This window comes from Sulfitobacter sp. PM12 (genome assembly GCF_045586035.1).
Lineage (GTDB): Bacteria > Pseudomonadota > Alphaproteobacteria > Rhodobacterales > Rhodobacteraceae > Sulfitobacter > Sulfitobacter pontiacus.
The window spans coordinates 1909232-1965441 of sequence record NZ_CP151529.1; the positions used below are offsets into that span (position 1 = coordinate 1909232).

58 protein-coding genes (2 of these 58 running past the window's edge) are annotated in these 56210 nt (G+C 60.6%); 32 read left to right on the forward strand and 26 right to left on the reverse strand.

Annotated elements, in window-relative coordinates; genetic code table 11:
- The 5 genes from AADW22_RS09370 to miaA form a co-directional block, all read right to left on the reverse strand.
- Positions 1 to 671, reverse strand: the 5' portion of a protein-coding gene (locus AADW22_RS09370; protein WP_407473575.1) for a dipeptide ABC transporter ATP-binding protein. It extends 1417 nt beyond the left edge of the window; the window shows 671 of its 2088 coding nt (coding positions 1-671); it begins with the start codon at positions 669 to 671; the stop codon falls past the left edge of the window.
- Between the two features lie 95 nt (positions 672 to 766).
- Positions 767 to 2191: an ABC transporter permease gene (locus tag AADW22_RS09375; RefSeq protein WP_407473576.1), complete on the reverse strand. Its 1425-nt coding sequence runs from the start codon at positions 2189 to 2191 to the stop codon at positions 767 to 769.
- A 13-nt stretch (positions 2192 to 2204) separates the two neighbouring features.
- Positions 2205 to 3290 (reverse strand): ABC transporter permease, encoded by a 1086-nt coding sequence (locus AADW22_RS09380; protein ID WP_407473577.1) that lies wholly within the window; start codon positions 3288 to 3290, stop codon positions 2205 to 2207.
- Between the two features lie 261 nt (positions 3291 to 3551).
- Positions 3552 to 4340, reverse strand: a complete 789-nt coding sequence (locus AADW22_RS09385; protein WP_005853398.1) for an AraC family transcriptional regulator — start codon at positions 4338 to 4340, stop codon at positions 3552 to 3554.
- A 103-nt stretch (positions 4341 to 4443) separates the two neighbouring features.
- On the reverse strand, positions 4444 to 5334 hold the full coding sequence (gene miaA, locus AADW22_RS09390; RefSeq protein ID WP_407473578.1) for a tRNA (adenosine(37)-N6)-dimethylallyltransferase MiaA: 891 nt from the start codon (positions 5332 to 5334) through the stop codon (positions 4444 to 4446).
- Positions 5335 to 5433: 99 nt separating this feature from the next.
- Between miaA and pyrH the strand changes: the two genes are divergently transcribed.
- The 13 genes from pyrH (at position 5434) to lpxB (ending at position 17561) form a co-directional block, all read left to right on the forward strand.
- Positions 5434 to 6162, forward strand: a complete 729-nt coding sequence (gene pyrH, locus AADW22_RS09395; protein ID WP_009826990.1) for a UMP kinase — start codon at positions 5434 to 5436, stop codon at positions 6160 to 6162.
- 99 nt (positions 6163 to 6261) lie between these two features.
- Positions 6262 to 6825, forward strand: coding sequence for a ribosome recycling factor (gene frr / locus AADW22_RS09400; protein WP_005853404.1), 564 nt, complete (start codon positions 6262 to 6264; stop codon positions 6823 to 6825).
- Positions 6826 to 6887: 62 nt separating this feature from the next.
- Entirely contained in the window at positions 6888 to 7631 is a 744-nt protein-coding gene (gene uppS, locus AADW22_RS09405; RefSeq protein WP_037966392.1) for a polyprenyl diphosphate synthase, read from the forward strand.
- A 23-nt stretch (positions 7632 to 7654) separates the two neighbouring features.
- A complete protein-coding gene (locus tag AADW22_RS09410; RefSeq protein WP_064216563.1) occupies positions 7655 to 8449 on the forward strand; it encodes a phosphatidate cytidylyltransferase in 795 nt (264 codons plus the stop codon).
- 10 nt (positions 8450 to 8459) lie between these two features.
- Complete coding sequence (gene dxr / locus AADW22_RS09415) at positions 8460 to 9632, forward strand: 1-deoxy-D-xylulose-5-phosphate reductoisomerase (RefSeq protein ID WP_407473579.1); 1173 nt, start codon at positions 8460 to 8462, stop codon at positions 9630 to 9632.
- 13 nt (positions 9633 to 9645) lie between these two features.
- Positions 9646 to 10989, forward strand: a complete 1344-nt coding sequence (rseP, locus tag AADW22_RS09420; RefSeq protein ID WP_407474590.1) for an RIP metalloprotease RseP — start codon at positions 9646 to 9648, stop codon at positions 10987 to 10989.
- A 120-nt stretch (positions 10990 to 11109) separates the two neighbouring features.
- Entirely contained in the window at positions 11110 to 11232 is a 123-nt protein-coding gene (locus AADW22_RS09425) for a hypothetical protein (protein WP_005853414.1), read from the forward strand.
- Between the two features lie 250 nt (positions 11233 to 11482).
- A complete protein-coding gene (gene bamA / locus AADW22_RS09430; protein WP_407473580.1) occupies positions 11483 to 13753 on the forward strand; it encodes an outer membrane protein assembly factor BamA in 2271 nt (756 codons plus the stop codon).
- 7 nt (positions 13754 to 13760) lie between these two features.
- Complete coding sequence (locus AADW22_RS09435; protein ID WP_037944231.1) at positions 13761 to 14312, forward strand: OmpH family outer membrane protein; 552 nt, start codon at positions 13761 to 13763, stop codon at positions 14310 to 14312.
- A gap of 69 nt (positions 14313 to 14381) precedes the next feature.
- On the forward strand, positions 14382 to 14840 hold the full coding sequence (fabZ, locus tag AADW22_RS09440) for a 3-hydroxyacyl-ACP dehydratase FabZ (protein WP_005853421.1): 459 nt from the start codon (positions 14382 to 14384) through the stop codon (positions 14838 to 14840).
- Positions 14840 to 15622, forward strand: coding sequence for an acyl-ACP--UDP-N-acetylglucosamine O-acyltransferase (lpxA, locus tag AADW22_RS09445; protein WP_168592122.1), 783 nt, complete (start codon positions 14840 to 14842; stop codon positions 15620 to 15622). The genes fabZ and lpxA overlap by 1 nt, the downstream gene beginning before the upstream one ends.
- Complete coding sequence (locus AADW22_RS09450) at positions 15622 to 16413, forward strand: LpxI family protein (RefSeq protein WP_407473581.1); 792 nt, start codon at positions 15622 to 15624, stop codon at positions 16411 to 16413. Before lpxA ends, AADW22_RS09450 begins: the two co-directional genes overlap by 1 nt.
- A complete protein-coding gene (gene lpxB / locus AADW22_RS09455) occupies positions 16410 to 17561 on the forward strand; it encodes a lipid-A-disaccharide synthase (RefSeq protein WP_407473582.1) in 1152 nt (383 codons plus the stop codon). Before AADW22_RS09450 ends, lpxB begins: the two co-directional genes overlap by 4 nt.
- A gap of 148 nt (positions 17562 to 17709) precedes the next feature.
- Here lpxB and mnmA read toward each other — a convergent pair whose 3' ends face one another.
- The gene (gene mnmA / locus AADW22_RS09460) at positions 17710 to 18852 is read right to left on the reverse strand and encodes a tRNA 2-thiouridine(34) synthase MnmA (protein WP_005853429.1); all 1143 of its coding nucleotides are present in this window, start codon (positions 18850 to 18852) and stop codon (positions 17710 to 17712) included.
- A gap of 168 nt (positions 18853 to 19020) precedes the next feature.
- On the opposite strand from mnmA, the gene AADW22_RS09465 reads away from it, so the two are divergent.
- The 5 genes from AADW22_RS09465 (at position 19021) to AADW22_RS09485 (ending at position 24636) form a co-directional block, all read left to right on the forward strand.
- Positions 19021 to 19299 (forward strand): DUF1153 domain-containing protein, encoded by a 279-nt coding sequence (locus AADW22_RS09465; RefSeq protein WP_005853430.1) that lies wholly within the window; start codon positions 19021 to 19023, stop codon positions 19297 to 19299.
- Between the two features lie 97 nt (positions 19300 to 19396).
- On the forward strand, positions 19397 to 20116 hold the full coding sequence (gene ctrA / locus AADW22_RS09470) for a response regulator transcription factor CtrA (RefSeq protein WP_005853432.1): 720 nt from the start codon (positions 19397 to 19399) through the stop codon (positions 20114 to 20116).
- Positions 20117 to 20201: 85 nt separating this feature from the next.
- Complete coding sequence (gene ligA / locus AADW22_RS09475) at positions 20202 to 22322, forward strand: NAD-dependent DNA ligase LigA (protein WP_407473583.1); 2121 nt, start codon at positions 20202 to 20204, stop codon at positions 22320 to 22322.
- Complete coding sequence (recG, locus tag AADW22_RS09480) at positions 22319 to 24409, forward strand: ATP-dependent DNA helicase RecG (RefSeq protein ID WP_407473584.1); 2091 nt, start codon at positions 22319 to 22321, stop codon at positions 24407 to 24409. Before ligA ends, recG begins: the two co-directional genes overlap by 4 nt.
- Before the next feature lie 98 nt (positions 24410 to 24507).
- Positions 24508 to 24636 carry a hypothetical protein gene (locus tag AADW22_RS09485; protein WP_407473585.1) on the forward strand — a complete coding sequence of 43 codons (129 nt, stop codon included), beginning with the start codon at positions 24508 to 24510 and terminating at the stop codon, positions 24634 to 24636.
- 273 nt (positions 24637 to 24909) lie between these two features.
- On the opposite strand, the gene AADW22_RS09490 is transcribed toward AADW22_RS09485, so the two are convergent.
- The gene (locus AADW22_RS09490; protein WP_005853441.1) at positions 24910 to 25365 is read right to left on the reverse strand and encodes an iron-sulfur cluster assembly scaffold protein; all 456 of its coding nucleotides are present in this window, start codon (positions 25363 to 25365) and stop codon (positions 24910 to 24912) included.
- A gap of 75 nt (positions 25366 to 25440) precedes the next feature.
- Here AADW22_RS09490 and hisI point away from each other — a divergent pair, with 75 nt between their 5' ends.
- A complete protein-coding gene (gene hisI, locus AADW22_RS09495; protein WP_407473586.1) occupies positions 25441 to 25806 on the forward strand; it encodes a phosphoribosyl-AMP cyclohydrolase in 366 nt (121 codons plus the stop codon).
- 3 nt (positions 25807 to 25809) lie between these two features.
- On the opposite strand, the gene gluQRS is transcribed toward hisI, so the two are convergent.
- The 3 genes from gluQRS to AADW22_RS09510 all read right to left on the reverse strand — a co-directional run bounded on the left by gluQRS (position 25810) and on the right by AADW22_RS09510 (position 29079).
- Positions 25810 to 26646 (reverse strand): tRNA glutamyl-Q(34) synthetase GluQRS, encoded by an 837-nt coding sequence (gene gluQRS / locus AADW22_RS09500; protein ID WP_407473587.1) that lies wholly within the window; start codon positions 26644 to 26646, stop codon positions 25810 to 25812.
- Positions 26643 to 27995, reverse strand: a complete 1353-nt coding sequence (gene trmFO, locus AADW22_RS09505) for a methylenetetrahydrofolate--tRNA-(uracil(54)-C(5))-methyltransferase (FADH(2)-oxidizing) TrmFO (protein ID WP_184582128.1) — start codon at positions 27993 to 27995, stop codon at positions 26643 to 26645. Before trmFO ends, gluQRS begins: the two co-directional genes overlap by 4 nt.
- 298 nt (positions 27996 to 28293) lie before the next feature.
- A complete protein-coding gene (locus AADW22_RS09510; RefSeq protein WP_407473588.1) occupies positions 28294 to 29079 on the reverse strand; it encodes an enoyl-CoA hydratase in 786 nt (261 codons plus the stop codon).
- A gap of 57 nt (positions 29080 to 29136) precedes the next feature.
- On the opposite strand from AADW22_RS09510, the gene AADW22_RS09515 reads away from it, so the two are divergent.
- Complete coding sequence (locus AADW22_RS09515; protein ID WP_407473589.1) at positions 29137 to 29556, forward strand: PaaI family thioesterase; 420 nt, start codon at positions 29137 to 29139, stop codon at positions 29554 to 29556.
- 87 nt (positions 29557 to 29643) lie between these two features.
- On the opposite strand, the gene AADW22_RS09520 is transcribed toward AADW22_RS09515, so the two are convergent.
- Positions 29644 to 29874, reverse strand: coding sequence for a DUF1127 domain-containing protein (locus tag AADW22_RS09520; RefSeq protein WP_005853453.1), 231 nt, complete (start codon positions 29872 to 29874; stop codon positions 29644 to 29646).
- A 98-nt stretch (positions 29875 to 29972) separates the two neighbouring features.
- On the opposite strand from AADW22_RS09520, the gene AADW22_RS09525 reads away from it, so the two are divergent.
- The 4 genes from AADW22_RS09525 to AADW22_RS09540 all read left to right on the forward strand — a co-directional run bounded on the left by AADW22_RS09525 (position 29973) and on the right by AADW22_RS09540 (position 33697).
- Positions 29973 to 31403, forward strand: a complete 1431-nt coding sequence (locus AADW22_RS09525) for a PLP-dependent aminotransferase family protein (RefSeq protein ID WP_005853455.1) — start codon at positions 29973 to 29975, stop codon at positions 31401 to 31403.
- A gap of 162 nt (positions 31404 to 31565) precedes the next feature.
- The gene (gene rplM, locus AADW22_RS09530; protein WP_005853457.1) at positions 31566 to 32027 is read left to right on the forward strand and encodes a 50S ribosomal protein L13; all 462 of its coding nucleotides are present in this window, start codon (positions 31566 to 31568) and stop codon (positions 32025 to 32027) included.
- A 2-nt stretch (positions 32028 to 32029) separates the two neighbouring features.
- A complete protein-coding gene (rpsI, locus tag AADW22_RS09535; RefSeq protein ID WP_005853459.1) occupies positions 32030 to 32530 on the forward strand; it encodes a 30S ribosomal protein S9 in 501 nt (166 codons plus the stop codon).
- Between the two features lie 177 nt (positions 32531 to 32707).
- Positions 32708 to 33697, forward strand: a complete 990-nt coding sequence (locus AADW22_RS09540) for an LLM class flavin-dependent oxidoreductase (RefSeq protein ID WP_009824573.1) — start codon at positions 32708 to 32710, stop codon at positions 33695 to 33697.
- Here the strand turns inward: AADW22_RS09540 and AADW22_RS09545 are convergent.
- The 8 genes from AADW22_RS09545 to guaA all read right to left on the reverse strand — a co-directional run bounded on the left by AADW22_RS09545 (position 33694) and on the right by guaA (position 42010).
- The gene (locus AADW22_RS09545; RefSeq protein WP_407473590.1) at positions 33694 to 34311 is read right to left on the reverse strand and encodes a TetR/AcrR family transcriptional regulator; all 618 of its coding nucleotides are present in this window, start codon (positions 34309 to 34311) and stop codon (positions 33694 to 33696) included. The genes AADW22_RS09540 and AADW22_RS09545 overlap by 4 nt on opposite strands.
- The gene (ppk2, locus tag AADW22_RS09550) at positions 34304 to 35173 is read right to left on the reverse strand and encodes a polyphosphate kinase 2 (RefSeq protein ID WP_289081120.1); all 870 of its coding nucleotides are present in this window, start codon (positions 35171 to 35173) and stop codon (positions 34304 to 34306) included. The genes AADW22_RS09545 and ppk2 overlap by 8 nt, the downstream gene beginning before the upstream one ends.
- Positions 35174 to 35225: 52 nt before the next feature.
- The gene (locus AADW22_RS09555) at positions 35226 to 36188 is read right to left on the reverse strand and encodes an alpha/beta fold hydrolase (RefSeq protein WP_407473591.1); all 963 of its coding nucleotides are present in this window, start codon (positions 36186 to 36188) and stop codon (positions 35226 to 35228) included.
- Position 36189: 1 nt separating this feature from the next.
- Positions 36190 to 37122, reverse strand: a complete 933-nt coding sequence (gene metA / locus AADW22_RS09560; RefSeq protein ID WP_005853468.1) for a homoserine O-succinyltransferase — start codon at positions 37120 to 37122, stop codon at positions 36190 to 36192.
- Positions 37123 to 37205: 83 nt separating this feature from the next.
- Positions 37206 to 38060 carry an ATPase gene (locus AADW22_RS09565; protein ID WP_407473592.1) on the reverse strand — a complete coding sequence of 285 codons (855 nt, stop codon included), beginning with the start codon at positions 38058 to 38060 and terminating at the stop codon, positions 37206 to 37208.
- 161 nt (positions 38061 to 38221) lie between these two features.
- Positions 38222 to 39367, reverse strand: a complete 1146-nt coding sequence (locus tag AADW22_RS09570) for an OmpP1/FadL family transporter (protein WP_288959698.1) — start codon at positions 39365 to 39367, stop codon at positions 38222 to 38224.
- 143 nt (positions 39368 to 39510) lie between these two features.
- A complete protein-coding gene (locus tag AADW22_RS09575) occupies positions 39511 to 40374 on the reverse strand; it encodes a DMT family transporter (RefSeq protein ID WP_407473593.1) in 864 nt (287 codons plus the stop codon).
- A 73-nt stretch (positions 40375 to 40447) separates the two neighbouring features.
- Entirely contained in the window at positions 40448 to 42010 is a 1563-nt protein-coding gene (gene guaA, locus AADW22_RS09580; protein WP_005853474.1) for a glutamine-hydrolyzing GMP synthase, read from the reverse strand.
- A 200-nt stretch (positions 42011 to 42210) separates the two neighbouring features.
- Here guaA and AADW22_RS09585 point away from each other — a divergent pair, with 200 nt between their 5' ends.
- Positions 42211 to 43749 carry a trimethylamine methyltransferase family protein gene (locus tag AADW22_RS09585; protein ID WP_407473594.1) on the forward strand — a complete coding sequence of 513 codons (1539 nt, stop codon included), beginning with the start codon at positions 42211 to 42213 and terminating at the stop codon, positions 43747 to 43749.
- Here AADW22_RS09585 and AADW22_RS09590 read toward each other — a convergent pair.
- Positions 43742 to 44041: a DUF6477 family protein gene (locus AADW22_RS09590; protein ID WP_168592108.1), complete on the reverse strand. Its 300-nt coding sequence runs from the start codon at positions 44039 to 44041 to the stop codon at positions 43742 to 43744. The two genes, AADW22_RS09585 and AADW22_RS09590, sit on opposite strands and share 8 nt — an antisense overlap.
- A 243-nt stretch (positions 44042 to 44284) precedes the next feature.
- Between AADW22_RS09590 and AADW22_RS09595 the strand changes: the two genes are divergently transcribed.
- Both AADW22_RS09595 and lipA read left to right on the forward strand, forming a co-directional pair.
- Positions 44285 to 45379 carry a DUF6456 domain-containing protein gene (locus AADW22_RS09595; protein ID WP_407473595.1) on the forward strand — a complete coding sequence of 365 codons (1095 nt, stop codon included), beginning with the start codon at positions 44285 to 44287 and terminating at the stop codon, positions 45377 to 45379.
- 114 nt (positions 45380 to 45493) lie between these two features.
- A complete protein-coding gene (gene lipA / locus AADW22_RS09600) occupies positions 45494 to 46441 on the forward strand; it encodes a lipoyl synthase (protein ID WP_407473596.1) in 948 nt (315 codons plus the stop codon).
- A 103-nt stretch (positions 46442 to 46544) separates the two neighbouring features.
- On the opposite strand, the gene AADW22_RS09605 is transcribed toward lipA, so the two are convergent.
- Together AADW22_RS09605 and hpt are read right to left on the reverse strand one after the other, a co-directional pair.
- Complete coding sequence (locus AADW22_RS09605; RefSeq protein WP_407473597.1) at positions 46545 to 46718, reverse strand: hypothetical protein; 174 nt, start codon at positions 46716 to 46718, stop codon at positions 46545 to 46547.
- Positions 46715 to 47251, reverse strand: a complete 537-nt coding sequence (hpt, locus tag AADW22_RS09610) for a hypoxanthine phosphoribosyltransferase (protein WP_005853480.1) — start codon at positions 47249 to 47251, stop codon at positions 46715 to 46717. The genes AADW22_RS09605 and hpt overlap by 4 nt, the downstream gene beginning before the upstream one ends.
- Positions 47252 to 47318: 67 nt before the next feature.
- Here hpt and AADW22_RS09615 point away from each other — a divergent pair, with 67 nt between their 5' ends.
- On the forward strand, positions 47319 to 47774 hold the full coding sequence (locus AADW22_RS09615) for a type II toxin-antitoxin system RatA family toxin (RefSeq protein WP_005853481.1): 456 nt from the start codon (positions 47319 to 47321) through the stop codon (positions 47772 to 47774).
- Between the two features lie 52 nt (positions 47775 to 47826).
- Here AADW22_RS09615 and AADW22_RS09620 read toward each other — a convergent pair whose 3' ends face one another.
- The 4 genes from AADW22_RS09620 to AADW22_RS09635 form a co-directional block, all read right to left on the reverse strand.
- On the reverse strand, positions 47827 to 49008 hold the full coding sequence (locus AADW22_RS09620) for an ammonium transporter (RefSeq protein WP_289081114.1): 1182 nt from the start codon (positions 49006 to 49008) through the stop codon (positions 47827 to 47829).
- Between the two features lie 160 nt (positions 49009 to 49168).
- Positions 49169 to 49636, reverse strand: a complete 468-nt coding sequence (locus AADW22_RS09625) for a CinA family protein (RefSeq protein WP_037944256.1) — start codon at positions 49634 to 49636, stop codon at positions 49169 to 49171.
- Complete coding sequence (locus tag AADW22_RS09630) at positions 49629 to 50126, reverse strand: phosphatidylglycerophosphatase A (RefSeq protein WP_005853484.1); 498 nt, start codon at positions 50124 to 50126, stop codon at positions 49629 to 49631. The genes AADW22_RS09625 and AADW22_RS09630 overlap by 8 nt, the downstream gene beginning before the upstream one ends.
- Entirely contained in the window at positions 50123 to 51265 is a 1143-nt protein-coding gene (locus AADW22_RS09635) for a bifunctional 2-C-methyl-D-erythritol 4-phosphate cytidylyltransferase/2-C-methyl-D-erythritol 2,4-cyclodiphosphate synthase (protein ID WP_407473598.1), read from the reverse strand. Before AADW22_RS09635 ends, AADW22_RS09630 begins: the two co-directional genes overlap by 4 nt.
- 182 nt (positions 51266 to 51447) lie before the next feature.
- Between AADW22_RS09635 and dusB the strand changes: the two genes are divergently transcribed.
- The 4 genes from dusB to AADW22_RS09655 form a co-directional block, all read left to right on the forward strand.
- Positions 51448 to 52434 (forward strand): tRNA dihydrouridine synthase DusB, encoded by a 987-nt coding sequence (gene dusB / locus AADW22_RS09640; RefSeq protein ID WP_407473599.1) that lies wholly within the window; start codon positions 51448 to 51450, stop codon positions 52432 to 52434.
- The gene (locus AADW22_RS09645; protein WP_005853487.1) at positions 52434 to 53525 is read left to right on the forward strand and encodes a nitrogen regulation protein NR(II); all 1092 of its coding nucleotides are present in this window, start codon (positions 52434 to 52436) and stop codon (positions 53523 to 53525) included. The genes dusB and AADW22_RS09645 overlap by 1 nt, the downstream gene beginning before the upstream one ends.
- A gap of 2 nt (positions 53526 to 53527) precedes the next feature.
- Entirely contained in the window at positions 53528 to 54901 is a 1374-nt protein-coding gene (locus AADW22_RS09650) for a response regulator (RefSeq protein WP_407473600.1), read from the forward strand.
- A gap of 132 nt (positions 54902 to 55033) precedes the next feature.
- A protein-coding gene (locus tag AADW22_RS09655; RefSeq protein ID WP_009824590.1) for a PAS domain-containing sensor histidine kinase crosses the window boundary here: on the forward strand, positions 55034 to 56210 show its 5' portion. It continues 1046 nt past the right edge of the window; only the first 1177 of its 2223 coding nucleotides appear in the window; the start codon lies at positions 55034 to 55036; its stop codon lies beyond the right edge, outside the window.

Below are 56210 nucleotides of genomic sequence, written 5' to 3' on the forward strand. Positions count from 1 at the left end.
AGCACCAGCCCGAGGTTGTGGCTGATGAACAGCATAGAGGTGCCGTATTTGCGCCCCAGATCTTTGACCAGATCAATGATCGCCGCCTCGACCGTGACATCCAATGCTGTGGTGGGCTCGTCCAGGATCAGCATGGACGGCTCTGACATCAGGGCCATAGCGATGACGATGCGCTGCTGTTGCCCGCCTGACAGCTGATGCGGATAGGACTTGAGGATACGTTCGGGGTCCGGCAGCTTGACGTCGGTCACCAGTTGCAAGGCGCGGGCATGGGCCTCGCGTTTCGACATGCCACCGTGGATCATCGGCACTTCCATCAACTGCTGCCCGATCCGCATGGCGGGGTTCAAAGAGGCCATAGGCTCTTGATAGATCATCGCGATCTCGCTGCCCCTGATCTGACGCAACTCAGCGGCGCTCATCTGGGACAGATCGCGCCCCTTGAACTTGATGGACCCGCCCACGACCCGCCCGTTCACCCCAAGGTCCTGCATTACGCCCAAGGCGACCGTTGATTTACCACAACCGGATTCACCAACCAGCCCCACAGCCTCGCCCGGTTTGACCGAGACAGAGAAATCCATCACCGCCGGAATTTCGCGCAGCCGTGTGAAGAAAGAGATCGACAGTGCGTCGATCTCCAGAATTGGCCCGTCATATGCCTCGCCCATGTCCAACCCCCTTACCTTCAACCGCAACCATATACTTCATTTTGCCAAGCAAACTCCGGGGGTGCGGGGGCTGGCCCCCGCGGCGGTTCCCCAAATCAATCCCGCAAACTCTCTTCGCGCAGCCCATCCGCGAGCAGGTTCAACCCCAGCACAAGGCTCAGCAAGGCCAGCGCCGGCGCGATTGCCGCATGGGGGTAGAGCGCCAGCAGGCGCCGTCCTGCGTTTATCGTGGTGCCCCAATCGGGGCTTTCGGATTCCAGTCCCAGCCCAAAGAACCCCAGCGTGCCAAGCAGGATCGTGGTATAGCCGATGCGCAGGCAGAAATCGACGATCAGGGGGCCGCGGGCATTGGGCAGGATCTCCCACAACATGATGTACCACGGTCCTTCGCCCCGGGTCTGCGCGGCCGCCACGTAGTCGCGGGTCTTGATATCCAGTGCGAGCCCGCGCACGATCCGGAATACTGTGGGCGCATTGACGAAAACCACGGCGACAAAGACCACCAGCAACCCCGGCCCGATGTCGAGGAAATCCCCAAACGCAGGCAGGCCCGGGATCTCGTAGGTCTGGGTGCGCACCAATGCTCCATCGTCCGAGATCATCGCGAGGTAAAGCCAGCCCACCAGCCCCAGTACCACGACCAGCACCGGCGTGCGGGTGCTTGGCTGCGTGCGCAGGCGTGTGTTGAGCAGCACCCCAAGGAACACCAGCGGAAAGATGAACAGCACAATTGCCATGTAATTCGGCAGTCCGGTCAGCACGATCTCAGGGGTGACCAGAAGATAAAAGATCAAGATCACCGGAAAGGCGAGGATCAGATTGGCTAGAAAACTCAGGAATACGTCCAGTTTACCGCCATAGTAGCCCGCAGGCAGCCCCAGCGTAATCCCCACCATAAAGGCAAAGACCGTCGCCATCGGCGCGATCTGGATCACCACCCAGGCCCCCTTGATCAGGCGGCTGAACACATCGCGGGCAAGGTTATCGCCGCCCAGCAGGAACCACGGGTAGTCGCCGTCCTCGGCACGGGCCAGCGGTGTGCCGGGAAGCTTGTTCTTCATGCCCGAGGTCTGGCTGAGGCTATCATGGGTCACGATCATGTCGAACACCCCGCCGAACAGCCCCGTATAGACCCAGAACATCACCAGCCCAAAGCCGATCATACCGACGGTGCTGTCAAACAGTTTGCCATAAAGCCCCAGCCGGCGTTTGAAGGTAATCGACAGGGCAAAGGTCACGATCAGCGCAATCCAGACCGGCAGCAGACGCTGCGCCATGCCGCCAAAGATGCCGGCCTCGGCGCCCATGAAAATGCCCCCGACGACATAGACCATCAGCACCGCCGCCGCCGCCGCGATCCCCGCCGAGGTAAGCTGCCCCAAGCGGCGCGCTCCCGCAGGGGAAGTGGGCAGCAGGGGCCAGACCATCTGCGTCGCGATGCCAAGCAGCACGACCAGTACCGCGCCCCCCAGCAATGGGTTCACCCAGTCCAGCGCACCTGTCCATGTCAAGGGGTCCATCTGCATTGTCTCCTCAGGTGATCCGGATGCGCGGGTTCAGCACGACATAGCCGATGTCCGAGATCAGCTGCGTTGTCAGCACCACGATCACCGACACGACCGACACGGCCAGCAACAACTCAATGTCATTATTCGACGCGGCGCGGACCAACAGCCAGCCGAAGCCCTTGTAGTTAAAGAGGGTCTCGACGATGACGACTCCGTTCAGAAGCCACGGGATTTGCAGCATGATTACCGTGAACGGCGCGATCAATGCGTTGCGCAGAGCGTGTTTCAGGACGATGTTGCCAAAGCTCACCCCCTTCAGCCGCGCCGTGCGGATGTATTGCGCGGTCATCACCTCGGTCATCGAGGCACGGGTCATGCGCGCGATATAGCCCATCCCGTAAAGCGAGATGGTCAGCACCGGCAAAAAGAAATTCCAGAAGGTCGCGTCTTTCATCGCACTGGCAGCGGAGCCCAGAAACAGCGTTTTGCTGTCGATCCAGCCCCAGTCGGCCAGCAGGGGCGACAGCCCAAATCGCGAGGAGGCGAGCAGGGCGATGAACACGACACCAGACACATATTCAGGCGTCGCGGTTGTCAGGATCGAAAAGGTCGACAGGGTCCGGTCCGTCCGCGACCCTTCGCGCATCCCCGCCAGCACGCCCACAATCAGCGCCATCGGCACCATCAGCAGGATCACGCAGCCCATCAACTTGCCCGTCAGCGCCAACCGGGTCAGGACAGTGGGGCCGACATCCTCTTGGAAAACAGTGGAAAATCCCCAATCCCCTTGCAAGATACCGCAAAAGCGGCGGCGGTCGCCCTCGGGCGTGTCCTTGGTGAAGCACCGCCCGAAACTGGTGCCGTCATCCTCTTGCGTCACCCATCCGGGCATGACGCCCAGCCATTGGCCGAATTTGACCGGCAGCGGGTCAAGATAGCCGCGATTCCCCAGATAGCTTGCGACCGCTTCGTCCGACATGCGGAAGTTGCCTTGGGTCTTGGCGAGCTTTTCGAGGTTCGGATAGAGGTTGGTCAGCCAGAACACGATAAAGGTCAGGCATAGCGCTGTTACCACCATCACGCCCAAACGGCGCAATATGAAAATACCCATGTGATGACCCTGTTGCGCGGCGGTACGGCGGCACCTTGAAGGCGCGCGGCTGCGTTTGAATTTGTCGCAGCGCGGTCCGGCTTTTGCCGATACGTTGCGCGCTGCGCGGCTCCCTTATTGTCCGCTTTCCACCATGACATGGGTGGTGCGGATGTGTTTTTCTTGAATACCAGTCAGCCACAGGTCGCGGTGGCAGGTCAACTCGGTACTTTGGAAAAGGGCGCTAACCCGAGCGTCCTTGCGGCCTCCGGCCCTGACGCGTCAGGCCGCCGTTGCCCGCAGACGCGAGGGTGTGAGGCCCGTGTGTTGCTGCATGAACCGTGTGAAATAGGCGGCGGAGCCAAAGCCAAGGTGGCGCGCGATATCCTGTGCGGAATGCTCTGTCGTACCAAGCAGGTGCCGTGCCTCATGCACCACCCGTTCGGTCAGGATATCCGCCGCAGTCTTGCCGGTCGCGGATTTTACGGCCCGTGACAGATGCGTCGGCGTGACCTCCAGGCTTTCGGCGTAGTGTGCCATCGGCGCGCCGCTGCTGTAGTGTTCACAGACCATCTGGCAGAACCGCGCGCTGAGCCGTGCGGCGGCGTTGCGCCGGTTGGGGACATGTTCGTCCTGCATGATCTGACGCCGCAGCCAGACCGACATCAGCGCCGCGTGCCCCTCTAACGCGTCATGATACAGCGGGCGCTTGGCCTGTTGTTCGCGCTGCGCGGCTTCGATCAGGCCGGTCAGTTCGGTCTGGGCCTGCACATCCCGAATACGCAGGTGGCGCGGCATTTGGGGCAGGCGCAGCTCGGTGCCGTCGGGGATCACCACCGCTTGCCCGATGCCCTGCCGCCCCATATCAAGGGCAAAGAGCGCACGGGCAGGGATAAACACCGCGTTATGCGCCCCCAAGCCGCGCCGCTGGCCGTCAAGCTGCAGCAACCCCTGACCGCGGGTGATCCAGATCAGCATATGCACAGGCCGGTCATGACAAAGCTGCACGCGCCAGTCTTGCCCTTGCGACAGTTGCGCCAGCGTCAGCAATTCGATCGTGTTCTCTGTCATTGCATGCCCCTATCCGGAAAAGACAAGTGAACACTATCGTTATACAGATATACGGAAAGATAAAGGCAGTAAAAGATAATTTCGCCGTTTTGGCGACTGCGTGCTAGCCCGGCACATATTGCAGCCAATCGGCGGTGTTCTTGCGCATCCACGTGCGCTGCCGCTTGGCATACTGCCGTGTTGCGATGATGGCATCCTGTCGCGCCACGTCAAGCGGTGTTACGCCGTCAAGGTAGCGCATCAGCTCGGGCACGCCGATGGCACGGTGCGCGGGCAGGGCGGGGTCATAATCGGGGCGTACGGCGGCGACTTCGTCCAGCGCGCCTTGGTCCAGCATCTGGTCAAAGCGACGGATGATCCTGTCGTTCAGCCAGTCCTTTGACGCGGCAACGGCGACGGGCTGGCAGCGCTCCATCGGCAGGATGGGGGGCGGGGTATCATCTTGCCACGCGGCCAGCCCGCGCCCTGTGGCTTGCTGCACCTCCCACGCTCGCTGGACGCGCATGGGGTTATAAAGATCGATGCGGCGCGCCGTCTCTGCGTCAAGCGCGTCGATCATCGCCGCGCGGGGCATGGTATTGCCCGCGGCGCGTACCGCGTCAGGGGTCGGAGGAATGTCCACCAGCCCCTTGGTCAGCGCCGCGAAATAAAGCCCCGTGCCACCGACAATGATCGGGCGTGCGGGCTGGCGCAGCACCTCGGTCACCTCGCGCAGCCAGTGGCCGACGGAATAGGGGTCGTGTGCCGCGACATGGCCATACATCAGATGCGGTGCCAAGGCCTCTTCCTCGGCTGGGGGGCGGGCCGAGATCACGCGCCAGCAGCCGTAGACCTGACTGGCATCCGCGTTCACAATCACCCCGCCCTGAGCCTGCGCAATCGCCAGCGCCAGCGCCGATTTACCCGACGCCGTGGGCCCCGCAATCAGGACAGGCGCGGCAGGGTCGATAGAGGAAACCACGTCAGAGACGCGGGACAGCGGGGCATCTGGCATTTCTTTGCGTGAACCTCTGACGGAGCATTGAATGTTTGCGCTATTTGCGACATTTTACGGCGCAATGAAAACCCCTCCCACACCCTGAAAGGTGCGCCCATGCCCGAGAGCCAGTCAAAAGTAACATTCAACCGGGTCATGCTGAAGATTTCAGGCGAAGCATTGATGGGCGATCAGGGGTTCGGGCTGAACCCGCCAACCGTGCAACGCATCGCGAACGAGGTCAAATCGGTTCACGATCTTGGCGTCGAAATCTGCATGGTCATTGGGGGCGGCAATATCTTCCGCGGGCTGCAAGGATCGGCTCAGGGGATGGAACGCACCACCGCCGATTATATGGGGATGCTGGCCACCGTGATGAACGCGCTGGCGATGCAATCCGCGTTGGAGGAACTGGGCATTCACACGCGGGTGATTTCCGCGATCACAATGAACGAGGTCGCCGAACCCTATATTCGCCGCCGCGCGGTGCGCCACCTTGAGAAAAAGCGCGTGTGCATCTTTGCCGCGGGCACCGGCAACCCCTATTTCACCACCGATACCGCCGCGACGCTGCGCGCCAATGAAATGGCCTGCGAAGCGATCTTCAAGGGCACCAAGGTCGATGGTGTCTATGATAAAGACCCCGCCAAATTCGACGATGCGGTCCGCTATGATGCCGTCAGCTATGACGATGTGCTGCAAAAGCGCTTGGGGGTCATGGATGCCTCTGCCATCGCCTTGGCGCGCGACAACAACCTGCCGATCATCGTCTTCTCTCTGGACGAGCCGGGCGGCTTCAAGGGGATTCTCGCGGGCGAGGGCACATACACACGGGTTCAGGGCTAGGCCCCAACCTACGATAGATGCGGGGCTCCCTATACAAGGGGGGCTTGATCGCGTTATATCGGTTCAAATCTAGATAGTTACAAAACCACCGGGGACATCATGTCAGACGATTTTATGCTGGACACAGACGATCTTGAGCGGCGCATGAACGGCGCAATCGCATCGTTGCGCACCGAATTTGCCTCTTTGCGCACAGGCCGCGCGTCCGCCTCTATGCTGGAGCCTGTGATGGTCGACGCCTACGGCAGCAGCACGCCGATCAACCAGGTGGGCACCGTCAACGTGCCCGAGCCGCGGATGGTCACCATCAATGTCTGGGACAAGGCGCTGGTCGGCAAGGTCGAAAAGGCGATCCGTGAATCCGGTCTGGGCATCAACCCGCAGCTGAACGGCACGATCATCATGCTGCCGATCCCCGAGCTGAACGAGGAACGCCGGACCCAGCTGACCAAGGTCGCGGGGCAATATGCCGAAAGCGCCCGTGTATCGATCCGCAACGTGCGCCGCGACGGTATGGACCAGATCAAGAAAGCCAAGGCCGACGGCATGTCGGAAGACGATCAGAAAGTCTGGGAGGGTGAGGTTCAGGACATGACGAACAAGTTCATCGCCCAGATCGACGAGCAGCTTGAAAGCAAACAAGCCGAGATCATGCAGGTTTAAGTACCTTACTCGATGCGCGCGACCCAAGGTCCGCGCATCGGCCTGCAGTTCGATAAGGATAGATGATGCCTGCTGCGACCGACCAGACCTTCCAGCTTGTCCCAGGGGCACCGCGCCATGTTGCGATCATCATGGACGGAAACGGCCGTTGGGCGACCCAGCGGGGGCGTCCGCGTCTGTTCGGGCATCATGCCGGTGCCAAACGCGTGCGTGAAATCGTCGAGGCATGCCCCGATTTCGGCGTCGAGTATCTGACGATCTTTGCCTTCTCGACCGAGAACTGGAAACGTACTCAGGTCGAGGTGGCGGGGCTCATGAGCCTGTTCCGCCGCTATATCACCAAAGAGACCAAGGCGCTGAAAGCCAAGGGCGTGCGCGTCCGATTTATCGGTGACCGTGTCCGGCTGGATGCGAAACTGGTCAAGCTGATGAATGTGCTAGAGGCAGAGACGGCGGAAAACACCCGTACCCATCTGACGATTGCGCTGAACTACGGCGGTCGCGACGAGGTCGCGCGCGCGACGCAGCGGCTGGCACAGGACGTTGCAGCGGGTCTGCTCAGCCCTGATGACGTCGACGAAGAAACCCTGCCGCGCTATCTGGATACCCATGTTTTGCCGGACCCCGATCTGGTGATCCGCACCAGTGGCGAGGCGCGGATATCGAACTTTCTGCTGTGGCAATCAGCCTATGCCGAATATGAATTCATTGATACGCTCTGGCCCGACTTCACCAAGGCCGAGTTTGGCAATCTTTGTGCGGCCTTTGGCAATCGCGACCGGCGCTTTGGTGCCGTGTCCTCCTGATCGTACGACGAAAGGAAAGCACTATGACACCTTCTTCGGAACGCTGGTCCGACCTCACGGCGCGCGTCGGTTCGGCGCTGGCGATGATTGTGGTCGGTCTGGGCGGTATCTATCTGGGCGGGCCCGTGTTCCACGTTCTCGTCGCGATCATTTGCGGCGTCATGGCGTGGGAACTGGTGGGGATGTTGAACCCGTCAAACCGCAGCGCACGGAGGCAGATGGGCTTGCTGGTGGGCGCGGCGACGCTCGCCGCGATCTACCTGCCCGTGGGCTTTGCCCTGCCGGTGCTGCTGGCCCCCGCGTTGGTGGGCTTTGGCCAACTGGAAAAGCACCGCACCATTTTTATGTGTTTCACCGTGATGATCATGCTGGCCGGTTTCGGGCTGACGCAGGTCCGCGATGATTTCGGCTTTGGCTGGCTGATGTGGTTGGTGCTGGTTGTGGTGATCACCGATGTCGTTGGCTATTTCGCCGGACGTGCCATCGGTGGGCCGAAGTTCTGGCCCAAGGTCAGCCCCAAGAAAACATGGTCCGGCACGGCTGCGGGCTGGATCGGGGCGGCGGCTGTCGGTTTCCTGTTCTCGATCAACACCGGTGTGGGCTTGCAGCTGGTCGGTGTCTCTGTCGCCATGTCGATGGCGTCGCAGATGGGGGATATGGCGGAATCCGGGATGAAGCGTCGCTTGGGGGTCAAGGATAGCTCTAACCTGATCCCCGGTCATGGCGGCTTGCTGGATCGGTTCGACGGTATGTTGGGGGCGGCGCTGTTCCTGCTGATCATTGGTCGTTTCCTGACCATCACCCCCGCACTAAGCTGATCCCCACCCTATGAAGAAAGTCAGTATTTTCGGGGCCACGGGCTCTATCGGCCAGAACACTATTGATCTGATCGCGCGCGCGCCCGACGCCTATGATGTCGTCGCGCTGACCGGTGCCAGCAATATCGCGCAGCTGGCGGAAGATGCGCAACGTTTGAACGCGCAGCTTGCCGTCACGGCCCATGAGCATCTGCTGGACGACCTGCGCGACGCGCTATCAGGCACGGGGGTAGAGGCCGCCGCCGGAACACAAGCCATCAACGAGGCCGCCGCACGCCCCGCCGATTGGGTCATGTCCGCCATCATCGGGGCCGCGGGTCTGGCACCGGGGGTGGAGGCGTTGAAACAAGGCGCGACGCTTGCCCTTGCGAATAAAGAGTCGCTGGTCTGCGCCGGTCAGCTGATGCTGGATACGGCCATGGCACATGGGGCCACCATGCTGCCGGTCGATAGCGAACATTCCGCCGTGTTTCAGGCCCTGATCGGCGAGGATATCTCGGCGGTGGAACGGATCATTATCACCGCCAGCGGCGGGGCGTTTCGCGATTGGCCGCTGGAAAAGCTCGCAGATGCCACGTTAGAGCAGGCGTCGAGCCATCCGAACTGGGACATGGGCCAGCGCATCACCATCGACAGCGCGTCAATGTTCAACAAGGCGATGGAAGTCATTGAAACGCGTGAATATTTTCGCGTGGATCCCGACCAGATCGAGGTGTTGGTGCATCCGCAGTCGATGATCCATGCGCTGGTGGGGTTCAACGATGGTGCCTTGATGGCGCATATCGGCCCGCCCGACATGCGCCACGCTATCGGCTTTGCCCTGCATCACCCCGACCGTACCCATTTGCCGGTAGAGCGGCTGGATCTGGCAAAGATCGGCAGCTTTGACTTCCGCGCCCCCGATGACATCCGTTGGCCCGCCCTGCGCCTCGCGCGCGAGGTGATGGCGCGTGGTGGCATGGCCGGTGCGGTATTCAACGCCGCCAAAGAGGTCGCGCTGGACGGGTTTATCGGCGGCAAGCTGCGCTTTCCCCAGATGGCAGAGATCGTCGAAGACACGATGGAAGCGCTTTTCCCTGACAATGGGGTGATCGATGCGGCCATCACACTTGATAACGTCGCACAGGTGGACCATCTGGCAAGGCAGGCCGCATGGGCCGCAATAACAAAGAGGGCAGGGTAGAGTTTTGGATATAATGGCATTGATCCCGCAGTTTGGCGGGCTGATCTGGACGCTTCTGGCTTTTGTGGTTGCCCTTTCGGTGATCGTCGCGATCCATGAATACGGTCATTATATCGTCGGACGCTGGTCCGGCATCCATGCCGATGTCTTCTCTCTCGGGTTTGGCCCTGTGATCTACAGCCGCTACGACAAACGCGGCACCAAGTGGCAGATCGCCGCGCTGCCCTTTGGCGGCTACGTGAAATTCGCGGGCGATGCGGATGCGGCCTCGGGCAAGGATGTGGCCGCGATGGAAGCGGCCGAGGCGGACCCCAAGCGGTTGCGGGCCACCATGCATGGTGCGCCGCTATGGGCGCGTGCGGCCACAGTCGCTGCGGGGCCGGTGTTCAACTTTGCCCTGTCCATTCTGGTCTTCGCGGCCATCGGCCTGTCGGTCGGTGTTCCGCGTGATCCGATGACCGTCGGGGAATTGCACCCGCTGCCGTTTGAACAGAATGAACTGGTGGAAGGGGACGAGATCGTCTCTATCGGCGGGGTGACCCTGCCGCCGGTGTCCGATGCCACCGCCTATGCCGACGCCTTCGCCAGCATTCCGCTTGACCAGCCGCTGCCCTATGAGGTGAACCGTGGCGGGGAGGTCGTGACCGTGGATGGGCCTTACGTCATGCCATCGCTGGTCAAGCAGGTGATGCCGCAATCGGCGGCCTATGAGGCCGGTCTGAAAAGCGGCGATGTGATCACCTCAGTTGATGGGGCAGAGATTTTCGCCTTCCGCCAGTTGAAGACCGCTGTTGAAGCGTCTGAAGGCACACCGCTTGAACTTGATATCTGGCGCGACGGGGAAATGCTGGACATCACCCTGCGCCCCAAAGTGACGGACGAACCGCAGCCAGACGGCAGCTTCAAGTCGCAGATGCGCATTGGCATCGTGGGCGGCACCGCCTTTGACACCGCCACGACGAACCCTGGCGTGCTGACAGCGCTTTGGGGTGGGGTAGAGAACACAGGCCGGATCATCAGCGGGTCGCTGTCGGGTCTCAAGCATATGATCGTCGGCAATATTAGCACCTGTAACCTGAGCGGTCCGGTGGGGATCGCGCAAACCTCTGGCGCGATGGCGTCGCAGGGCGCGCAAAGCTTCATCTACTTTATCGCGGTGCTGTCGACGGCGGTCGGTCTGCTGAACCTCTTCCCGATTCCGGCGCTGGATGGTGGGCATCTGGTGTTCTACGCCTATGAAGCCGTGACCGGCAAACCACCCAGCGATGGTGCGTTGCGCATCCTGATGACCATTGGTCTGACCTTGGTACTGGGGTTAATGGTCTTTGCCTTGGGTAACGATTTATTTTGCCCTTAGGCGATATTTTGCCGCCTAAAGGGGGGTAAAAAGTTACAAAAGTCTTATTACTGCCTTAATTGGTCAAACGAGCGCCGCAATCGCCTGCGATATTCGATCCAAGTTACAAAGGATACGAGTATGCAGACGTTCAAGACAAGTTATCGCGGTTTGAGCCTTTTGGTTGATCTGAACTGGGACCGCGCTTTGTACTTCGGCTTCCTGATCATCGCGCTGACCGCCGGCGCGTGGATCGGCGCATAACGCCGTTCTCTCTCCCCATCCCGGTGCCCTCCCGCACTCTATCGTGATCCAACTGGCCGCCGTACACACTATATAGGTGTATGGCGGTCTCTTCGTTTTGACAAAGGCCGCTAACCTGTCTAGTCAGGACGAAAGAGTTTTTTGACAGCGGGTAGGGCAAATGATGCACAACGACAGGTGGAATAAGCCCACCGAAACAGCGGTTTTCACTCCTTTTGCGAAATCCTTGCGCAGCGCTTCTTTTTGCGTAATGTTATCAGTGGCTTGGCTGGTTCCAGCGCCACATGCTGACGCGCAAAGCTATCAATTCAACACAGTTCAGATCGACGGTAACGAACGGATCGGCGACAGCGCCATTCTAAGCCGCGCAGGAATCGCACGCGGTCGGGCGATCAGCGCGGGCGAATTGAACGATGCTTACCAGAACCTTCAGGCGTCCGGCCTGTTTGAAAGCGTAGCACTTGAACCGCGCGGCGGGACATTGGTGATCACGGTCGTAGAATTCCCCACGATCAACCGCATCAGCTTTGAAGGCAACGCGCGCATCGACGACGAAGCGCTGGCTTCGGTCGTTGATTCAGACGAACGCCGCGTCTTTAACCCAACCCAAGCCGAAAAAGACGCCAATGCCATCGCGCAGGCCTATAGCAACGACGGCCGTATCGCCGCCCGCGTCCAGCCCAAGGTCATCCGCCGCGACCAGAACCGCGTTGATCTGGTGTTTGAAGTCTTCGAAGGCGACAACGTCGAGATTGAACGCCTGAGCTTTGTCGGCAACCGCGAATATTCGGACCGTCGTCTGCGCCGCGTGCTGGGAACCAAGCAAGCGGGCCTGTTCCGCCGTCTGATCAAACGCGACACTTTTGTGCCCGAACGCATCGAGGCCGACCAGCAGATGCTGCGCGATTTCTACCTGTCGCGCGGGTATGTCGACATGCGCATTTCGGCGGCGAACGCTCAGCTGACCGAAGAACGCGACGGCTATTTTGTGCAGTTTAACGTGCAAGAGGGGCAACAGTTCAAGTTTGGCGAACTGACCGTCACCTCGACCATCAACGGGGTGAACGCCGACGATTATCGTGGCGTAATCAAGACCAAATCCGGTGCCGTCTATTCACCGTCGCTGGTCGAGACGGATATCGCCCGGATGGAACGCAAAGCCATCCGTGACGGCGTAGACTTTCTGCGGGTCGAACCGGTTGTCACGCGCAATGATCGCGACCTGACGCTGAACGTCGAATATCGTATTTCGCGTGGTCCACGTGTGTTTGTCGAACGGATCGACATCGAAGGTAACACCACCACGCTTGACCGCGTTGTACGCCGCCAGTTTGACAGCGTAGAGGGTGACCCGTTCAACCCGCGCGAAATCCGTGAAAGCGCCGAGCGTATCCGCGCCCTTGGTTATTTTGAAAGCGCCGAAGTCAACGCCCGCGAGGGGTCTTCCCCCGAGCAGGTCGTCGTTGACGTGAATGTTGTGGAACAGCCGACAGGCTCGCTCAACTTCGGTGGGTCGTTCTCGTCCAGTGACGGGATCGGCGTCGCGGTCAGCTTCGCCGAGGATAACTTCCTGGGACGCGGCCAGAAGCTCAAGCTGACGGTCAGCACGGCTGAAGATGCACAGCGCTATGGCTTCAACTTTATCGAGCCGAGCCTCTTGGGGCGTGATGTGGCGTTCGGCCTGAACCTCGATTATGCCGAAACAAGCTCGTCCTATAATTCCTTCGATACCGAACGTATCGTCTTCCAGCCGACGCTGTCGTTCCCTGTCAGCGAAAACGGGCGGTTGAGCCTCAACTATACCTATGACGATCTTGAGATGTCGGAGCGTGACGATACCACAACCGGTTTCGTCGTTGCTAATGACATCGCCGCGGGCCGTCAGGTGACCTCTTCGATCGGGTATAACTACAGCTACGACACCCGCCGCGCCGGCCTTGACCCGACATCGGGTGTGCTGCTGCAATTCGGGCAGGATTTCGCAGGTCTAGGGGGGGACACCAAGTTCGTGAAAACCACCGCCAAAGCCATCGGCGAAAAGCGTATCTTCAACGAGGAAGTCACCCTGCGTGCTACCTTGCAAGGTGGGGCATTGGCATGGAGCGAGGGCAACAACCGCGTTTCCGACCGCTTCTTGATCGGCCCATCGATCATGCGCGGCTTTGAAACCGGCGGGATCGGCCCGCGCGATCAAAGCAACGGGTCGGACGACTCCCTTGGGGGTAACCTCTTTGTGGTTGGTAGTCTTGAGGCGGAATTCCCGCTGGGCCTGCCCGAAGAATACGGCATCAGCGGCGGCGTCTTCTATGATGTCGGCAACGTCTGGAACCTCGACGATGTAGTGATCCCCGCGGGCTCGTCTATCGTTGGTGAATCCGGTTCGTTCCGCCACGTGATCGGTGTCTCGCTCTTCTGGGATACGCCTGTTGGTCCCTTGCAGTTCAACGTCTCTAAGGCCTTGAAAAAAGAGGACTACGACGAAGAACAGAAGTTCGAAGTGACCCTGCGGACCGATTTCTGAGGCCGTTATGAAACTGCGGGCACTCTTGATTTGCCTTCTTCCGGTACTGCCCCTTGCGGCGGTGCCGGTATTTGCACAACAGCAGTCTGAACGGCGCGTGGTGCAAAGCCCGATCCTGACCATCGATTCAGATCGTGTGTTCAATGAAAGCGCCTTTGGTCTGCGGGTGGCGGATGACGTGGAAACCCAAAGCGCTGAAATATCTGCCGAAAACCGCCTGATCGAAGCGGATTTGAAGGCCGAGGAGCGCAAGCTCACCGATCAGCGCAGCAAGCTCAGCCCCGATGCCTTCAGCGGGCTGGCGGATGCCTTTGACGAAAAGGTGCAGAAAACCCGCGCGGCGCAAGCGGCAAAGGGGCGGGCGTTGAACGAATTGGTCGAGAAAGAGCGCCAGGTGTTTCTGGCCGCTGCGGGCCCTGTGTTGGAACAGATGATGCGTGAAGCCGGGGCGGCCGTGATCCTTGAACGCCGGTCGGTCTTCGTCAGCGCCAACGCCATCGACATCACCGACGAAGCCATAGAGCGGCTTGATGCGTCGGTCGGCAGCGGCAAGAACTGATCCCCCCCGCTTGCCCATGGCGGCCAGAATTGGTAGCCAGCTTACAGCTTTTAACAGACAGGACATGCAATGACTGACACCCTGCCAAGTGCCGATATCCAGATGATCCAGCGGATCATTCCGCACCGCTATCCCTTTTTGCTGGTCGATAAAGTGGTCGATATCCAGGGCACGCAAAGCGCTGTCGGGATCAAGAATGTCACGATGAACGAACCGCATTTTCAGGGGCATTTCCCCGGCATGCCGATTATGCCCGGCGTCACCATCGTAGAGGCGATGGCGCAGACCGCTGCGGTGATGGTTGGTGTCACGCTGGAAATGGCGGATAAGGACATGAAGGTCTATTTCATGGCCATCGACAAATGCAAATTCCGCCGCAAGGTCGTTCCCGGTGACGTCGTCCGGATGGAGCTGAACACCCTGCGCGGCAAACCCGGCGGCAAAGTCTGGAAATTCGGTGGCGTCGCGTCGGTCGAGGGTGAAATGGCGGCCGAGGTTGAATTCACTGCGATGATGGACCTGTCCTGATGGGCAACATCCACCCAAGCGCCGTGATCGAGGAAGGGGCGCGGATCGCGGCCTCTGCCAAGGTCGGCCCGTTCTGCGTCATCGGCCCTCGGGTCGTGCTGCATGACAACGTTGAGGTGAAGTCCCACGCGATCGTCACCGGCGACACCGAAGTCGGCGAAGGTACGGTGATCTTTTCCTTCGCGGTGATCGGTGAAATCCCCCAAGACCTTAAGTTCAAAGGGGAATCCAGCCGTCTGGAGATTGGCAAACGCAACCGCATCCGCGAGCATGTCACCATGAACGGCGGCACCGAAGGCGGTGGCGGCGTGACCAGAATTGGCGATGACGGGCTGTTTATGGCGGGCTGTCACATCGCCCATGATGCGATCCTTGGCGATCGGGTGATTGTTGTGAACAACGCCGCCGTCGCGGGTCACTGCATCATCGAAGACGATGTCCTGATCGGCGGGCTGGCCGGTATCCACCAATTCGTGCGCATCGGTCGCGGGGCCATCATCGGCGCTGTGACGATGGTAACGAATGACGTGATCCCCTACGGTCTGGTGCAAGCGCCCCGAGGGGTCTTGGACGGGCTTAACCTTGTCGGGCTGAAGCGTCGCGGTGTCACCCGCGCCGACATCACGGCCCTTCGCGCGGCGTTCCAGATGCTGGCGCAGGGCGAGGGAACCTTCCACGACCGCGCTCGTCGTTTGGGCGAGGAAACCGGCAGCGACTACGTCCGCGAGATCGTCGATTTCGTGCTGGCCGACACGGGCCGTCACTTTCTGACACCGGGTTGATGCTGGCGCTGATCGCAGGGGGCGGCGGGCTGCCTCAACGGGTGGCCGGCGCGCTGGCCGATGCGCCTTTGATCTGCGCCTACGAGGGGACGACACCCGTCGGGCTGGAGCCTGATCTGGTGTTCCGGCTTGAGACGCTTGGCACTTTGCTGGCCGAGCTGACCGCGCGCGACGTGACGCAGGTGTGTTTCTGCGGTGCCGTGGCACGGCCGTCCTTCGATCCGTCCAAACTGGATGCGGCAACGCTGCCCTTGGTGCCGGTCTTCCAGAAAGCCCTCGCCGCGGGGGACGACGGTGCCCTGCGCGCCTTGGTCGATATTTTCCAGACAGCGGGGCTGACCGTCGTTGCCGCGCATGACCTCGCACCCGACTTGATGGCGCGCGAAGGCGTGCTCAGCCGGCGTCAGCCGGAAGCGCAGATGCGCGATGACGCCGCGCGCGGTACTGCCTTGGTGCGCTGCCTTGCGCCGATGGATGTGGGGCAATGCTGCGTCGTCGGGCAGGGGCAGGTCATGGGGATCGAGGCGATTGGCGGGACGGACCACTTGCTGTCGACCCTGCCTGATCGTGCGCGCTTGGCCAGCGCGGTGCTGTTTAAGGGGCCGAAACCGGGCCAAAGCCATCTTGTCGATATGCCCACTATCGGGCCCGACACCCTGCGCCGCGCCCATGCGGCAGGGCTGGCGGGTGTTGTGATCGAGGCGGGGTCCGTCATTCTTCTGGAGCCAGACGCCTGCGTCGCCTTGGCGGATGAATTAGACCTCGTGCTATGGGCAAGGGCCGCGACATGAAGGTGTTCATCATCGCGGGCGAACCTTCGGGCGACCGCTTGGGGGGCGCGCTGATGGCAGGGCTGAAATCCCTGCGCCCCGACATCACCTTTGACGGGATCGGCGGGACAGATATGGCCGCCGAAGGGCTGACCAGCCGCTTTGATATGTCCGAACTGTCTGTCATGGGCATCGCCGAGATCCTGCCGAAATACAAATCCTTGATGGCGAGGATCAACGAGACGGCGCAGGCCGTGATTGAAGCAAAGCCCGATGTGATGATCACCATCGACAGCCCCGATTTCTCGCTCCGCGTGGCCAAGCGGGTCAAGGCGGCATCGGATATTCGCACGGTGCATTATGTCGCGCCCACAGTCTGGGCCTGGCGTCCTGGGCGCGCGAAAAAGATGGCGCGGTATATCGATCACGTGCTTGCACTTTTCCCCTTCGAGCCGCCCCTGATGGAGGCCGAGGGCATGGCATGCGATTTCGTTGGGCATCCCGTAGTCGGAGAGAAGATCGCCACACACCGCGAAGCCGCTGCCTTTCGTCAAGCCCATGAGATCGGCGACGCCCCCCTGATGCTCGTCCTGCCCGGATCTCGGCGGTCAGAGGTGGCGCGTCTGTCGGATGTGTTCGGCGATGCGGTGGCCCGTTTTGCCCGGACACATCCGGATCTGCGCGTGGTCATTCCCGCCGCTGGCCCTGTGGCAGACGCGGTGATTGCGCAGACCCAGGGCTGGACGGTGCGCCCCATCGTGCTGGACCCGCGTGCGGGCAGCAGAGAAGAAGGTGCCGCGATGAAACGGGCGGCGTTTGCCGCCGCGGACGTGGCCCTTGCGGCCTCTGGCACCGTGTCGCTGGAACTGGCCGCCGCATCGCTGCCGATGGTGATCGCCTACCGGATGAACTGGCTCAGCTTCCGTCTGATCAAGGCGATGGCGCTGATTGATACGGTGACTTTGGTGAACCTTGTGTCCGACACACGCGTCGTGCCGGAGTTTCTGGGCCCCGATTGCACCGCCGATAAGATCGCTGGCGGTTTAGCGCATGTCTTTGCGCATCCCGAGGATCAAAAGGACGCGATGGCGCTGACGATGGAGCGGCTCGGCAAGGGGGGCGAGAGCCCGGGCCTGCGCGCGGCGCGGGCGGTATTGGCAAAGCTATAGGTCTAGAGGCTGGCTATAGAGTAAAATGAGGGGCGCTGCCCCTCAAACTCATGACGCTAAATGAGGGGCTCTGCCCCTCAAACTCACGACCCTATATGAGGGGCGCTGCCCCTCAAACTCCCCGGGATTTTAAACCATTTGGAAGGGGTTAGCCTTTGTGGATCCAGCCGCCGCCGAAGATGCGGGTGCTTTCGGGGTCATAGAAGACGCAGGCCTGACCCGGCGAGATCCCTTCCTCGGGGGTGAGCAGCTCTACCGTGGCTTCGGTATCCGAGATCGGACGCAGGATCGCGTCTGTCGGAGGGCGGGTAGAGCGTACGCGCACAGCAATGGGCCATTCACTTTGCGACATGAGCGGGGTGTCGCCAAGCCAATTAATCTCTTTCACGGGCACGGTACGGGTGGCCAGCATCGATTTCGGCCCCACGACGACCTGCGCGTTATCCGCATCAAGTTTCACCACATAGAGCGGGTCGGCCAAGCCGCCGATGCCAAGGCCACGGCGCTGCCCGATGGTGTAGTTGATCACCCCGTCATGCTGGGCCAGTACATTGCCGTCGGTGTCGACGATATTGCCGGGGTTGGCGGCTTCGGGGCGCAGTTTGCGGATCACCGAGGCGTAGTCGCCATTCGGCACAAAGCAGATATCCTGACTGTCGGGCTTGTCCGCCACGCTCAGCCCGTATTTCGCCGCCAGCGCCCGCGTGTCGTTTTTTGACGGCAGGTGGCCAAGGGGGAAACGCAGATAGTCCAGTTGTTCGGGCGTGGTCGAGAACAGAAAGTAGCTTTGATCACGATTGGCATCGGCGGCGCAATGCAGTTCGGCCCCGTCTGGGCCCATCTTGCGCTGGATATAGTGACCGGTCGCCATGCAATCGGCATCCAGATCCTTGGCCGTTTCCAGCAGATCCTTGAACTTCACTCGTTCGTTACAGCGGATGCAGGGAACGGGCGTGGCCCCGCCCAGATAGCTATCGGCGAATTCGTCAATCACGGCGTCCTTGAACACGTTTTCATAATCCAAAACGTAATGCGGGAACCCCATGGATTCCGCGACACGGCGCGCATCATGGATATCGATGCCCGCACAGCAGGCCCCTTTGCGCGCCAGTGCCGCACCGTGGTCGTACAGCTGCAGGGTGACGCCGACGACGTCATAGCCTTCCTCGGCCAGCATGGCGGCGACCACGGAACTGTCGACACCGCCCGACATCGCCACAACGACGCGGGTGTCGGCAGGTGCTTTGGCAAAGCCCAACGAGTTGAGCGGCGGGGTGCGATCAAGCGGCATGAGAATACTCCGGGAGGTTTGAGGCTTAATATAGGAAAATTAGCGGTACTCTCAAGGGGCGACTTCACGGGTCGTTAACATGCGGCGACCTAGCCTGCACCGGATCAAGAACGGGCCGTGAACAGTGGGCGCGCGTCTTATGTGTAAGGGGTGAAAAGGGGAAAACGAGTGTATTTGAAAAAGGTCGAACGACCCAGGGCGGTGACCTTGCCCGACGGGTCCAGCTTTAGCCTTGCGGATCTGCCGGATCGCAATACCCGCCGGTGGGTCGCATCGCGCAAGGCTGCGGTGGTGCGTGGCGTGTTATACGGGCTGATCACTGAGGCGGAAGCGGAAGAACGCTATGGTGTGGGGCGGGCGGAATTTGTCGAATGGGTGCGCGCTGTCTCTGAACATGGGGAGGCGGCTTTGCGGGCCACAGCGCTACAAAAGTATAGACAACTTTAAGTTGCTCGCCTAACAAGTTGAGCACTATTAACGAGTGGTTAAACTATTTTGTTCACGGTGCCTTTTATACCAAATCCATTTGAGCGGAGTGAGACACATGCGAATACTGTTGGTCGAAGATGACCCAACCACCTCCAAAAGCATCGAACTGATGCTGACCCATGCCAATCTGAACACCTATACCACCGATCTGGGGGAAGAGGGCATCGATCTGGCAAAGCTCTATGACTACGATCTGATCCTGCTGGATCTGGATCTGCCGGATATGAACGGGCATGACGTTTTGCGCCAATTACGGCTGAGCAAGATCCAGACGCCGATCCTGATCCTCTCAGGCTCTGACGACACAGAGAACAAGATCAAGGGGTTCGGCTTTGGTGCTGATGATTATCTGACCAAACCTTTCCACCGCGAAGAACTGGTGGCGCGCATCCATGCGATCATCCGGCGGTCCAAGGGCCATTCGCAATCGGTGATCAACGTCGGGCGTGTGTCGGTCAATCTGGACGCCAAATCGGTGACCGTGGGGGATAAGCCCGTGCATCTGACCGGCAAGGAATACCAGATGTTCGAACTGCTGAGCCTGCGCAAAGGGTCGACGCTGACGAAAGAGATGTTCCTGAACCATCTTTACGGCGGCATGGATGAACCCGAGCTCAAGATTATCGATGTTTTCATCTGCAAATTGCGTAAGAAGCTTAGCAATGCCACGGGCGGCGAGAATTACATCGAGACGGTCTGGGGCAGGGGATATGTGCTGCGCGATCCGGCCACCATGGGCTACCCCGAACAGGAAAGATTGGCCGTCGGCGGCTAGCCACAAACGCAAGGGAAATATTCTAGACGCGGGGGAGTTCCCTGCGTATCTAGACCCCAGTTGAAACAGCAGGCTGGGGCTTACCGTGACTGATAAAACCGCACTTCAGGAGCTTTCCGAGGAGGAGGCCAAAGCCGAATTGGCGCGGTTGGCTGACCTGTTGGGGCGGGCGAATACGGCCTATCACACGCAGGACGCGCCCGACCTGTCAGACGCGGAATATGATCGCCTGAAACGTCGCAATCAAGCGATTGAGGAGCGGTTTCCCGGCCTCAAACGCGCTGACAGCCCCAGTGACAAGGTCGGTGCCGCGCCGGCGGAAGGGTTCGGCAAGGTCCGGCATGACGTGGCGATGCTGTCCTTGGGCAATGCCTTCGAGGATGAGGATGTTGTCGATTTCGATGCGCGCATCCGCAAATATCTGGGACTCCCGGGCGGGACGCCGCTGGCCTTCACCGCAGAGCCCAAGATTGACGGGCTGTCGCTGTCGCTGCGCTATGAAAACGGGGAGCTGGTGCAGGCCGCGACCCGTGGGGATGGTGCCGTCGGGGAAAACGTCACCGCCAATGCGCGCACGATCGATACCATTCCAACGCGGATCAAGGGCGCACCGGCGCTGCTTGAGGTGCGCGGCGAAGTCTATATGCGCCACGACGACTTTGATGCGCTGAACGCCCGACAGACGGCCAACGGGGGTAAGACCTTTGCTAATCCGCGCAACGCCGCCGCCGGATCCTTGCGCCAGTTGGATGCCGAGATTACCCGCGCACGGCCGCTGGCGTTTTTCGCCTATGCCTGGGGGGCCTTGTCCGCGCCGCTGGCCGAAACGCAGTTTCAAGCGATAGAGCGGCTTAAGGCATTCGGGTTTGACACCAACCCGCTGACGACGCTCTGCGATGGTCCGCAAGAGATGATCGCGCATTACCGCAAGATCGAAGAGCAACGCGCAACGCTTGGCTATGACATCGACGGCGTCGTCTACAAGGTGAACGATCTGGCGTTGCAAGACCGGCTTGGCTTTCGCTCAACCACCCCCCGTTGGGCAATTGCGCATAAATTCCCTGCCGAACTTGCCTGGACCCGGCTGGAGGATATCACCATTCAGGTCGGCCGCACTGGCGCGCTGTCGCCGGTGGCGCGGTTGAAGCCGGTGACCGTGGGGGGCGTCGTTGTCTCGAATGCGACGCTCCATAACGAGGATTATATCAAAGGGCTCGACAGTAAGGGGGCCCGTATCCGCGAGGGCAAAGATATCCGCGTCGGCGACTGGGTGCAGGTCTACCGTGCGGGGGACGTGATCCCCAAGATCGCGGATGTGGACCTTGGCAAGCGGCCCGAGGACGCTAGAGCCTATATCTATCCAACGACATGCCCGGAATGTGGCAGCGACGCCATCCGCGAGGAAGGCGATGCGGTGCGTCGCTGTACGGGTGGTTTGATCTGCCCTGCCCAAGCGGTTGAAAAGCTGAAACATTTCGTATCGCGCGCGGCTTTTGATATTGACGGTCTGGGCGCGAAACAGGTTGAACAATTCTATGCCGATGGCTGGATCGCGGAACCGGCGGATATCTTCGCGCTCAAGGCACGCTACGGCAGCGGCATGCAGCAGCTCAAGAACCGCGAGGGCTGGGGCGAGAAATCTGCCGATAAACTGTTTCAGGCCATTGAGGATAAACGCAAAATTCCCCTATCGCGGCTGATCTTTGCGCTTGGCATCCGCCATGTGGGCGAAGCGGCGTCGAACCTGATCGCGCAGCATTACGGCAGCTGGACCGCGTTCGAGGCTGCGATGGGGCATGCAAAATCCGGGGATGGTGCCGCCTGGGACGATCTGATCGGTGTGGACGGCGTCGGTCAGGTCATGGCGCAAAGCCTGGTAAGCACCTTTGCCCAAGAGGCCGAGCGTGCCTCGATCGACCGGCTGGTAACGGAACTGTCGGTGCAGGATGTGGTGCGCCCCGATACCGAAGGGTCCCCCGTGGCGGGAAAAACCGTGGTCTTCACCGGCACGCTTGAAAAAATGACCCGCGCCGAAGCGAAGGCGCGCGCCGAACGTTTGGGGGCCAAGGTCTCTGGCTCGGTCAGTGCGAAGACCGATATTCTGGTCGCGGGGCCGGGGGCTGGCTCCAAGGCCAAGAAAGCGGCGGATCTGGGCATTCAGACATTGGACGAGGACGGCTGGCTTGCGCTGATCGACGGCGCATGACGGGCCGGCCCGAGGCGCTTTTCCCCCTCTTTGCCAAGCTCGAAACGCTGGAAGGGGTCGGGCCGAAAACCGCGCAGAACTTTGCCCAGCTTGGGGTGATGGCCCCGCGGGACCTGTTGTTTACGCTGCCGTATTCCGGCATCGACCGACGGCTGCAGCCCAGTGTCAAGGATGCGATCCTGCCCGCCACTGTCACCGTGGCGGTCACCGTTGGCGCGCATCGGGCCCCTGCAAACAAGGGCGGGGCCTACCGTATTCATGTCGAAGACAGCGCCACCGCCTTTCAGCTGGTCTTCTTTCACGCGCGCGGGGATTACTGGAAACGGCAGATGCCCGAAGGGTCACGGCGCGTGGTGTCGGGGCGGGTAGAGCTTTTTGACGGCATCCCCCAGATGGTGCACCCGGATTTCGTTGTGCCCGAAGCCGAGGCGGGCGATATTCCGACGTTTGAACCGGTCTATCCGCTGACCAGCGGGATCACGCAAAAGCTGATGTATAAGGCCACGCGGGCCGCATTGTCGCGGGTGCCAGAGGTCGGCGAATGGATTGATCCCAATCAGAAAAACCAAGAGAACTGGCCAGACTTTCCAGATGCGCTGCAACAGGCGCATGCCCCGAACGACATGGCTGACCTTTCTGCCGCGGCGCCAGCGCGGGCGCGGCTGGCCTATGATGAATTGCTCGCCCATCAACTGACGCTTGCCCTTGCGCGCGCCAAGGACCGGCGGAAGGCGGGGCGCAAGACGGTTGGCGATGGCCACCTGCAGCAGCGCGTGCTTGGCGCATTGCCCTATGCGCCCACCGGTGCACAGACCCGCGCCATCGCCGAGATTGCAAAGGACATGGCCAGCGGCGCGCGGATGAACCGCTTGCTGCAGGGGGATGTGGGCGCGGGCAAAACGCTGGTCGCCTTCATGGCATTGTTGCGGACGGTCGAGGCAGGCGGGCAGGGCGTGCTGATGGCCCCGACAGAAATCCTCGCGCGTCAACATCTTGAAGGCTTACGCCCCTTGGCCGAACAGGCGGGTGTGGTGCTTGAGCTCTTGACCGGACGCGATAAAGGGCCCGAACGGCGCGCCAAGCTGAGCGCGCTGGAAAGCGGCGCGATCCAGATCCTTGTGGGCACCCATGCGGTGTTTCAGGCCGATGTCGCCTTTGGCGATCTGCGCCTTGCGGTGGTGGATGAACAGCACCGCTTTGGCGTGCGCCAGCGGCTTGAGCTTGGCAAAAAAGGGCAGGCCGTCGATGTTTTGGTTATGACCGCGACGCCGATCCCGCGGTCGCTGGCCCTTGCGCAATATGGCGATATGGACGTGTCTGTGCTGGATGAAAAGCCGCCCGGGCGCAAACCCATCCGCACCGCCCTGATTGCCACCGACCGGATGGAGGAGGTCGTGATCCGTTTGCGCGCTGCCATCAGCGCAGGGCGGCAATGCTATTGGGTGTGCCCGCTGGTCGAAGAAAGCGAGGTCAGCGATCTGATCGCCGCAGAAGCGCGGTTCAAACACCTGCGTGCGGCATTGGGCGAAGGCGTGGTCGGGCTGGTCCATGGGCAGATGCCGCCGGCCGATAAAGACGCGGCCATGCGTGCCTTTCAGCAAGGGCAGACCAAGCTGCTGGTCGCCACCACGGTGATCGAGGTGGGCGTCGACGTGCCGAACGCCAGCATCATCGTGATCGAGCGCGCCGAAAGTTTCGGGCTGGCACAGTTGCACCAGCTGCGCGGGCGCGTGGGACGGGGGCAGGCGGCCTCTACCTGCTTGCTGATGTATCAAGCCCCGCTCAGCGAAAGCGGCCGCCAGCGGCTGGAGGTTTTGCGCGAAAGCGAGGATGGTTTTGTGATCGCCGAGACGGACCTCAAGATGCGCGGGACCGGTGATCTGATCGGCACGGCACAATCCGGCGTACCGCGGTTTCGGGTGGCGGATCTGGAGAAACAGGCGGCTTTGATGCAGGTCGCCCAATCGGATGCGCGCGCCTTGCTGGCTGTGGACCCTGATCTGACCACACCGCGCGGCAAAGCCGCCCGGTTGCTGTTGTGGCTGATGCGCCAGGACGAGGCGATCCGTTTGATATCAGTGGGTTAGCAGTTTAATCCCATTTTGTTCTCTTTTGTTCTCATAAAGTTCTTTACACAGGGGTTTGAAAATGAGAACAAATAGGCAACGGAAACGGGAGAACGCAGATGACCACGATCCTTACAGTCAAAGCCATTGCCAAACGGTCGAAAGACACGCTGTTGCAAGATGCCGCAGGGGCGGCTGCCTTGGTTGTCATCCTCGTGGTCAGTCTGCACCTTCCCGCCTTCGTTTGACTTCTGCCTGCGTAAACCGTGTTGTTTTGATCTAGCCCGCGCATCTGTCCCAAACTCTATGCGTTGGCGAAGTCCGCAATACCTTCGTCCCTGTGCCCGAGTTGTCCCCTCTGTCACGGATCAAAACGAGCCTTCACGGTCACCGCACCCTTACGCCGCCATCCTGCCCGGATGTGCGGCGTTTTTTTTGTGTAGGCGTTCGGTGGGGGGCGTTCGCTGATAGGGCGGCATCGCTGCAGCGGCGCTACTTGCGCAGATCGCGGCGGAACGGGCCTAGCCGTTTTGCGCAACCTCTTGGGTCTGTTCCATCGCTTCGGCCAAAGCCTCTATCGTCAGCAGGATGGACGCATGACGGTTTTTATAGGCCACCGCGGGGGTCAGCACCTCGAACCCGTCAAAGGGGGCGTCGGGCACGGGGCCTTGGCCTTTCAACATCGCTTTCAACTGATCCCGCGCCGTCTGGATCTGATCCAACGTGGCACCAACTGCCGCCGCACCGGCCACAGCGGCAGAAGCCTGACCCAAGGCGCAGGCCTTCACATCCTGACCCATCTGCGCCAGCTTGCCATCTTCGACCACGACATCGACCGTGACGGTGGACCCACATAGGGGCGAGCGCCGCGTGACGCTGGCATCTGGATTTTCCAAGCGCCCCAGATGTGGGATGTCAGCCGCAAGCCCCAAAATCCGCGCCGAGTATAGCTTGATCAGGTCTGTCTCGTCACTCATGGCTGTTCCTCTGTGTCGTTAACCCTTACATAAGCCTTCACGCGGATGATGCAAAAACAAACTGAAGGCACGGCGATGGACTTTGACACCAGCACATTGAAATTCAACGAAGCAGGGCTGATCCCCGCGATTGCACAGGATGCGACCACGGGCGACGTGTTGATGATGGCGTGGATGAACGCGCAGGCCGTCACCCAAACGCTGGAAACCGGCCGCGTCACCTATTGGAGCCGCTCGCGCCAGTCATTCTGGATCAAGGGCGACACCAGCGGCCACGTGCAAGAGCTGGTCGAGCTGCGCATCGACTGTGACCGTGATTGCTTGCTGGTGAAGGTGCATCAGACGGGGGCGGCCTGTCACACAGGACGACGAAGCTGCTTTTATACGCTGGTCGAAGACGGTACCGAACGTATCACGCTTGACGTAATGGATGATGAATAGGCGCTAAAGCCCTATAATTGCACGAATATCTTGTGGTGACGCGCCTTCTCTCCGGTACAAGGAGATTGCGCGCGCGTCGTCGCGTTTTGCCAGCCGCTTGCCATTTTCATCACGGATCAGATCGTGGTGGAAATAGCGCGGGGGTTTGTGGCCCAGCAGATCCAGCAGCAACACTTGCACCTGAGTGAAGTCAAACAGATCCACGCCGCGCACCACATGGGTGATCCCCTCGCGGATATCGTCGATGGCAGAGGCAAGGAAGTAGGCGGCAGTCTGGATGTCTTTGCGCCCCACCACGATATCACCGATCTTTGTCAAAAGCGCTGCATGATCAAGGGGATGGGGGCCGGTGTGTAGCGGCCCGTCCTCTATGAACCCCAGCCTGTCTGAGGCTTGCTCAAGCGCGCGGTCTATATGCAGGCGGATGGCGTCATTCGGTCCGCGCTCGTCCATACTGCGCGTTTTGCAGGTCTGCGGATAGACGCTATGCGGTGCCCCTTCCTGCGGCGCGGCGAGTGCGGCGGCAATATCTTTGCGGCTACAACGGCAGGGATAGGTCAATCCACGTGAAGAAAGCGCCTCAACACTTTGATTATACACATCAAGGTTTTCGGATTGCATCAGAGGCGGTGCATCCCACGTGATGCCCAGCCACGCCAGATCGTCCAACGCTTGGCGCATGTATTCGGGCTTTGATCGCTCCAGATCCGTGTCCTCGAACCGCAGGAAAAAGCTGCCGCCTTGCGCGCGCGCCATATCATGGGCCACCAGCGCCGAATAGGCGTGACCCAGATGCAGCGGCCCGGTGGGCGACGGCGCGAACCGGGTGCGAAAACTCATGCTGCGGGCGTGGTGCCGTCCAACCAGCCCTGCCAGTCTGTCTTGGCGCGGTCGGTGTAGGCTTTATAGCGATCCTTGCGGCCGCGACGGCCAGATTTCAGCCCGTCGACCGGTGGGAACAGGCCAAAGTTGACGTTCATCGGCTGGAAGGTTTTCGCATCCGCGCCGCCGGTGATATGGGTGATCAAGGCACCGGTCGCAGTGGTCGGCGGGGGTGGTGCGGCTGCTTCGCCCTTGATCTCGGCCACGGCCAGTCGCCCGGCAAGCAGACCCATCGCAGCGCTTTCCACATACCCTTCGACACCGGTGATCTGCCCTGCAAACCGCACGTTCGGCTGGCTGCGCAGGCGCATCTGATCGTCCAACAGCGTGGGCGAGTTCAGGAAGGTATTGCGGTGGATACCGCCGAGCCGCGCGAAGGAGGCATTTTCAAGCCCCGGGATCATCCGCAGCACCTCGGTCTGGGCCCCGTATTTCATCTTGGTCTGGAAGCCGACGATATTATACAACGTGCCCAGCTTGTTATCGCGGCGCAGCTGCACCACGGCATAGGGTTTATTGTCGGGATCATGGGGGTTGGTCAGGCCGACGGGCTTCATCGGGCCAAAGCGCAGCGTTTCGCGTCCGCGTTCGGCCATCACCTCGATCGGGAGGCAGCCGTCGAAGTAACCCGCCGTCTCGCCTTCCTTGAATTCGGTTTTATCCGCGGCCAGCAGCGCGTCGATGAACGCCTCGTATTGGTCCTTGGTCATCGGGCAGTTGAGGTAGGCTGTACGCTCTTCCTCGGTCTCGCCCTTGTCATAGCGCGATTGCATCCACGCTTTGCTCATATCGATGCTGTCGTGATAGATGATCGGCGCGATCGCGTCGAAAAAGGCCAGTGCCTCGGCACCGGTTTCGGCGGCGATAGACTGCGCTAGATCGCCCGAGGTCAGCGGGCCGGTCGCGATGATCCAGTGACCCTCGCGCGGCAGATCGGTGATCTCGCCATATTCGACAGAGATATTTGGATGCGCCATCAGCGCATCTGTCACCGATTGCGCGAAGGGATCACGGTCCACCGCCAAGGCACCGCCGGCGGGCAGGCGGTGTTTCTCGGCGGTTGCCATGATCAGCCCGTTGGCGGCACGCATCTCCCAATGCAGCAGCCCCACGGCGTTCTGTTCGTTATCATCCGAGCGGAAGGAGTTGGAGCAGACCATTTCCCCCAGCAGCCCCGTCTGATGCGCGAAGGTGCCGACCTTGGGCCGCATTTCATGGAGCACAACCTGAATGCCCGCGTTCGCCGCCTGCCAGGCGGCCTCTGATCCGGCCATGCCGCCGCCGATGATATGGAGTGTATGTGTCATGCCAGCGATGTAGGGCAGGGGCTGGCGCGGTGCAATAGCCAGCGGTGCCTGTCGCGAAACGCGTGCCCGCCGCCCTTTGGGCCGGCAAACATATCGACTGAATGTGAGGGGGGATTTTTGGGGTCGCCGCTGCGGGAACGGTCGGTCAGTGAGAGGCTGACCTGGAGGGACCTTCCGCCGGCGGCGACCCAAAATCATCAAGGCATCTGCCTTGTCTTATTTGTGCCACAAAAGCGCCCGAATTGAAAGCACGAATTCGTGATCTGTGCGGCACCATCGGAAACAGTCTGTTTCCGGCTTACTGATCCCACTCAGGGGTGCGTTTTTCTAGAAAGGCCGCGATACCCTCGGCTGTGTCGGGGTTGAGCATGTTTTCCACCATCACGTCGCCCGTGTAGACATAAGCTTGCGCGACCGGCATGGCGAGCTGCGCATAGAAGGCCTGTTTGCCGATCTTGACCGCTGTGCCCAGCTTGTCCGCGATCTGCTGCGCCAGCGCTGTCGTCTGCGTCGCAAGCTCGTCTGATGGGGCGATGCGGTTGATCAACCCCAGCTCGCGGGCGCGGGCTGCATCGATAAACTCGCCCGTGGTCAGCATCTCGAACGCCTGCTTGCGCGGGATATTGCGGCTGAGCGCGACCATCGGGGTCGAGCAGAACAGGCCGATATTCACCCCGTTCACGCCAAAGCGCGTATCCTCGGCCGCGACCGCAAGATCGCAGGTCGCGACCAGCTGACATCCCGCGGCCGTGGCGATGCCGTGGACTTGCGCGATCACGGGCTGGGGCATCGACCGGATGCGCGCCATCAGACGGGCGCAGCGTTCGAACAGGTCTTGGAAGCCGGCGACACCCCCATCCTTGGCGTCGCGCAACGCGGTCATCTGCTTCAGATCATGCCCGGCGCAGAACGCTTTACCCGCCCCTGCAAGGATGACGACCCGTATATCGGGACGATGCGCGATCTCGTCCAGACGCGCCTGCACCGCGGCCAGCATCTCGTCCGACAGCGCGTTCAACCGGTCCGGCGCGTTCATCGTCAACCGGACTACCGCACCGTCACATGCCATTTCGACCATTGTCATCTTGAACCCCTCCCGCTTTTCCCTGAGCCTAGCCGCGACATATGAGGGAGGACAAGTATGCCAATTATGATGGATGCCGATGCGCTCGCGGATTTTATGAAAGACGTGTTCAAGCAGGTCGCCGATGATTTCGCCATCGACCATGTCGGAGAGACGGATCTGACCACACGTTTGCTCACCGCGGACCGGCACCTGCGCCCCGGCGGCACCGTGTCCGGCCCGTCGATCTTCGCGCTGGCCGATGTCAGCGCCTATCTGATGACCTTGGCGCGAATCGGGCCCAAGGCGCTGGCCGTGACCACAAACTGTTCGATCGATTTCATGCGCAAGCCTGCGGCCAACACCGATCTGATCGCCAAGACGCGGTTGCTCAAGCTTGGCAAACTTCTGTCGATTTGTGATGTGCTGGTCTATTCCGAAGGGCTGGACGACCCTGTCGCGCGGGCATCGCTGACCTATGCCATTCCGCCACGCTGATTGTACCCCACACTGACGGGTACAATCGAAAAAAGGGCCGGTATTTACCGGCCCGAGTGAAGAGGTCTGGAGTGCGCCACAGGGACGTTACGCCTTCCAGAACACCCGAATAGACTCATCATGAGCCTGTCGCGGTGTGAGTCCCACGTCTGCCAACTGCCAAGGCTCAAGCTGCGCGAGCGCTTTGCGTGTCCGGCGACGCGATGCCATCTTCGTGACGCAGACCGCAAATTTGACCGCAAGAACAGCGGCAAACGGTGTGCTGCGCTGGTTCAGGATTGCCACAGTTTCGTGGTTGAGGGTCAGGGTCTGTGTCATGAGAATCTCCTATTTCTGAATTGTATTGACACAATGTTACGTTTTGCCGTAACAAAGGGGTACAAAATGCGATACATTTTGAAAAGGAAAACATTGTAATGGGTACAATTTGGCAACCTGATCAAATTGACGGGCCTGGCCCCAAATACAAAGCCGTTGTTACAATGATACGAAACGGTATCTCGAACGGCGCTTTATCGGCGGGGGAAAAACTGCCACCGGTGCGGGAACTGGCATGGAAGCTTGGCGTTACGCCGGGGACTGTGGCACGAGCCTATACGATGCTGACCGAAAGCGGGACGTTGCAGGCCGAGGTCGGGCGCGGCACCTTTGTCGCGCTGCCGCCCACGACCCCCGATCGTAACAGCCCGATCGAGATGGATGTGATCGCCCACCACGTGCATCAAGGGACAAAGAACTACCCCGCGGATACCTATGCCGTGAACATGTTCTCGCCGCACCTTCCATCGGCGGGGCAGGCGACGCTGATCCGCAATCTGATGGCCGAGGTCGCTCAGGATCCGGCGTCAGGTGTGATGCATTATCCCAGCCGCACCGGGGCGCGCCCCGCACGCGAAGCCGTGGTCAAATGGCTGGCCGGCACGCCGCTGGGATCCTTTACCGAAGCCGATGTGATCCTGTCTCACGGCGGGCAAAACGGTCTGTCCCTCGTGTTCCAATCCATCCTGCAAGGCCGACGCCCCGCCATCGCGATTGAAGAGCTGTCGTACCCCGGTTTCCGCCGCGCGGGCGAGCTGCTGCGCGCCGATGTCATTCCGGTGGCCATGGATAAAGACGGCGTGATCCCCGAAGCGCTGGACGAGGTGGCGCGGAACCATGATCTTCAGATTTTCTGCACCTCGCCCGAAGTCCATAATCCGACCGCCGGTTTCACACCTGTGGCGCGCCGCGAGGCGCTGGTCGAGGTGGCGCGGAAACATGATTTTCAAATTGTCGAGGACGATTGTTATCGCATGCGCGTAGAGCGTGCGCCGACCTACCGCATGCTTGCGCCCGAACGCGGCTGGTATGTCTCGTCGCTGGCCAAGACCCTGACCCCTGCGCTGCGCATCGGTTTCGCCATTGGCCCGCGCCAGCGCACACCCGATCTGCGTCGCGTGGCCGAATATAATTGCTTTGGCCTTGCGACCCCGCTGATCGACCTTTGTGCCAAGCTGCTGGTACATCCAGATATCGACGCCATCGCCGAGGGCACGCGTCAGGGCTTTAACGCCTATGTCCAAAGTGCGGTGAATATACTGGGCGGCTATGATGTGGCGTGGCGCACCAATGTACCGTTTTTATGGCTGAGCCTGCCAGTTGGCTGGCGTGCGGGTGCGTTCTGTCAGGCGGCTGAAGGGCAGGGCGTTCAAATCCGCTCGGCCGAGGAATTCGTCTGCCGCGATGCCCGCGCGCCCCATGCAGTGCGGCTTGCGATCAACGCAGGCGTGGCGCTGCACAGCTTTGAGGATGCGATCATGCGCCTGCGACATCTGCTGGACTCTCCGCCCGAGCAGTTGAGCGTATGATCTTTTTGGGGTATAATAATACCTAATTTGCAAGCTATTGTTTTTGTGTAAGAAAATAGGGAATGTGGCGCTTGACGTGGCGAAGGGCGTGTTTATAACCCAGCCATCAGATAGCGGGGTTCGGTTTCGGACCCTTTCACCAAAGTAACGGGAATTCCCTCCATGAAAACCTTTTCTGCAACACCGGCAGATATCGACAAGAAATGGATCATCGTCGACGCTGAAGGCGTCGTCCTTGGCCGTCTTGCGTCGATCATTGCCATGCGTCTGCGCGGCAAGCACAAGCCTTCCTACACACCTCACATGGATTGCGGCGACAACGTCATCGTGATCAATGCCGAGAAAATCCAGATGACCGGCAAGAAGCGTGAAGAAAACTTCTACTGGCACACCGGCCACCCCGGCGGGATCAAAGAGCGTACCAAAGCTCAGATCCTTGAAGGTGCGCACCCCGAGCGTGTTGTGACCCAAGCGGTCAAGCGCATGCTGCCCGGCAACCGCCTGAGCCGCCAGATCATGACCAACCTGCGCGTTTACGCCGGTTCCGAACACCCCCACGAGGCGCAAAGCCCCGAGGTTCTGGACGTGAAATCCATGAACTCTAAAAACACGCGGAGTGCATAAGCATGGCTGATGAAATCAAAACACTCGAAGGCCTCGAAGCGGCCGTAACCGAGAACATCGGTGGCGTTCAGGGGACAGAAGTTGAAATGACCCCACGCGAGCCCGTGCGTGACGCGCAAGGCCGCGCCTATGCAACCGGTAAGCGTAAAGATGCGGTTGCCCGCGTCTGGATCAAACCAGGTTCCGGTAAAGTCATCGTAAACGGCAAAGCGCAAAACGAATATTTTGCACGCCCCGTTCTGCAGATGATCCTGGCACAGCCATTCACCATCACAGGCACCGACGGTCAGTTCGACGTTGTTGCAACTGTGAAAGGTGGCGGTCTGTCCGGTCAGGCGGGCGCGGTGAAGCACGGTGTTTCCAAAGCACTGCAGCTCTACGATCCCTCCCTGCGCGGCGCGCTGAAAGCGGCAGGCTTCCTGACACGCGACAGCCGTGTTGTTGAGCGTAAGAAGTACGGTCGTGCGAAAGCGCGTAAGAGCTTCCAGTTCTCCAAGCGTTAAGCTTTACTTTACAATTTTTGGAAAAGGCCGCTCCTGCTGGGGCGGCCTTTTTCGTATGCGCCTGAGGCCAGCCGACCCTTCGGGGAGAGTTTATTTCGCAAAATGAAGCCGGCGGGGTGGTTTTGTTTTCCAGGCCGCGTGCTTAGGTAAAGGATGCGTTAAAAACGGAGCCGCCCCATGCGATATTCAGTCCTTGATCTTTCCCCCGTGCCCGAGGGGTCAGATGCCCGCCAAGCTATTGCGAATACGATTGATCTGGCAAAGCGGACCGAAGCGGCGGGATATTATCGCTACTGGATGGCAGAGCATCACAACATGCCGGGGATCGCCTCTGCCGCGACATCGGTGTTGATCGGCCATGTGGCGGATCACACCTCTCGCATCCGTGTGGGCGCGGGGGGCATCATGTTGCCGAACCACGCGCCGCTGGCGATTGCAGAGCAGTTTGGCACCCTTGCCACGATTCACGGAGACCGGATTGATCTGGGCCTTGGCCGCGCGCCCGGTGGGGATCAGGCCGTGTACCACGCCTTGCGGCGCGGGATGCAAGGGGGCGACCGTTTCCCCGAAGATGTGGCCGAGCTGATCGGCTATCTTGGTGAGGCCCCTGCGGGGGCGCGTGTGATGGCGCATCCGGGTCAGGGCACGCATGTGCCGGTGTGGATATTGGGCTCTTCGCTTTATGGCGCGCAGCTGGCGGCGCATTTCGGGCTGCCCTATGCCTTTGCCTCGCATTTCGCCCCCGATGCGTTGGAAGACGCCGTGGCGATTTACCGTCGCGATTTCAAACCCTCGGCGCAGTGGGAGAAACCGCATTTCATGTTGGCGGCGAATGTTTTCGCGGCGGATACCGATGAAGAGGGTGCCTACCTTCGGACCTCCATGCAGCAGGCTTTTGTGCGGTTGCGCACCGGCAAACCGGGCAAGCTGCCGCGTCCCGTGCGCGATATTGATGCCGAAGTTGGCGTGCAGATGCGTCAGGCCGTCGATCAGGCCCTGCGGGTGACTGCCGTGGGCAGCCCCGAGCGCGTCGCGCGGCAACTGTCGCAGATGATTGAGACATATCAACCGGATGAATTGATCCTGACAGGGCAGATCCACGACCATGCCGCGCGGGTCAAATCCTTCGAGATCGCGGCGCAGGCCTTGGCGGAGATCGCCGCCTAGTCGTCCGGTCCAACCAGCCCAAGGCCGCGCAGGTAGATGCCAATGCCGCTTTCCAGCAGATCATCTGCGGGAAAGGGCGAGGCCCTGCCGGGGGAATTCCGCGCGAAGAGTTCAACCACACCGTGGCTCAGCGCCCAGATATGGGCGGAGAACATCGAGGCGGGCGGGCGCTTTTCCAACGGGATATGCTGGCTGAGATCGCTTGCAGCCTGTTCCAGCACCCCATTGGCCCGCCCCGCAGCCGCGGCGAGATCGGGGGTGCGGTTGACAGAAATGCCGCTTTCGAACATCGCGATGTAATGACCCGGATAATCGCGGGCGAAGGCAAGGTAGGCACGGCCCGTCGCCTCGAACGCCTTGAGCGCGGAAGGCTGGCCGGATTGATACGCGGCTTCCATCAATTCGGCAAAGATATCATAGCCTTGCAATGCGCCTTCGGCGATCAGGTCTTCGCGGCCTTCGAAATGCCGATAGACGGCTGCGGGGGTGACACCCGCCTGTTTCGCCGCCTCTGATAGGGTGAACCCCGTGGGGCCGCGATCCTCGATCAGTTTGAGCGCGCCGTCGATCAACGCCTGTCGCAGGTTGCCGTGATGATAGCCGCGTTTAGGCATCCCAGATATCCGGCCCGCCGCAAATCTGGTCGTCAATCGCACCGATCGCCTTGGTGTCTTTGCCTGTATAGTCAAACGCGTGGAGCACGGTCCGGATAGCTGCCAGCCGCGCGCGGCGTTTATCGTCAGAGCGGATCACCGTCCACGGGGTCTGTGGCGTATGGGACCGCTGCAGGGTGTCCTTGATCGCGGCGCTATAGGCGTCCCATTTCGCCAGCCCTTTGACATCGATGATGCTGAGCTTCCATTGCTTCAGCGGGTCGCCTTCACGCGCGAGCATCCGTCGCAGCTGTTCACCGCGGCCTACGTTGAGCCAGAATTTGAACAGGTGCAGCCCGTCGTCCACCAGCATCTTTTCCAGCGGGACAACCTGATCGAAGAAAGCTTCACGCTCGGCCTCGGTGCAAAAGCCGAAAACCGGTTCAACGACGCCGCGATTGTACCAGCTGCGATCAAAGAACACCATGTCACCGGCGGTCGGCAAATGCTTGATATAGCGTTGAAAATACCACTGGCCTGCTTCGGTTTCTGTGGGCTTGGGCAGGGCCACCACATGGGCGGAACGCTGGTTCAGGTTCTGACGGAAGCGAGAGATGGTGCCGCCTTTGCCCGCAGCGTCGCGGCCTTCAAAGATCATCGCGATCCGCGTGCCGGTGTCGCGCGCCCATGCTTGCAGCTTGACCAGTTCGATCTGGAGCCGATCCATCTCGCGGTCATATTGCTTGCGCCCCAGACGTTCGGAATGGGGGTAGCTGTCGCTCAGGATATCGTCCTTGTCGGCGCGTTTGATCGCCTTGTTGATGGGCGCGGGCGCGTCGTTTTCGAAATAGGCGCTGATCGCACCGTCAAAGGGCAGGTCCATGGGGGCCTCCTCAAATATCCTGTTCACCCTAACTTATGGAGCGTTCTGCCCCCTAGCGCAAACCCGCACGTGTCGCTGCGCGGTCAATGGCGGCGATGACGTCGGGTTGGGTCACATGTTGTGGCATATGGCCGATCCCGGGTAGGGTGGTCAGCGCCGAGTCGGGCAGTTGCGGCGTTGCGATTGCCGCGTGGACGTCCAGCGGGACGATAGTGTCTGCGGTGCCGTGGATCAGCTCGACCGGCATGGTCAGCGTATCATATTTCGGGACCATCTTCTTGATCTCGGGCAGCAGCGTGTTCACCTGTTGCGCATTGGCGCGCATGGACATCCGGCGCAGGGACAGGCCGGTGCCGATGTGGTTACTATAGCCGTCAGGCGTGTGTTGCGGGGCAAAGATCGCGCCGACGCTGGCGCGCACAAATCCCTGCGGCACAAAGGCGGTGACCAGCGGGATCACAATACCCGACCCGAAGGCAGAACCGGTGAGCTTGTACTGCCAGCCAAGGTCACCTTCCCACGGCTCGGACACGGCGGACACCAACACCAGCGCCGCCGTGTCATCGGGCCGCGACAGCCCCCACGCCAGCGCCACCGCGCCGCCATAGCTGTGCCCCAGGACGATCGGATTGCTCACCCCAAGCCTGTCCGCTGCCTTTTGCAACAGCGCGGCCTGTTCATGGGGTGTGGCCGCAGTGGCATTCCATGCGCCCGCGTGTTGGGGCAGGTTGTCGGTCCAGCCGAGCCCCGGTCGGTCGAACAGGATAACGCGGTAGCGGTCGGCAAGCTGGTCCACCATGTCAAAGGTGAAATCCCGCATATTCCCTGAAGCCCCGTGGATCAGCACCAGATCAGGCCCGCTGCCCTGCACCTTGGCATGGACCTTCACGCCGTCGATATCGATCAGCTCGCCAATCGGCGGGTAGGCGGCGTTGGCCGAAGCCTCGCGGGTGCTGGCCCGCCAGTGCACCACGATCACCAAGCCCACGGCGACCAGCGTCAGGATCAACAGCATGCTACGTCCCAAAATTGCTGCGACCGATGTCGTTCAGATCGTAGTGGGTGGTCTGGTAGATCTCGTTGATCCAGTTGCCGTACAGAAGATGCGCATGGCTGCGCCAGCGGTTCAGCGGGACCTGTGCAGGGTCGTCATCGGGGTAATAGTTGCAGGGCACGTTGATCGGCGTGCCTTGGGCGACATCGCGGTCATATTCGTCCTTCAATGTGTCGCGGTCATATTCTAGGTGATTGAAGATATAGAGCGCCCGATGCCCTGCATCCTCGACCAGACAGGGGCCGACCTCCTTGCTGCCAAGCAGGGTGGTCAGGCTGGGCACGGCGTCGACCTCTGCCGCGCGCATTTCGGTCCAACGGCTGACCGGCACCACCAGATCATCCGAGAACCCGCGCAAATAGGGCGACGAGGGTTCGAGGTTGCTGTGGCGGAAGCAGCCGAAGGCCTTTTCCTCCAACAGATGCTTTTTGATACCGTGGAAGTAATTGATCATCGCCATGCCACCCCAGCACACGCCGAAGGTCGAATGGACATTGGTCTGGGTCCAGTCAAAGACGCGGGTAAGCTCTTCCCAATAGGTGACGTCGTCAAAGTCCAGATGCTCTATCGGGGCACCGGTGATGATCAGCCCATCGAATTTCTCGTGCGTGACTTCCTCGAACGGGCGGTAAAAGCTTTCAAGGTGATCTGCGGCCGTATTGCGCGACTGGTGGTCTGACATGCGGATCAGGCTGAATTCGATCTGCAAGGGCGTGGCCCCGATCAGCCGCGCGAACTGGTTTTCTGTCTGGATTTTTTTCGGCATCAGGTTCAGCAAGGCAATGCGCAACGGCCGGATATCCTGACGCGCCGCCATTTCCTCATCCAGCACCATGACACCTTCGCGCGTCAGCACGTCATAGGCAGGCAGGTCGGAAGGCAGTTTAATCGGCATGTCAGTATTCCACGTCTAGGGGCTCAGGTCTTGCATTATCTGCGCCGGATTTAGATAAGCGCCCGCGCAGAGGGCGCCAAGGGTCACGCGCTTAACGTCCCCGCGATCAGGTCGTTGAAATCATCCTCGGATTTGAGCCCGGCCACCTGATCTGCTGTCACGGTCACGCCCCATCGCGACATCGCCTCGTAGCGCGGCTGTCGGTGGGCAAGCGCTTGGGCGTAGGTCCAGCGGATAAAGGCATCCGGATCGACATCATCCTCTTGGCAGTTGTTTTTGCTCAGATATTCTTGCCACACCCGCAGCAGGAACTCGGGCTGGTAGGCCATCGGCTTGGGGGCTTTGTCAAAGCGGCGGATCAGCTCTTGGGTGTGGGCATCGTCGCCCTTGATCCAGACCGGCAGACATTCCGCCGACAGGGTTTGCATCAGCGGATCATTGTCGTCATCGGGGTCCACCCATTCACAGATCGAGCCGCCGGTGTCACAGATGAAATGCGGGTACCCATAAAGCGCCTGCGCACGGCGGGCAAAATGGCCGGTGTCGCGCAGTGCCGCGATCTCTGCCTGTTTGAACGCTTCCTGTCGGGACGCATATTCCGCCATCGGCAAGCCCCCCTTGGCCGCATCGCCGGGCTTGCCCAGCCAGGTCGCCACGGGCGAAAGATTATCAAAGGTGATGTTTGACCCGATGTAGATGCTGTCGCTCAGCAGAAGATCCCGCAGGAACGGCACCTTCATCGCTTCGGCCTTGGCGTTGTCGGCGATGGTTTCACCCAAGTATCGCGTGCCGATCCGGTAGTCGATGGAGTAGTGGAACCACCCCCCCGATTGCCGCAGCAGATGCGCCATATGCGTTTTTCCCAGACCCGACATGCCAAAGACCAGCACATGTTTATGCGGCGCGGCACGCCACGCATCGGCAGAGGGGTAAAGCATGGGTCGTCATCCTTGGAACGTCTTGTTTCGCAATGAGTAGCCTAGCCTGTGCCCAGACACCAGACGCGAGACATCGGCTGCGAGACGTCAGACATCGCGCGCCCATGAAAAAGCCCGCCACATTGCTGGGGCGGGCTGATAGAGCGTTGCTGTGATAGGGCTTAGAAGGTGAAGCCGACTTTCACACCGATCGCAACGGCGTCGTTGTCTTCGAATGTCGCTGCGGGCGATGCAAGTCCTGCCTCGGTTTCTGCATCACCGATGTTGATGTAGCGAATACCGGTTGTGATTTTCACATTGTCACGGGAGTATGTCGCGGCAAGCGCCAAGCTTTTGTTGCCATCTGTAGGACCTAGGTTGCTAGAAAAACCACCTTCGGACTTCTCGTAGCCTATGGATGCTGCCACAGACCAAGTATCATTCAAACGTCGTCCAACACCCAAGCTATAGCTATATACATCGTCGTCATAGCTAAGCAGCTTGCCGCCGCGTGTAAGCGTAGCATATTGCTGCGGTGCGATTTCGAACGACGACCAGTCAGTCCAGCGAACACCACCGAACAGTAGAGTATCGGCAGCAATACCCGTCTGGAATTCGAGGTTTAGCGACTGGGGTGTATCCACCTCTGTAGTCGATTTCACACCCATACCAAGGGCTGAGTTTTCCGTTGTATCAACGTCGTAACTAATCTTCGAATTATATGTAAGGGATACCCGCATAGCGATTTCTGGCTTTTCGTAAGCCACACCGGCGACATACCCAACCCCGGTTTCCTGATCGCCTTTTACGGAATACGGAGCACCGGGATTTGTGATAAATGGGTTGTTTGGGTTCGGTGCCGCAGTAACGAAAGGAATAAGCGCCGAAGCTTCAATTCGTTGAACACGGATACCACCATGAACGCTAAAGTTGTTTGGCATTTTGTAGCGAAGTAGAGCCGTCAGGGCATCGCTATCGAAGGTGGCAGTAGATCCGGCGGCAAAGTAACCTGTGCCGGTGTCATAGGCCACGTCTGCTCCAAACGGCTGATCATAGATGATGGCATAAGAAAGCTGATCATTGATGTCCGCTTTATAAGCTGCGCCGAAAGTAAAGAAATTGTCTGTCATATTCCCGGATTTGACACCCGGAGTTGCTTGAACCCCCACCCCCGATGTATTCGGCGACACCGACCCAAGGCTGAACTCAGCATAACGGCCGCTTTCAAACAGGGCCGTGATCGACTGACCCGACCGGTCGATCCCCCCCGCGTGCACCGTCGATGCGCTGCCCAACAGGGCCGCCATTGCGATTACTCGATACGTCATCTTTAAATACTCCTCCCCAGAAGCGATGCAGCCACAACACGCAGCCACAGTTTATACAGCAACTGAAGAGCAGGGTGCGTCAATCTGTCAATTCTTGACCAAGGGGAAGTCTGCGCCCCTATGCCAGAACTGTTGCAGTTTCGTTACGAAACGCGGCGGGATTCGATCCAGAGGTTAATGTAATTGCCGGCAAAGATAATCGCGCCGCCGATGAAAACCCAGATATCCAGAGCCTCGGCATAGACCAGCATTCCGATGACGGCGATCAGGGGCAGGCGAACAAAGTCGATCGGAACGACCACTGTCGCAGGCGCAATGGACAAGGCGTTGGTCAGACAGAAATGCGCCATAAGCCCTGCGACACCGATCAGCAACAACAGCGGCATTTGTGCCATCTCGGGCACCGCGATATCCCCGTCGTAACCGGCCATGATCACGCCAAAAACCAGTTGCGTCGCGGTCAGGTAAAACAGGATGCAGGTGATCGTCTGGCTGCGCGTCAGCCGCTTGGTCAGCATGATCGTCAGTGCAAAGAAAATCGCCGAGGACGCCGCCGTGATCACGCCGGCATTCAGCCCGGCAATCGTCGGACGGGCAACACAAAGGATGCCGATAAATCCAAGAACCGCCGCCAATGCCCGCACCTTGGTAAGCCGTTCGCCCAAAATCAGCGGCGACAAGACAATCACCCAAAGCGGAGAAGTGAACTCAAGCGCAAAGACCTGCGCGAGCGGGATCACGGTAACCGCGTAGAACCACAGGTTCTGTCCGGTGAAATGCGCCAGATTGCGCCCGATCTGCGTGCCGAAGTCGCGCCGGTTGATCTGCCCCCAGGTCCCGTAAACGGTCGCGAGCGTAAACACAGCGATCACGCCCACCAGCGACCGGTACATCATGATCTCGAACGTATCGAGGCTGCCGCCAAGCTCGCGCCCGGCGACGGCCATCGCAGAGAAAGACGTGATCGACCCCATCATCCACAAAGCCGCCCTTAGCGTCGGGGTCATGGTCTCTCTTCCAAATGGAAAAAAATCCCCGCCGGAGGCACCTTTGTCATGCGGCCGATCACAGCCATTCAGATCATTCCCATTCAATCGTGCCGGGAGGTTTCGACGTGATGTCGTAGGTCACCCGGTTGATGCCCGGAATCTCGTTGATGATCCGCGTTGCGGTCTCGCCCAGGAATTCATGGGTGAACGGATAGTAATCCGCCGTCATCCCATCGACCGAGGTGACGGCCCGCAGGGCACAGGCGAAATCATAGGTCCGCCCGTCGCCCATCACACCCACGGTGCGGACAGGCAGGATCGCCACAAAGGCTTGCCAGATTTCATCGTAAAGCCCGTGTTTACGGATTTGGTCGATATAGACCGCGTCCGCCTCGCGCAGGATGTCGAGCTTTTCGCGGGTGATCTCACCGGGGCAGCGGATCGCAAGGCCCGGACCGGGGAAGGGGTGGCGGCCGATAAACGACGGCGGCAAACCCAGCTCGCGGCCAAGCTCGCGCACCTCGTCCTTGAAAAGTTCGCGCAGCGGCTCGACCAGCTTGAGACCCATCTTTTCGGGCAAGCCGCCCACGTTATGATGCGATTTGATTGTCACCGACGGGCCGCCGGAAAAGGACACGGATTCAATGACATCGGGGTATAGTGTGCCCTGTGCGAGGAAGGTGGCATCGCCGACTTCCTTGGCGTGCTTCTGGAACACGTCGATGAACAGTTTGCCGATGATCTTGCGCTTGGTTTCGGGGTCGGACACGCCATCCAGCTCGCCCAGGAACAGTTCCTGTTCGTCTGCGTGGATCAGCGGCATGTTGTAGTTGTCACGGAACATGGTGACGACCTCTTCGGCCTCGCCCTTGCGCAGCAGACCGTGGTCGACAAAGACGCAAGTGAGCTGGTCCCCAATCGCTTCGTGGATCAGCACGGCCGCGACCGAGGAATCGACCCCGCCGGACAAACCACAGATAACCTTTTGATCACCGACCTGTTCACGGATCGCGGCGATGGCCTCGTCGCGGTAGGCGCTCATTGTCCAGTCGCCCTTGAAACCCGCGAGACGCACAAAGTTTTCATACAGGCGCGCGCCATTGGGGGTGTGGTGCACTTCGGGGTGGAACTGCACGGCATAGAAGTTGCGCGACACATCGCCGGTGACCGCGAAAGGCGCGTGAGGCGAGGTGCCGTAGACTTCGAAACCGGGCGCGATGGCGCTGACGTGATCGCCGTGGCTCATCCAGACTTGCTCTTTCTCGGTGAGGAACCAGCCTTCCAACAGCTCAAGACGGGCCTCGGAAGGGGTCACATAGGCGCGCCCGAATTCAGCGGTTCCGTGACCGCGTTCAACCTTGCCGCCCAAGCAATGCATCATGACCTGTTGGCCGTAGCAGATGCCAAGGATCGGTACGCCAAGCTCGAACACCGATTGCGGTGGCATGGGCGCACCTTCGGCGAAGACCGAGGACGGCCCCCCCGACAGGATCACCGCCTTGGGCGCAAAATCCTTGAGAAAGGCATCATCCACCGTGTTGAACGGGTGGATTTCGCAAAACACATTAAGTTCACGCAAACGGCGGGCGATCAGCTGGGTGACCTGGCTGCCGAAGTCGATGATGAGAAGGCGGTCATGGGAGATATCTGTCATGCAGACTGATTATGGGCGGATGGCCTGCGTGGCAAGAGTGGAGTGGGGGCCAGCCCCCAGACCCCCGGAGTTTATTTTGGCAAAATGAAGGGGTCGGCGGATCATGATGTCGGTTTTTGACCTCTAAGGCCGTAAACCGCGTAAAGCCCGCTGCGTGAATGGGGTAGCTAGGCGTCAGTTTTGGCGGAAAGGAAGACCTCATGGCGGAATCAGCAAGACGCGGGCGCGGTGGTGGCGGTGCGGCACGTCGGGCGGCGCGCTCGGCTGTGTCCTTCGAGACAGCGAAATACATCGAACGCAACATTCCCAACTACGAGGTGCTGACCGAAGAGGCGCTGCAGATCATCGAGTATAACGCCGATACGGTGTTGGAAGAAATCGGCGTGAACTTTCCCGACAATCCCGAGGCGCTGGCGCTGTGGCGCGCGGCCGGGGCGGATGTGACCGGCGACCGCGTGCGTATCCCCCGCGGGCTGGCGCGCGAGCTGTGCAAGACCGCGCCGTCGCAGTTCACCCAGCACGCGCGCAACCCCGCGCGCAACGTCGAGATCGGCGGGCGCAATCTGGTGTTGGCCCCGGTCTATGGCCCGCCCTTCGTGCGCGACACCGCCGGGGGCCGTCGCTATGCCACGATGGACGATTTCAACAAATTCGTGAAGCTTGGCTATATGTCCAAGTGGTTGCACCATTCCGGTGGCACGGTCTGTGAACCCACCGATGTGCCCGTCAACAAGCGCCATCTGGACATGCTCCATGCGCATATGACGCTGAGCGATAAACCCTTCATGGGATCCGTCACGGAACCAAGCCGCGCGCAGGATTCGGTGGACATGTGCAAGATTCTGTTCGGGGCGGATTTCGTCGATCAGAACACGGTGATGACGTCGCTGGTGAACATCAACTCTCCCATGACGTTTGATGATGTGATGATGGGGGCGCTGAAGGTCTTTGCCGAGAACAATCAGGCGTCGATCATTTCGCCGTTTATCGTTGGCGGCGCGATGGCACCGGTATCCGTGGCAGGGACATTGACGCAGGTTCTGGCCGAGGTCATGGTGGGCATCGCCTATAGCCAGCTGATCCGTAAGGGCGCGCCGGTGATTTTCGGGGCCTTTGTGACCTCGATCGACATGAACTCGGGTGCGCCGACCTTTGGCACGCCGGAGGCCGCGCATATCACCTATGGGGCGGGGCAGTTGGCGCGGCGGATGAACCTGCCATTCCGGTCCTCGGGCTCGTTCTGCGGGTCAAAACTGCCCGACGCGCAAGCAGCCTATGAGACGGCGAACAGTCTGAACATGGGGCTTTTGTCGGGGGTGAACTTTATGCTCCACGCCTGTGGCTGGCTCGAAGGCGGGCTGGTCGCCTCGTTCGAGAAATTTGTGATGGATGCCGATCAGCTGGGCGCGTTGCATCATTTGGCGCGCGGTGTCGAGATTGACGAAAACGCGCAAGCGCTGGATGCGATCCGCGAGGTTGGTCCGGGCGGGCATTATCTGGGATGCGCGCACACACAGGCCAACTTTAAGGAAGCCTTCTGGAAATCCGACCTACTGGACTACAAGCCATTTGAAACATGGTCAGATGAGGGCGCGCGCGATACCCAGTCGCTGGCGGCGGCGCGGGTCGAAAAGCTGTTGGGCGACTATGTGCAACCGACCATGGACCCCGAGACGCGTGCGGCGCTTGATGCCTTTGTCGCGGAACGCAAGGCGGCGGAGCCTGACAGCTTTATGTAGCCGCATCTCGCAGAGTTTCGCGCAAGATCGCGGCCTCGGCAATGAGGGCGATCATCACCTCTATATGACGGACCAGGTTATAGCCTGCGTCCGTCTTTTTACGTCTGGCGTTCAGGTCTGCCTCTATATCGATCAGCTGCACCAGCACCACGGCGCTGCGCGGTGGGGGCGCTTTCCCCAGTATCCGTCGCAGGGTCGGGCCGCGGCGATAGCTGCGGGCCCCGATGGAGCCTGCCTGCACCAATATGGCGGGACGGTGAATACCGCTGAGGCGCGTCAGAATATCTTGCATAAAATCAAATCCTTGCTGGCTGCGGGGTCATGCCATTGCACGGCCGCTCACGGGCAGGATTTCACGCAAGATACTGGTGTTGCTCGCGCGGCGAGGTCAGCGTGCGTCGCGGTTACGACTGTTTACCGTTTGGAAACAATTATGGGTTGTATCGGTAAATATTAACAAATCCATAACCAATTAACCTTTTGGTATTGTGGATAAGGTTGTGGATAACCGCGCCGCCTGAAGAAAGGAGACCGCATGACCCAAGTTTTGAATACGCCGCCGGACCGACGTGGATTGCCCGGATGGGTGCCGGATGCCGCGCGGCATTATGTGTCGCATGTGGAGATGGGCCAGCCGATCCGGGCGCTGGCGCGATCAGCTGAGTGTCACGCCTCTACCATCCTGCGCCAGATCCGGCGGCTGGAAACGCGTCGTGATGATCCGCTGGTGGACGATGCCCTTGATCTGCTGGGGCAGGTCAGCCGTTTTGAAACCCACCCCATGCAGGAGCCCGCCGCGATGAATGACACCTCACTCCCCATGATGCCCGATGATGAAACCCTGAGCAGCGAGGCGCAGCGCATCTTGCGGCGCTTGTGTGAAACCGGTGCGCTGCTGGCGGTCGCAGCCGAGATGGACAAAGCCGTTGTCGTGCGCAGTGGTCAGGATGGCGCACAGACGCGGACTGCCGTGGTCGACCGCTGTGTCGCGCAGGCGATGGCGCTTAACGGCTGGATCGCGAGTGATGGCGAGGGGCGCATCCTGCGCTATCACATCACCGCGGCCGGACGGCATGCGCTGGAAGAGATGCTGGGGCAGGGGGCACAGGACGGTTTTGCCGAAGCCCAAACCAGTTTTGCCCCTGCGCCGCCGCTGCCAGAGGGGGCGCGGCAGAAAACGGCACGTCGCTTGCGCTACACTCTGGCAGAAAGCCCGTTGGCCGCGCTCGCCCGCAGACGCGACGCAAAAGGCGCGCCGTTCCTGTCCGACAGTCTCGTCCAAGCCGGAGAGCGCCTGCGCGAGGATTTTGAACTGGCGCAAATGGGCGAGGCGGTGACGCAGAACTGGGACCGGTTTCTGGCACCGGGCGGGCAGGGCGACAGCGTCAGCTTTGAAGGCAGCGCACCTTCTGCAGCCCGGGCACGGGTGGGATCGGCGCTGGCGGATCTGGGACCGGGTCTGTCGGATATTGTGCTGCGGTGTTGCTGCTATCTGGAAGGGCTGGAAACCACGGAAAAGCGCCTTGGCTGGTCGGCGCGGTCGGGAAAGATCGTTCTGCGTATCGCCCTGATGCGCTTGCGCAAACACTATGCGGAAACGCTTGGCCCCGGGAGCGCGATGATCGGCTAGGCGGCGGATCCGGATCGGCGCGCACCGCATGGCTGCCCCGCAGATGACAACTGCCTCTTTCATGCGCCGCGCGAACCGACTACATAAGGGGTGTATTCCAAACGGAGCCTGATCATGCGAGACCTGAAAATCCCCGAGCAGCGCCACCCTGAAAAGGCCCGACGCCCCGACAATCCACAGCCGAAAAAGCCGTCGTGGATCCGGGTGAAGGCGCCGGGTGGCAAAGGCTATGCGGATACCGCAAAGATCATGCGCGAGAACAAGCTGGTGACTGTCTGCGAAGAAGCGGGCTGCCCGAATGTAGGCGAATGCTGGTCGCAGGGCCATGCCACCATGATGATCATGGGCGAGGTCTGCACCCGCGCCTGTACCTTCTGCAACATCGCGACAGGGCGCCCGCCGGAAGCGCTGGACATCTTTGAACCCGGGCGTGTGGCCGATGCGGTGTCCAAACTGGGACTGAACCACGTGGTAATCACCAGCGTGGACCGCGACGACATCGAAGACGGCGGGGCAGAGCATTTTGCCCAGACCATTCGCGCCGTGCGCAAACGGTCCCCGGGCACCACGATCGAAATCCTGACCCCCGATTTCATCCGCTGTGATCCCAAAGTGCTGGAAATCGTGGTCGAGGCGCGCCCGGATGTGTTTAACCACAATCTGGAAACAGTGCCCGGCCTCTACCCCGAGGTCCGCCCCGGGGCGCGGTATTTCCATTCGCTGCGTCTGTTGCAGCGGGTCAAAGAGCTTGACCCGACGATGTTTACCAAATCCGGCATCATGGTCGGTCTGGGCGAGGATCGTCAGTCCGTTATGCAGGTCATGGAAGACATGCGCGCGGCGGACATCGATTTTCTCACCATCGGGCAATATCTGCAGCCGACACCAAAGCACCACGCGGTCGACCGCTTTGTGCACCCCGATGAATTCGCCGCCTATGAAAAATCGGCCTATGGCAAAGGGTTCTTGATGGTCTCTGCGACGCCCCTGACGCGGTCGAGCTACCACGCAGGGGATGACTTTGCGCGGCTGCAGGCGGCGCGGTTGGCCAAGCTGGGGTAACTGTGATGCATTGAGTTTGAGGGGTGCTGCCCCTCAAACTCACGCGATATAATGAGGGGCGCTGCCCCTCAAACTCCCCGGGATTTACATCCATTTGGAAAGGTTAGAACGGGTTTTTGATCCGTTGGGTCGTGGCCCATTCGGGCCAGTAGCCAAAGTATTCTGCGGCAAAGATCAGCGCGCCGGCCAGGACCACAGCCAAGACAAATTTGACGCGGCCCGCCGAGGGCGGGTGCTGCACCCACCGTTTCATCCGCATCAGCCAAGCGATGTTCATGTAAAACGGACCTTGCCGATAAAGGGCTGGTTGCGGTCGCGCTGTGCGAAATCGATGCCGTAGCCCACAACAAATTCATCCGGAATTTCAAAGCCGATCCAATCGGCCTTCATGTCCACCTCGCGGCGGCTGGGTTTGTCGAGCAGCGCAATGGTTTTCAGCCGTGCGGGTTCGCGCGACATCAGCAGGTTGCGCACGTGATGCAGGGTGTGGCCCGTGTCGACGATATCTTCGACAACCAGCACATCGCGCCCTTCGATTGCGCCGCGCAAGTCTTTGAGGATACGCACTTCTCTGCTGCTTTCCATGCCATCTCCATAGCTGGAGGCTTCTAGGAAATCGACCTCGATCGGGAGGTCAAGCTCGCGCACCAGATCGGCGATAAACACGAAAGATCCGCGCAGCAGCCCCACCACTGTCAGCTTTTCGGTGCCGGCGAATTCGCTTTGGATTTCGCGGCAGAGAGTTTCGATCCGCGCGGCGATTGCCTTGGCCGAGATCATTTCATCGATGACATAAGGTCGCGTCGTCATGGGTTTTACCTTGAAAAAGGGGGAGATAGGATTTCATAAGGGCTAACTTCATGACAGATGGAAATCAATGCCTACCCATTCAGAGACCCGCGAACTGCCCTACACCGCCCAACAGATGTATGATCTGGTGGCCGATGTGGCGTCATACCCAGATTTCTTGCCCTGGACCGCCGCCGCGCGGATCAAAAGCCGTGAGGATAAGGGGGATCACGAGGTGATGGACGCCGATCTTGTCATCAGTTTCAAGGTGTTTCGCGAACGTTTCACCAGTCGGGTGGTGTTGTGGCCAGAGGCCAAGAAGATCGACACCGAATATCTGGATGGTCCGTTCAAATACATGAAATCGAACTGGGCGTTCGAGGACAATGGCGACGGCAGCTGCAAGGTGCATTTCTTCGTCGATTTCGAATTCAAGAACGCGATTTTGCAAAAGATCATCGGCGTCGTCTTTAACGAGGCGATGCAGCGGGTGGTGCGGGCCTTTGAAAAACGCGCGGCCGCCCTCTATGGGGCCGGGGCCTAGAAACGACAAAGGCCCCAATGCGGGGCCTTTGTGTGGGTCTTTGGGTTCCGGATCAGCTGCTTAGATCATAGGCCCGTTCACCGTGGACGGATAAATCAAGTCCGTTGACCTCGACCTCTTTGCTGACACGCAGCGGGGTGATCGCCTTGCAGACCACCACCAGCACGACGGTCACCACCGTGGTATAGACGCCGACAATCGCCAGCGACCCCAGTTGTGCGGCCCAGGACCCCGCCCCGAGGGCAGCGATCATGATGGTGCCGAAGATACCACCCACGCCGTGAACCGCGAATACATCAAGCGTGTCGTCGATCTTGGCCTTGTTGCGGATCAAGACGACCGCTTCCTGGCACAGGATCCCGGCAACCGCGCCGATCAGCAGCGCCGCCCAAGGGCCGACGAAGCCCGACGCAGGGGTGATGGAGGCCAGCCCCGCGATGGTGCCTGTGACGATGCCGACCAGAGAGGCCTTGCCGAATTTGATCCGCTCCCACAGCGCCCAGGTGAGCGAGGCGGTGGCGGCAGAGATATGGGTCACCGTGATCGCCATCGCCGCACCACCGTCAGCCGCCAGTTGCGAGCCGCCGTTAAAGCCGAACCACCCGACCCAGAGCATCGCCGCCCCGATCATCACGAAGCCCGGGTTATGCGGCGGGGTGTTGTGGTTGAGGCGTGGACCAAGGAAGACCGCGAGGATCAGCGCCGCGAGGCCGGCTGTTTCATGCACCACGATTCCGCCCGCGAAATCGCGCACGCCGACCTCGCCAAAGATGCCACCATCGGCCAGAAAACCGCCGCCCCAGACCCAATGCACCACGGGCGCGTAGCACAGCAGCATCCAGAGACCCGAGAAGAGCATTACAAAGCCAAAGCCGATACGCTCCACATAGGCACCGACGATCAGCGCAGGCGTGATCACTGCGAATGTCATCTGGAAGGCGAAGAACAGGATCTCGGGCAGGGTGCCTGACAGGCTGTCAGCAGTGACCCCCGACAGGCCGATCTTGCCCAAGCCGCCCCAGAGGCCCGATGTGTCGGGACCAAAGGCAATGGAGTATCCGGCGAAGAACCATAGCACGCTCATCAGACAGGCGACGCCGTAGGTATGCATGAAAACGCTCAGCACGTTGCGGCTGCGCACCAGCCCGCCATAGAAGAGCGCGAGCCCCGGTAATGTCATGAACAGTACCAAGGCCGTGGCGGTCATGATCCAGGCCGTATCAGCTGCGTTCATCTTGGTTTCCTCCCGAAAGGTTTTTGATTGCAAACGGGTGAAACGGATGTGCGCGCGTGACAAAAGTTAAAATGTGGGCAAAGCCGGTGATTAAACGGGCATTTCTACATTCGCCACATATTTAGGCAGCAATTTCGCCATACCGCCTGTTTTGCGGGCGTTATGTAATCGCCTCAAAAATCAGCCCCAAGGCGAAATCGCGGGCAGCGCGGCGGACTTTATCGCGGCCCAATGCGCCGAACTCTTGCGTTTGGGTGGTGATACCGGACGCCGTGGCGAGGCCGAAACAGACGCGACCTTCGGGCTTATGCTCTGACCCGCCGGGGCCCGCGATGCCGGTGATCGACACGGCGATTTGCGCGCCGGATCGTGCCAAGGCACCACGCGCCATTTCAAGGGCGACCTGCTCGGACACCGCGCCGTGGGCGGTGAGTGTGTCTGGGCTGACGCCAAGCAGGTCGATCTTGGCAGCATTGGTATAGGTGACAAACCCACGGTCAAAGATCGCGGAAGACCCGGGGAGGTCCGTCAGGGCGGCGGCGACCATGCCGCCCGTGCAGCTTTCGGCGCAGGCGATCATGACCTCGCGCGTGCGGGCGCGGTCCAGAAGGGCGTGTAAATCAGGCAAAGAGATACACGTGATACAGCACGGCCAGTGCGATCACCCCCAGCAGTGCGAAAATGCCTGCAAAGATATCATCCAGCATCACGCCAAGCGCATCGCCGCGCCGGTCGGCCCAGCCGATGATCAGCGGTTTCCAGATGTCGAACAGACGGAAAAGCGCAAAAGCCGCGATCCAGCCGGGCCACATCACAAGGATGTTCATATCCATCGTCCAACTGGCATAGCTGAGCGGCAGCAGCGCGACCCATTGGCCCGCAACCTCGTCGATCACGATTTCCGACGGATCATGATCCGCACTTCCCGCGGTCATGCGTGCGGTGGCCCACCACCCTGCGGCAAAGGTAAGAACGATGCCTGCGATCAACAGCGGCAGCCCCCCGATGACATGGAGCAGCCAGGCCCAGGGCAGCGCCACCAGCGACCCCCAGGTGCCCGAAGCAGGGCGGATGTAACCCACCCCCAGAACGGTCGCGATCAGCTTTGCCAAAGTCATAGTTTCACCAATGTTGCTGTGGCCATGCAGGCGATGCCTTCGCCGCGGCCGGTAAATCCCAAACGCTCCGAGGTCGTCGCCTTGACCGACACACGGCTTTCTTCAAGGGACAGGATATCCGCCATCACGCGGCGCATCTCTGCGGCATGAGGCCCCACTTTGGGGTATTCGCAAATCAGCGTGCAATCGACATGGGTTAGGGTGAACCCTTCGCTGCGCGCCAGATCGGCGGCATGGCGCAGAAAGATATGGCTTTGCGCCCCTTTCCACTGCGGGTCAGATGGGGGGAAGTGCTGGCCGATGTCACCCATAGCCAGCGCGCCATAGATCGCATCGGTGACCGTATGCATACCGACATCGGCGTCGGAATGGCCGACCAGCCCCTGATCATGCGGGATATCAACGCCGCAAAGTGTGACGTGATCCCCCGGACCGAAAGCATGTACATCAAACCCGTTGCCGGTGCGAATATCCATCGAAGACTCCAATATGCGGGCGGCGCGGGTCAAATCGCCCGGCACCGTGATTTTCAGGTTATCGACGCTGCCGTGGGTGATGGCAACCGCAACACCGGCGGCGCGGGCGACCTCTACATCATCGGCGGCGATGCCTTCAAAGGCGGCATGGGCGGCGCGGATCGTGGCGGCGTCAAAGCCTTGGGGGGTTTGGGCGGCATAAAGCGCGGTGCGGTCCTGCGTGCCTGCGACGGCTCCGTCTTCGGCCACCCAAAGCGCGTCGGTGACAGGCAGGCCGGGGGCGGCTGCGGCATCCGTGGCCAGCGCGTCGATCACACCGTCGATGATCTGCGGCGTGACACAGGGGCGGGCGGCGTCATGGATCAGCACCAGATCCGCATCCCCCAGCAGCGCCAGACCGTTGCGCACCGATGCTGCACGATCCGCGCCCCCTTCGGCGACAAGACAGCCTTGCGCGGTGAAACCTTCGGCCTCAGCCATGTCACTGGCGCTTAATACGATGATGATCCGGTCTACCAGCGGATGCCGCTGGAAAGCCGCAAGCGTGTGGTCGATCACGCGTTTCCCGCACAACGGCTGCCATTGTTTAGGCACGGTGCCTCCCGCACGGGTGCCCCGTCCGGCGGCCACGATGAGCGCTGCGATTTTCGGTGTCGACGCCATCGCGCGCCCCCTTTGATAAACTCGCCCTGTTCTAAGCCTGCAAAGCGGCCTGTGCAATCGCCCGCGCCCTATGCCTAAATTTTAGGCAATAGGTCAGTTTCTCACCAGTAAAAGCTTTTGGTTTGATTGAGTTTCGGCCCACCCCTCGGTAAACCAAAGGCAATTGCACAAGGATTAAGCGTTTGGATCTCTGGGATCTGCCCTTCAAACTCGACCCGCCTGTTTTACTGGCTCCGATGGCGGGGATCACTGATCTGCCGTTCCGCACACTGGTGGCGTCTTTTGGCGCAGGGTTGGTGGTGTCAGAGATGGTGGCCAGCGTCGACATGATCAACGCCCGCCCCGGGACGCAGGAAAAGGCCGAACTGGGGCTTGGCGTCGAAGGCACTGCGGTACAGCTGGCAGGACGCGAGGCCGCCCCGATGGCCGAGGCCGCGCGGATGGTCGAAGGGCAGGGCGCGCGGGTGATCGACATCAATATGGGTTGCCCTGCCAAGAAGGTGACCCAAGGCTATTCCGGCTCTGCGCTGATGAAAACGCCCGACCACGCGCTGCGGCTGATCGAGGCGGTGGTGAACGCGGTGAAGGTCCCCGTCACGCTCAAGACGCGGCTGGGGTGGGACGACAATATGCTGAACGCGCCACAGATCGCCGCGCGGGCCGAAGCGGCGGGGATCACAATGATCACCATCCACGGGCGCACGCGCTGCCAGTTCTATAAAGGCTCCGCCGATTGGGCCGCGATTGCGGGTGTCAAACAGGCGGTCTCAGTTCCCGTGATTGCCAATGGCGATATCATCAGCACCGATGCCGCGCGACAAGCGCTGGCGCAATCGAGGGCGGACGGTGTGATGATCGGGCGCGGTGCCCAAGGTAAACCGTGGCTGCTCGCTCAGGTGGCCCATGATCTGTTCGGCGCGCCCGCACCGGTCATCCCGCAGGGTGCCGATTTCGCGCGCATGGTATCCGACCACTACGAGGCGATCATCCGGTTCTATGGCGAGGTGATTGGCCTGCGCGTCGCGCGCAAACATTTGGGGTGGTACATGGACACCAGCAACACCCCCGCTGATCTGCGTCGCGCGGTACTGACCGCTGCCAGCCCCGCCGAGGTGCACCGTCTTATCCCGTCCGCCTGTCTGCCGGACCACCAGTTGGAGGCCGCTTGATGTCGCTGGATACCGTTTTCGCATCGCTGCCCGTGCCCGCCATTCTGATCGATACCGACGACACGATCGCCGAGCTGAACTCGGAAGCCGAAGGGTTTCTGAACGCCTCTGCAAAGTCCGTGCGCGGTGTGCCGGTGTGGGACATGATCGCCGTTGATGCCCCGCTGGAAGAGGCGTTCACCCGCGCCCGCGACAATGGCACGCCCTTGTTCGTCAACGATGTTGATGTCGGCAGCGGCCAGCGCCCGCCGGTGCAATGTGCGTTGCACTTCGCGCCGCTGATCGATGCGGCGGGGCAGATGATCCTGATGATCACCCCCCGCGAGATGGCCGGTCGGATGACGCAGAATAATTCGGTCAAATCCGCCGCCAAATCCGCCATCGGCATGGCCGAGATGCTGGCCCATGAGATCAAGAACCCACTGGCAGGGATCACCGGTGCCGCGCAACTGCTCAGCATGAATCTCAGCACCGAGGATCTGGAGCTGACAGACCTGATCGTCGCGGAATCGCGCCGGATCGTGAAGCTGCTGGAACAGGTCGAACAATTCGGCAACCTGATGCCGCCGGAACGCAAGGCGGTGAACCTGCATGACGCGCTGGACCGCGCGCGCCGGTCTGCACTGCTGGGGTTCGGCGCGCGCATGAAGATCATCGAGGATTACGACCCCTCGCTGCCGCCGGCCTTGGGTGACAAGGACCAGCTGTTGCAAGTGGTGCTGAACCTGATCAAGAACGCGTCAGAGGCGGCGGGCCCCTCGGGCGGGACGATCCGGTTGCACAGCTATTATGAACATTCGTTCCGCATGCGCCGATCCGACGGCACGGCGCAATCGTTGCCCTTGCAGATCGAAGTCATCGACGACGGCCCCGGTCTACCAGAGGCGATCCGCGCTGACGTGTTCGAACCCTTCGTATCCGGGCGCGAGAACGGCACCGGGCTGGGGCTGGCGCTGGTGAGCAAGATCATTTCCGACCACGGCGGCTGGATCACGGTGGAGTCTGTGCCCGGCAAGACCGTGTTCCGCATCTCACTCCCACGGGCCGATAAGACCCAAATTGAAAATACCGCTTCCGATCAGGAGAATTAACGATGGATGGCACCGTTCTGGTCGCTGATGACGACCGCACAATCCGCACCGTTCTGACACAGGCACTGACCCGCGCGGGTTGCAAGGTGCACGCGACATCCAGCCTGACCACCCTGATGCGTTGGGTGGGCGAGGGTAAAGGTGACGTTGTGATCTCGGATGTGGTGATGCCCGACGGCAATGGGCTCGAGATGCTGCCCAAGATCGCGCAGGACCGACCCGGCTTGCCTGTGATCGTGATCTCGGCGCAGAACACGATCATGACCGCAATCAAGGCGGCAGAGGCGGAGGCTTATGACTACCTGCCCAAGCCTTTCGACCTGCCTGACCTGATGAAACGCACCGCCCGCGCGCTAGAGCGCAGCGGGCCGGCGCGCCGTCCGGCGCAGAGCAGCTCTGACAGCGATGGGGATCGGGATGATCTGCCGCTGGTGGGGCGCACGCCGGTGATGCAGGCGCTCTACCGCGTGGTGGCGCGGGTGATGAACACGGATCTGCCTGTGTTGATCTGGGGCGAATCCGGCACAGGAAAGTCGCTGATCGGCAAGGCGATCCACGATTTCTCGGACCGGCGGAACCTGCCCTTTGTCACCGTCACCTCGGCCGAGTTGCAAGACCTTGAAGGCCCGACACGTGTCTTGGCGAGGGTCCGCGGCGGGACGCTGCTGATTGACGAGATCGGTGATTTCTCGGAAGAGATTCAGGCCCGTATCGCGCGCATGATGGACACGCCCGGGGAACATGGCCCGCGGTTCCTTGCCACCAGCCAATCGGATCTGGCCGCCGCGATGAAGGCGGGCACCCTGCGGCGCGATCTGTATTATCGTCTCTCGGGGGCGACGCTGCATGTGCCCGCGCTGCGCGACCGCGTGGATGATATTGCCTTGCTTGCCGCGCATTTCCTTGAACGGTCCGAAACCGGCAATACCGCGCCTCGCGCCCTGTCCGAAGGGGCGGCGAAAGTCTTTGCCAACTATCAATGGCCCGGCAACGTGCGACAGTTGGAACATGCGATGCGGCAGCTGGCGCTGACCAGCCGCGCGCCCGAAATCACCCAATCCGAGGCAGAGCATGTACTGGGGGCGCAACCCGACCCCGAACCGCTGCGCGCACAGGCCAATACCGAAAAGCTCGGCGCGTCGGTCGAACGTCACCTGCAGCGATACTTTGACCAGCACGGATCAATGCTGCCGCCCCCCGGGCTCTACGCCCGTATCCTGCGCGAGATCGAAGCCCCGTTGATCGAGATCGCCCTTGCCGCAACCGCTGGTAATCAGGCGAAATGTGCAGACCTTCTGGGAATCAACCGCAATACGCTGAGAAAAAAGATCACGGACCTCGATATTGAGGTGACACGCGGTCGAAAAATGATGTAAAAGCGCCACATAACCGTGGCCATCTAGCCTCAAAGCCGGATCAGGACCACAAAAATGGGCGGTTGATGCATAGGTGCATCACATCATCGGTGAGGATAGCGGGTGCTTACCCGGTCACGCAGCTATTATCTTATGCGGCTTGAGCGCCTGCGCCGGATCAGGCGCGTGCGCAATCTGGCGACCCTGGGGCTTGTGGTTCTGGGGCCGGTGCTGGCGCTTGTCACCTATCTGGTGCTCGGCCCGCTTGAGCAGGGCGGAAACACCCCCAGCCTGCGCATCATTCTGCTGATCGATCTGGTCTATATCCTGCTCGTCGCCGCCCTTGTGCTGAGCGAGGTCGCTCGGCTGGTGGCGGCACGGCGGGCGAAGTCTGCGGGCTCACGGTTGCACCTGCGTCTGACGGGGGTGTTCGCGCTGATGGCGCTGATCCCGACGGTGAGTGTTGCGATCTTTGCGGGGCTGACGATCAACGTCGGGCTTGAAGGCTGGTTCTCGGATCGGGTGCGGTCCGTGGTGGGCAATTCGCTGGCCGCCGCCGAAGCCTATGAGAACGAGCAAAGCGATGACCTGCGCGAAGATGCCATCGCCTTGGCCCGCGCGATTGATCAAGCGCGCACGCAGGGCGTTGATGTGCCGGACACCCAGCTTTTGGCGGACGGGCAACGCCTGATCCAGCGCGGCTTGCGCGAGGCCTATATGATCGACGGCACTGGCCAGATCCGCGCGCGCGGCGACCGGTCCTATCTGTTCGATTTCGAAGAACCGACACCCGAACAGATCCGCGAGGCACAAGAGCTCGACGGCGCGCCGCTGGTGATCGAGGATTGGGACAACAACGAATTCCGCGCGCTGGTGCTGATGGAAGCCTTTGTCGATCGCTATCTTTACGTCAGCCGCGATGTGGACGGAAAAATCCTGTCGCTGCTGGACGATACCAAGGAGACGGTGCGGCTGTACCAACAGCTTGAAAACGAGCGCGGCAAGCTGCTGTTCGAATTCGGGCTGCTTTATGTGGGCTTTGCGGTGATCCTGATTCTCGCGGCGGTCTGGCTGGGGCTGTGGTTTGCCGAACGTCTGTCAGGGCCGGTGGGCCGGTTGACGGGCGCGGCGCAGCAGGTCGGTGCCGGTGATCTTGAGGTTCAGGTCCGCGAGGAAGAAGGCGATGACGAGATCGCCATGCTTGGCCGCTACTTCAACCAGATGACCAAACAGTTGAAAGGCCAGCGCGAGACGTTGCTGGATAACACCCGCCAGATCGAACGCCGTCGTCGCCTGTTCGATTCGGTGCTTAGCTCCGTCACCTCGGGCG

Bases quoted from the DNA above. Each gene is read 5' to 3' on its own strand.
- AADW22_RS09375 (WP_407473576.1), bottom strand. From the start codon at position 2,191: ATGGACCCCTTGACATGGACAGGTGCGCTGGACTGGGTGAACCCATTG.
- AADW22_RS09380 (WP_407473577.1), bottom strand. From the start codon at position 3,290: ATGGGTATTTTCATATTGCGCCGTTTGGGCGTGATGGTGGTAACAGCG.
- AADW22_RS09385 (WP_005853398.1), bottom strand. From the start codon at position 4,340: ATGACAGAGAACACGATCGAATTGCTGACGCTGGCGCAACTGTCGCAA.
- miaA (WP_407473578.1), bottom strand. From the start codon at position 5,334: ATGCCAGATGCCCCGCTGTCCCGCGTCTCTGACGTGGTTTCCTCTATC.
- pyrH (WP_009826990.1), top strand. From the start codon at position 5,434: ATGCCCGAGAGCCAGTCAAAAGTAACATTCAACCGGGTCATGCTGAAG.
- frr (WP_005853404.1), top strand. From the start codon at position 6,262: ATGTCAGACGATTTTATGCTGGACACAGACGATCTTGAGCGGCGCATG.
- uppS (WP_037966392.1), top strand. From the start codon at position 6,888: ATGATGCCTGCTGCGACCGACCAGACCTTCCAGCTTGTCCCAGGGGCA.
- AADW22_RS09410 (WP_064216563.1), top strand. From the start codon at position 7,655: ATGACACCTTCTTCGGAACGCTGGTCCGACCTCACGGCGCGCGTCGGT.
- dxr (WP_407473579.1), top strand. From the start codon at position 8,460: ATGAAGAAAGTCAGTATTTTCGGGGCCACGGGCTCTATCGGCCAGAAC.
- rseP (WP_407474590.1), top strand. From the start codon at position 9,646: ATGGCATTGATCCCGCAGTTTGGCGGGCTGATCTGGACGCTTCTGGCT.
- AADW22_RS09425 (WP_005853414.1), top strand. From the start codon at position 11,110: ATGCAGACGTTCAAGACAAGTTATCGCGGTTTGAGCCTTTTGGTTGAT.
- bamA (WP_407473580.1), top strand. From the start codon at position 11,483: ATGTTATCAGTGGCTTGGCTGGTTCCAGCGCCACATGCTGACGCGCAA.
- AADW22_RS09435 (WP_037944231.1), top strand. From the start codon at position 13,761: ATGAAACTGCGGGCACTCTTGATTTGCCTTCTTCCGGTACTGCCCCTT.
- fabZ (WP_005853421.1), top strand. From the start codon at position 14,382: ATGACTGACACCCTGCCAAGTGCCGATATCCAGATGATCCAGCGGATC.
- lpxA (WP_168592122.1), top strand. From the start codon at position 14,840: ATGGGCAACATCCACCCAAGCGCCGTGATCGAGGAAGGGGCGCGGATC.
- AADW22_RS09450 (WP_407473581.1), top strand. From the start codon at position 15,622: ATGCTGGCGCTGATCGCAGGGGGCGGCGGGCTGCCTCAACGGGTGGCC.
- lpxB (WP_407473582.1), top strand. From the start codon at position 16,410: ATGAAGGTGTTCATCATCGCGGGCGAACCTTCGGGCGACCGCTTGGGG.
- mnmA (WP_005853429.1), bottom strand. From the start codon at position 18,852: ATGCCGCTTGATCGCACCCCGCCGCTCAACTCGTTGGGCTTTGCCAAA.
- ctrA (WP_005853432.1), top strand. From the start codon at position 19,397: ATGCGAATACTGTTGGTCGAAGATGACCCAACCACCTCCAAAAGCATC.
- recG (WP_407473584.1), top strand. From the start codon at position 22,319: ATGACGGGCCGGCCCGAGGCGCTTTTCCCCCTCTTTGCCAAGCTCGAA.
- AADW22_RS09485 (WP_407473585.1), top strand. From the start codon at position 24,508: ATGACCACGATCCTTACAGTCAAAGCCATTGCCAAACGGTCGAAAGAC.
- AADW22_RS09490 (WP_005853441.1), bottom strand. From the start codon at position 25,365: ATGAGTGACGAGACAGACCTGATCAAGCTATACTCGGCGCGGATTTTG.
- hisI (WP_407473586.1), top strand. From the start codon at position 25,441: ATGGACTTTGACACCAGCACATTGAAATTCAACGAAGCAGGGCTGATC.
- gluQRS (WP_407473587.1), bottom strand. From the start codon at position 26,646: ATGAGTTTTCGCACCCGGTTCGCGCCGTCGCCCACCGGGCCGCTGCAT.
- trmFO (WP_184582128.1), bottom strand. From the start codon at position 27,995: ATGACACATACACTCCATATCATCGGCGGCGGCATGGCCGGATCAGAG.
- AADW22_RS09510 (WP_407473588.1), bottom strand. From the start codon at position 29,079: ATGACAATGGTCGAAATGGCATGTGACGGTGCGGTAGTCCGGTTGACG.
- AADW22_RS09515 (WP_407473589.1), top strand. From the start codon at position 29,137: ATGCCAATTATGATGGATGCCGATGCGCTCGCGGATTTTATGAAAGAC.
- AADW22_RS09520 (WP_005853453.1), bottom strand. From the start codon at position 29,874: ATGACACAGACCCTGACCCTCAACCACGAAACTGTGGCAATCCTGAAC.
- AADW22_RS09525 (WP_005853455.1), top strand. From the start codon at position 29,973: ATGGGTACAATTTGGCAACCTGATCAAATTGACGGGCCTGGCCCCAAA.
- rplM (WP_005853457.1), top strand. From the start codon at position 31,566: ATGAAAACCTTTTCTGCAACACCGGCAGATATCGACAAGAAATGGATC.
- rpsI (WP_005853459.1), top strand. From the start codon at position 32,030: ATGGCTGATGAAATCAAAACACTCGAAGGCCTCGAAGCGGCCGTAACC.
- AADW22_RS09540 (WP_009824573.1), top strand. From the start codon at position 32,708: ATGCGATATTCAGTCCTTGATCTTTCCCCCGTGCCCGAGGGGTCAGAT.
- AADW22_RS09545 (WP_407473590.1), bottom strand. From the start codon at position 34,311: ATGCCTAAACGCGGCTATCATCACGGCAACCTGCGACAGGCGTTGATC.
- ppk2 (WP_289081120.1), bottom strand. From the start codon at position 35,173: ATGGACCTGCCCTTTGACGGTGCGATCAGCGCCTATTTCGAAAACGAC.
- AADW22_RS09555 (WP_407473591.1), bottom strand. From the start codon at position 36,188: ATGCTGTTGATCCTGACGCTGGTCGCCGTGGGCTTGGTGATCGTGGTG.
- metA (WP_005853468.1), bottom strand. From the start codon at position 37,122: ATGCCGATTAAACTGCCTTCCGACCTGCCTGCCTATGACGTGCTGACG.
- AADW22_RS09565 (WP_407473592.1), bottom strand. From the start codon at position 38,060: ATGCTTTACCCCTCTGCCGATGCGTGGCGTGCCGCGCCGCATAAACAT.
- AADW22_RS09570 (WP_288959698.1), bottom strand. From the start codon at position 39,367: ATGACGTATCGAGTAATCGCAATGGCGGCCCTGTTGGGCAGCGCATCG.
- AADW22_RS09575 (WP_407473593.1), bottom strand. From the start codon at position 40,374: ATGACCCCGACGCTAAGGGCGGCTTTGTGGATGATGGGGTCGATCACG.
- guaA (WP_005853474.1), bottom strand. From the start codon at position 42,010: ATGACAGATATCTCCCATGACCGCCTTCTCATCATCGACTTCGGCAGC.
- AADW22_RS09585 (WP_407473594.1), top strand. From the start codon at position 42,211: ATGGCGGAATCAGCAAGACGCGGGCGCGGTGGTGGCGGTGCGGCACGT.
- AADW22_RS09590 (WP_168592108.1), bottom strand. From the start codon at position 44,041: ATGCAAGATATTCTGACGCGCCTCAGCGGTATTCACCGTCCCGCCATA.
- AADW22_RS09595 (WP_407473595.1), top strand. From the start codon at position 44,285: ATGACCCAAGTTTTGAATACGCCGCCGGACCGACGTGGATTGCCCGGA.
- lipA (WP_407473596.1), top strand. From the start codon at position 45,494: ATGCGAGACCTGAAAATCCCCGAGCAGCGCCACCCTGAAAAGGCCCGA.
- AADW22_RS09605 (WP_407473597.1), bottom strand. From the start codon at position 46,718: ATGAACATCGCTTGGCTGATGCGGATGAAACGGTGGGTGCAGCACCCG.
- hpt (WP_005853480.1), bottom strand. From the start codon at position 47,251: ATGACGACGCGACCTTATGTCATCGATGAAATGATCTCGGCCAAGGCA.
- AADW22_RS09615 (WP_005853481.1), top strand. From the start codon at position 47,319: ATGCCTACCCATTCAGAGACCCGCGAACTGCCCTACACCGCCCAACAG.
- AADW22_RS09620 (WP_289081114.1), bottom strand. From the start codon at position 49,008: ATGAACGCAGCTGATACGGCCTGGATCATGACCGCCACGGCCTTGGTA.
- AADW22_RS09630 (WP_005853484.1), bottom strand. From the start codon at position 50,126: ATGACTTTGGCAAAGCTGATCGCGACCGTTCTGGGGGTGGGTTACATC.
- AADW22_RS09635 (WP_407473598.1), bottom strand. From the start codon at position 51,265: ATGGCGTCGACACCGAAAATCGCAGCGCTCATCGTGGCCGCCGGACGG.
- AADW22_RS09645 (WP_005853487.1), top strand. From the start codon at position 52,434: ATGTCGCTGGATACCGTTTTCGCATCGCTGCCCGTGCCCGCCATTCTG.
- AADW22_RS09650 (WP_407473600.1), top strand. From the start codon at position 53,528: ATGGATGGCACCGTTCTGGTCGCTGATGACGACCGCACAATCCGCACC.